This window comes from Streptomyces griseoaurantiacus (assembly GCF_036189845.1).
Taxonomy (GTDB): domain Bacteria; phylum Actinomycetota; class Actinomycetes; order Streptomycetales; family Streptomycetaceae; genus Streptomyces; species Streptomyces griseoaurantiacus.
Map to the genome: position 1 here is coordinate 6556369 of NZ_CP108326.1, position 57671 is coordinate 6614039.

The 57671-nt window shown below is 72.5% G+C and carries 48 protein-coding genes and 2 pseudogenes (2 of these 50 only partly in view); 28 read left to right on the plus strand and 22 right to left on the minus strand.

Features of this window, described 5'->3' with window-relative positions; all coding sequences use genetic code 11:
- Window positions 1–172, plus strand: the end of a protein-coding gene (locus OHB09_RS28935) for an ABC transporter ATP-binding protein (protein WP_328922778.1). The gene continues 596 nt to the left of window position 1, outside the view; 172 of the gene's 768 nt are visible here — the last part of the coding sequence; its start codon lies beyond the left edge, outside the window; the stop codon is at window positions 170–172.
- Window positions 169–2859, plus strand: a complete 2691-nt coding sequence (locus OHB09_RS28940; protein ID WP_328922779.1) for an ABC transporter permease — start codon at window positions 169–171, stop codon at window positions 2857–2859. Before OHB09_RS28935 ends, OHB09_RS28940 begins: the two co-directional genes overlap by 4 nt.
- 51 nt (window positions 2860–2910) lie before the next feature.
- Here the strand turns inward: OHB09_RS28940 and OHB09_RS28945 are convergent, their stop codons facing one another.
- On the minus strand, window positions 2911–3795 hold the full coding sequence (locus OHB09_RS28945; RefSeq protein WP_328922780.1) for a LysR family transcriptional regulator: 885 nt from the start codon (window positions 3793–3795) through the stop codon (window positions 2911–2913).
- Window positions 3796–3924: 129 nt separating this feature from the next.
- Here OHB09_RS28945 and OHB09_RS28950 point away from each other — a divergent pair, with 129 nt between their 5' ends.
- The 3 genes from OHB09_RS28950 to OHB09_RS28960 all read left to right on the plus strand — a co-directional run bounded on the left by OHB09_RS28950 (window position 3925) and on the right by OHB09_RS28960 (window position 7378).
- Window positions 3925–4596 (plus strand): succinate dehydrogenase, encoded by a 672-nt coding sequence (locus OHB09_RS28950; RefSeq protein WP_319350583.1) that lies wholly within the window; start codon window positions 3925–3927, stop codon window positions 4594–4596.
- Between the two features lie 65 nt (window positions 4597–4661).
- Window positions 4662–6632 (plus strand): fumarate reductase/succinate dehydrogenase flavoprotein subunit, encoded by a 1971-nt coding sequence (locus OHB09_RS28955; protein WP_328922781.1) that lies wholly within the window; start codon window positions 4662–4664, stop codon window positions 6630–6632.
- Window positions 6629–7378 (plus strand): succinate dehydrogenase/fumarate reductase iron-sulfur subunit, encoded by a 750-nt coding sequence (locus tag OHB09_RS28960; protein WP_006141196.1) that lies wholly within the window; start codon window positions 6629–6631, stop codon window positions 7376–7378. Before OHB09_RS28955 ends, OHB09_RS28960 begins: the two co-directional genes overlap by 4 nt.
- 175 nt (window positions 7379–7553) lie before the next feature.
- Here OHB09_RS28960 and OHB09_RS28965 read toward each other — a convergent pair whose 3' ends face one another.
- Window positions 7554–8543 (minus strand): LLM class flavin-dependent oxidoreductase, encoded by a 990-nt coding sequence (locus OHB09_RS28965; protein ID WP_328922782.1) that lies wholly within the window; start codon window positions 8541–8543, stop codon window positions 7554–7556.
- A gap of 484 nt (window positions 8544–9027) precedes the next feature.
- Here OHB09_RS28965 and fusA point away from each other — a divergent pair, with 484 nt between their 5' ends.
- The 6 genes from fusA to OHB09_RS28995 all read left to right on the plus strand — a co-directional run bounded on the left by fusA (window position 9028) and on the right by OHB09_RS28995 (window position 15209).
- A complete protein-coding gene (gene fusA / locus OHB09_RS28970; RefSeq protein WP_328922783.1) occupies window positions 9028–11145 on the plus strand; it encodes an elongation factor G in 2118 nt (705 codons plus the stop codon).
- A gap of 124 nt (window positions 11146–11269) precedes the next feature.
- Window positions 11270–11458, plus strand: coding sequence for a hypothetical protein (locus tag OHB09_RS28975; protein ID WP_191851687.1), 189 nt, complete (start codon window positions 11270–11272; stop codon window positions 11456–11458).
- A gap of 13 nt (window positions 11459–11471) precedes the next feature.
- On the plus strand, window positions 11472–12161 hold the full coding sequence (locus tag OHB09_RS28980) for a hypothetical protein (RefSeq protein ID WP_093597941.1): 690 nt from the start codon (window positions 11472–11474) through the stop codon (window positions 12159–12161).
- A complete protein-coding gene (locus tag OHB09_RS28985) occupies window positions 12158–13228 on the plus strand; it encodes a DUF6895 family protein (protein WP_328922784.1) in 1071 nt (356 codons plus the stop codon). The genes OHB09_RS28980 and OHB09_RS28985 overlap by 4 nt, the downstream gene beginning before the upstream one ends.
- Entirely contained in the window at window positions 13225–14163 is a 939-nt protein-coding gene (locus OHB09_RS28990) for a DUF6895 family protein (RefSeq protein WP_328922785.1), read from the plus strand. The genes OHB09_RS28985 and OHB09_RS28990 overlap by 4 nt, the downstream gene beginning before the upstream one ends.
- Complete coding sequence (locus OHB09_RS28995) at window positions 14160–15209, plus strand: serine hydrolase domain-containing protein (protein ID WP_328922786.1); 1050 nt, start codon at window positions 14160–14162, stop codon at window positions 15207–15209. Before OHB09_RS28990 ends, OHB09_RS28995 begins: the two co-directional genes overlap by 4 nt.
- Before the next feature lie 82 nt (window positions 15210–15291).
- On the opposite strand, the gene OHB09_RS29000 is transcribed toward OHB09_RS28995, so the two are convergent.
- Window positions 15292–16674, minus strand: a complete 1383-nt coding sequence (locus OHB09_RS29000) for a carbohydrate-binding protein (protein ID WP_328922787.1) — start codon at window positions 16672–16674, stop codon at window positions 15292–15294.
- A 320-nt stretch (window positions 16675–16994) separates the two neighbouring features.
- On the opposite strand from OHB09_RS29000, the gene OHB09_RS29005 reads away from it, so the two are divergent.
- A complete protein-coding gene (locus OHB09_RS29005; RefSeq protein ID WP_139062982.1) occupies window positions 16995–17234 on the plus strand; it encodes a hypothetical protein in 240 nt (79 codons plus the stop codon).
- Here OHB09_RS29005 and OHB09_RS29010 read toward each other — a convergent pair.
- From OHB09_RS29010 to egtA, 7 genes are all read right to left on the minus strand, one after another.
- Complete coding sequence (locus OHB09_RS29010; protein ID WP_006141207.1) at window positions 17206–18822, minus strand: sensor histidine kinase; 1617 nt, start codon at window positions 18820–18822, stop codon at window positions 17206–17208. The genes OHB09_RS29005 and OHB09_RS29010 overlap by 29 nt on opposite strands.
- On the minus strand, window positions 18819–19517 hold the full coding sequence (locus OHB09_RS29015; protein WP_328922788.1) for a response regulator transcription factor: 699 nt from the start codon (window positions 19515–19517) through the stop codon (window positions 18819–18821). The genes OHB09_RS29010 and OHB09_RS29015 overlap by 4 nt, the downstream gene beginning before the upstream one ends.
- A gap of 85 nt (window positions 19518–19602) precedes the next feature.
- Complete coding sequence (locus OHB09_RS29020; protein ID WP_006141209.1) at window positions 19603–19818, minus strand: dodecin; 216 nt, start codon at window positions 19816–19818, stop codon at window positions 19603–19605.
- Between the two features lie 91 nt (window positions 19819–19909).
- Complete coding sequence (gene egtD, locus OHB09_RS29025; protein ID WP_191891262.1) at window positions 19910–20872, minus strand: L-histidine N(alpha)-methyltransferase; 963 nt, start codon at window positions 20870–20872, stop codon at window positions 19910–19912.
- The gene (egtC, locus tag OHB09_RS29030) at window positions 20869–21672 is read right to left on the minus strand and encodes an ergothioneine biosynthesis protein EgtC (RefSeq protein ID WP_093597963.1); all 804 of its coding nucleotides are present in this window, start codon (window positions 21670–21672) and stop codon (window positions 20869–20871) included. The genes egtD and egtC overlap by 4 nt, the downstream gene beginning before the upstream one ends.
- Window positions 21672–23051 carry an ergothioneine biosynthesis protein EgtB gene (gene egtB / locus OHB09_RS29035; RefSeq protein ID WP_319350471.1) on the minus strand — a complete coding sequence of 460 codons (1380 nt, stop codon included), beginning with the start codon at window positions 23049–23051 and terminating at the stop codon, window positions 21672–21674. The genes egtC and egtB overlap by 1 nt, the downstream gene beginning before the upstream one ends.
- Window positions 23048–24328: an ergothioneine biosynthesis glutamate--cysteine ligase EgtA gene (gene egtA, locus OHB09_RS29040; protein ID WP_006141213.1), complete on the minus strand. Its 1281-nt coding sequence runs from the start codon at window positions 24326–24328 to the stop codon at window positions 23048–23050. The genes egtB and egtA overlap by 4 nt, the downstream gene beginning before the upstream one ends.
- Window positions 24329–24637: 309 nt before the next feature.
- Between egtA and OHB09_RS29045 the strand changes: the two genes are divergently transcribed.
- A complete protein-coding gene (locus OHB09_RS29045) occupies window positions 24638–25549 on the plus strand; it encodes a TIGR02452 family protein (protein WP_319118711.1) in 912 nt (303 codons plus the stop codon).
- Between the two features lie 79 nt (window positions 25550–25628).
- Here the strand turns inward: OHB09_RS29045 and OHB09_RS29050 are convergent, their stop codons facing one another.
- Window positions 25629–26081, minus strand: coding sequence for a type II toxin-antitoxin system PemK/MazF family toxin (locus OHB09_RS29050; protein WP_040895816.1), 453 nt, complete (start codon window positions 26079–26081; stop codon window positions 25629–25631).
- Between the two features lie 131 nt (window positions 26082–26212).
- Here OHB09_RS29050 and OHB09_RS29055 point away from each other — a divergent pair, with 131 nt between their 5' ends.
- The gene (locus tag OHB09_RS29055) at window positions 26213–27259 is read left to right on the plus strand and encodes a LacI family DNA-binding transcriptional regulator (protein ID WP_006141216.1); all 1047 of its coding nucleotides are present in this window, start codon (window positions 26213–26215) and stop codon (window positions 27257–27259) included.
- 88 nt (window positions 27260–27347) lie between these two features.
- On the opposite strand, the gene trxA is transcribed toward OHB09_RS29055, so the two are convergent.
- Entirely contained in the window at window positions 27348–27749 is a 402-nt protein-coding gene (gene trxA / locus OHB09_RS29060) for a thioredoxin (protein WP_328922789.1), read from the minus strand.
- Window positions 27750–27902: 153 nt separating this feature from the next.
- On the opposite strand from trxA, the gene OHB09_RS29065 reads away from it, so the two are divergent.
- Entirely contained in the window at window positions 27903–29363 is a 1461-nt protein-coding gene (locus OHB09_RS29065; protein WP_167793288.1) for a dihydrolipoyl dehydrogenase family protein, read from the plus strand.
- Between the two features lie 124 nt (window positions 29364–29487).
- Here OHB09_RS29065 and OHB09_RS29070 read toward each other — a convergent pair whose 3' ends face one another.
- Together OHB09_RS29070 and OHB09_RS29075 are read right to left on the minus strand one after the other, a co-directional pair.
- Complete coding sequence (locus OHB09_RS29070) at window positions 29488–30144, minus strand: peptide deformylase (RefSeq protein ID WP_006141219.1); 657 nt, start codon at window positions 30142–30144, stop codon at window positions 29488–29490.
- A gap of 97 nt (window positions 30145–30241) precedes the next feature.
- Window positions 30242–30583 (minus strand): annotated as a pseudogene (locus OHB09_RS29075) (tetratricopeptide repeat protein); the annotation flags it as partial.
- Between the two features lie 111 nt (window positions 30584–30694).
- Between OHB09_RS29075 and OHB09_RS29080 the strand changes: the two are divergent.
- Window positions 30695–31660, plus strand: a complete 966-nt coding sequence (locus OHB09_RS29080; RefSeq protein WP_191851677.1) for a pirin family protein — start codon at window positions 30695–30697, stop codon at window positions 31658–31660.
- 648 nt (window positions 31661–32308) lie between these two features.
- On the opposite strand, the gene hemC is transcribed toward OHB09_RS29080, so the two are convergent.
- The gene (gene hemC, locus OHB09_RS29085) at window positions 32309–33241 is read right to left on the minus strand and encodes a hydroxymethylbilane synthase (protein WP_234524925.1); all 933 of its coding nucleotides are present in this window, start codon (window positions 33239–33241) and stop codon (window positions 32309–32311) included.
- A 308-nt stretch (window positions 33242–33549) separates the two neighbouring features.
- Between hemC and OHB09_RS29090 the strand changes: the two genes are divergently transcribed.
- Together OHB09_RS29090 and OHB09_RS33355 are read left to right on the plus strand one after the other, a co-directional pair.
- On the plus strand, window positions 33550–35055 hold the full coding sequence (locus tag OHB09_RS29090) for an FAD-dependent monooxygenase (RefSeq protein WP_328923072.1): 1506 nt from the start codon (window positions 33550–33552) through the stop codon (window positions 35053–35055).
- 16 nt (window positions 35056–35071) lie between these two features.
- Window positions 35072–35293: a hypothetical protein gene (locus OHB09_RS33355; RefSeq protein ID WP_374192247.1), complete on the plus strand. Its 222-nt coding sequence runs from the start codon at window positions 35072–35074 to the stop codon at window positions 35291–35293.
- Between the two features lie 705 nt (window positions 35294–35998).
- Here the strand turns inward: OHB09_RS33355 and OHB09_RS29100 are convergent.
- Complete coding sequence (locus OHB09_RS29100; protein ID WP_191851675.1) at window positions 35999–37168, minus strand: cytochrome P450; 1170 nt, start codon at window positions 37166–37168, stop codon at window positions 35999–36001.
- A 453-nt stretch (window positions 37169–37621) separates the two neighbouring features.
- Between OHB09_RS29100 and OHB09_RS29105 the strand changes: the two genes are divergently transcribed.
- Window positions 37622–38578 (plus strand): transposase family protein, encoded by a 957-nt coding sequence (locus tag OHB09_RS29105; protein ID WP_213088311.1) that lies wholly within the window; start codon window positions 37622–37624, stop codon window positions 38576–38578.
- A gap of 98 nt (window positions 38579–38676) precedes the next feature.
- Window positions 38677–38799, plus strand: coding sequence for a hypothetical protein (locus OHB09_RS29110; RefSeq protein ID WP_286676697.1), 123 nt, complete (start codon window positions 38677–38679; stop codon window positions 38797–38799).
- 474 nt (window positions 38800–39273) lie between these two features.
- Here OHB09_RS29110 and OHB09_RS29115 read toward each other — a convergent pair whose 3' ends face one another.
- Window positions 39274–39942: a CBS domain-containing protein gene (locus OHB09_RS29115; protein ID WP_191851674.1), complete on the minus strand. Its 669-nt coding sequence runs from the start codon at window positions 39940–39942 to the stop codon at window positions 39274–39276.
- A 664-nt stretch (window positions 39943–40606) separates the two neighbouring features.
- On the opposite strand from OHB09_RS29115, the gene OHB09_RS29120 reads away from it, so the two are divergent.
- Window positions 40607–41080 (plus strand): hypothetical protein, encoded by a 474-nt coding sequence (locus OHB09_RS29120; protein ID WP_191851673.1) that lies wholly within the window; start codon window positions 40607–40609, stop codon window positions 41078–41080.
- Window positions 41081–41093: 13 nt separating this feature from the next.
- Here the strand turns inward: OHB09_RS29120 and OHB09_RS29125 are convergent, their stop codons facing one another.
- Window positions 41094–42149, minus strand: coding sequence for a Rossmann-fold NAD(P)-binding domain-containing protein (locus OHB09_RS29125; RefSeq protein ID WP_286676696.1), 1056 nt, complete (start codon window positions 42147–42149; stop codon window positions 41094–41096).
- Between the two features lie 159 nt (window positions 42150–42308).
- Here OHB09_RS29125 and OHB09_RS29130 point away from each other — a divergent pair, with 159 nt between their 5' ends.
- Window positions 42309–45965, plus strand: coding sequence for a hydantoinase B/oxoprolinase family protein (locus tag OHB09_RS29130; RefSeq protein ID WP_191851671.1), 3657 nt, complete (start codon window positions 42309–42311; stop codon window positions 45963–45965).
- Between the two features lie 315 nt (window positions 45966–46280).
- Here the strand turns inward: OHB09_RS29130 and OHB09_RS29135 are convergent, their stop codons facing one another.
- The 3 genes from OHB09_RS29135 to OHB09_RS29145 form a co-directional block, all read right to left on the minus strand.
- On the minus strand, window positions 46281–46727 hold the full coding sequence (locus OHB09_RS29135; protein ID WP_191851670.1) for a universal stress protein: 447 nt from the start codon (window positions 46725–46727) through the stop codon (window positions 46281–46283).
- Window positions 46728–47151: 424 nt separating this feature from the next.
- Window positions 47152–47733 carry an Rv1733c family protein gene (locus OHB09_RS29140; protein WP_191851669.1) on the minus strand — a complete coding sequence of 194 codons (582 nt, stop codon included), beginning with the start codon at window positions 47731–47733 and terminating at the stop codon, window positions 47152–47154.
- 220 nt (window positions 47734–47953) lie between these two features.
- A complete protein-coding gene (locus OHB09_RS29145; protein ID WP_319118707.1) occupies window positions 47954–49306 on the minus strand; it encodes a nicotinate phosphoribosyltransferase in 1353 nt (450 codons plus the stop codon).
- A 285-nt stretch (window positions 49307–49591) separates the two neighbouring features.
- Here OHB09_RS29145 and OHB09_RS29150 point away from each other — a divergent pair, with 285 nt between their 5' ends.
- The 6 genes and pseudogenes from OHB09_RS29150 to OHB09_RS29175 all read left to right on the plus strand — a co-directional run bounded on the left by OHB09_RS29150 (window position 49592) and on the right by OHB09_RS29175 (window position 57622).
- A complete protein-coding gene (locus tag OHB09_RS29150; RefSeq protein WP_374930718.1) occupies window positions 49592–50590 on the plus strand; it encodes an Acg family FMN-binding oxidoreductase in 999 nt (332 codons plus the stop codon).
- A gap of 190 nt (window positions 50591–50780) precedes the next feature.
- Window positions 50781–52307, plus strand: a complete 1527-nt coding sequence (locus tag OHB09_RS29155) for a bifunctional aminoglycoside phosphotransferase/ATP-binding protein (protein ID WP_191851667.1) — start codon at window positions 50781–50783, stop codon at window positions 52305–52307.
- A 173-nt stretch (window positions 52308–52480) separates the two neighbouring features.
- Complete coding sequence (locus OHB09_RS29160; RefSeq protein ID WP_191851666.1) at window positions 52481–54814, plus strand: heavy metal translocating P-type ATPase; 2334 nt, start codon at window positions 52481–52483, stop codon at window positions 54812–54814.
- A gap of 607 nt (window positions 54815–55421) precedes the next feature.
- Window positions 55422–56114, plus strand: coding sequence for a response regulator (locus OHB09_RS29165; RefSeq protein WP_006141226.1), 693 nt, complete (start codon window positions 55422–55424; stop codon window positions 56112–56114).
- A 140-nt stretch (window positions 56115–56254) separates the two neighbouring features.
- Window positions 56255–56542 (plus strand): annotated as a pseudogene (locus OHB09_RS29170) (aldehyde dehydrogenase); the annotation flags it as partial.
- A 162-nt stretch (window positions 56543–56704) separates the two neighbouring features.
- Complete coding sequence (locus OHB09_RS29175) at window positions 56705–57622, plus strand: universal stress protein (protein ID WP_328922790.1); 918 nt, start codon at window positions 56705–56707, stop codon at window positions 57620–57622.
- A gap of 21 nt (window positions 57623–57643) precedes the next feature.
- Here the strand turns inward: OHB09_RS29175 and OHB09_RS29180 are convergent, their stop codons facing one another.
- On the minus strand, window positions 57644–57671 hold the final stretch of the coding sequence (locus OHB09_RS29180) for a hypothetical protein (RefSeq protein WP_191851663.1). 557 nt of this gene lie beyond the right edge of the window; 28 of the gene's 585 nt are visible here — the last part of the coding sequence; its start codon lies beyond the right edge, outside the window; it ends in the stop codon at window positions 57644–57646.

Below are 57671 nucleotides of genomic sequence, written 5' to 3' on the forward strand. Positions count from 1 at the left end.
CGTCGACGACCTCGGGCAGACGGTCGTGATGGTCACCCACGACCCGAGGGCCGCGAGTTACGCGGACCGGGTGCTGACCCTCGCGGACGGCCGCGTCGTGAAGGACGAGCGCCCCGCCGAACCCGACCGGAACACCGTCCTCCTCCGCGACGTCACGGCGAGGCACCGATGAGCACACCGCGCACCCCCGACAGTTCCCGCACCCCCGAGGGGCCCCGCGGCCCCGGCGCCCCGGCCGCGCCCAGCGCGCCGATCAGGGCGAGCAGGCCGTGGCGCGCGACCGTCCTCGGCTCCCAGGCGGCGGAGCTGCTGCGGCGGCCCGGCCGGTCACTGGCCACCGCGACGTCCCTGCTCATCGCGGCGTTCGTCGTCTTCGGGGCCGTCATGGCCCAGCAGATCCTCAGCGCCACCGTGATCGCGCGCTTCCACGGCACGCCCGAGGCCGTCTCGCTCGTGGTCACCGCCGACGACTCCGAGGGTTCCGAGGGCTCAGGCGCCTTCGACGGCTCCGGTGACGACGACGCGCTCGACGACGCGCGGCTCGCCGCGATCCGCAAGATCCCCGGGATCGCCGAGGCGGTCGGCCGGATCGACGACGGCTCCCCGCTCGGCGGCAGCGCCGTCGAACGCTACCTCCGCCTGTCCGCGGACCCCGGCAGCGGCGAACTGGCCGAGGTACGACTCACCAAGGGCACCTACCCCTCGGGGCGGAACCGGCTCGCCGTCAACGCGCAGGCCGCCCGCGAGTACCACCTCGCGCCCGGCTCCACCCTGACCCTGCTGCGGCCCGAGGGCGAGGACGGGGACGGCACCCGGGAGGTGAAGGTCCGCGTCACCGGCATCGTCCGCAGCACCGCGACCGAGGACACGAAGCCGACCGGATACGCCTCCGGCCCCGCACTGACCGCCCTGCTCGGCGCCTCGGGCTACACCGCCGTCGACGTCCGCACCGACACCCGGGCCGCCCCCACGGACCTCGCCGAGCGGATCCGCCGGGCGGTGCCCGGCACACAGGTGCGCTCCGGGGACGAGGTGCGGGACGAGGAGGCCCACCAGGCGGTCAAGGAGGCGAGCGACCTCCTGGACCTCGTCGCCGTGTTCCTCGTCGTCGCCGTCGGCGCGGCCGTTCTCGTCGCCACCTCCACCTTCCGCATCGTCTTCGCCCGGCGCGTGCGCCAGCTCGCCCTGCTGCGCACCATCGGGGCGACCTCGCGCCGGCTGGCCGCCGCGCTCGTCGTCGAGGGCGCGGTCGTCGGGCTGCTGGCCGGTGCGCTCGGCACGCTGGCCGCCTGGGGCTGCGGGCGCCTCGTCCCCGCGCTCTCCGGGGCCTTCGGCGGCGACCTGTCCGCACCCGCCGGTCTCCCCCTCACCGAGGCCGTCCTCACCGTCCTCGGCACCGGCCTCCTCGCGGTCCTCGCGGTCGTCTCGCCGTCCCTGTCCGCCTCGCGGGTCTCCCCGCTGCAGGCCCTGCGCACCTCCGCCTCCGGTGACGGGGGGACGGGCGGCCTCGGCCGTGCCGCCCTCGGCCTGCTGTGCGCGGCGGCGGCCGGACTGCTCGCCCTGCAGGGCCACCACGACCTCCCCGAGCCGGGCGACACCGGCTACGACCCGGTCACCGGGCTGACCCTCCTGGTGGCCTCGGGCGGTCTCGCCTTCCTCGCCCTCGTCCTCCTCGGGCCCCGCCTCGTCCGCCCCCTGCTCGCGGCCCTCGCCGTGCCGCTGCGCCGCGTCGGCGCGGCCGGCCGCCTCGCGGTCGCCGGGGTCGGCGGGGCACCAGGCCGGGCGGCCTCCGTCTCGGTCGTCGTGGCCCTCGGCGCCTGCCTGATCGGCTCGACCCTGACCTGCCTCTCCTCCCTGGAGGCCTACGACCGCTACCGGCAGGCGGTGGCGGCACCCGCCGACTTCGCCCTGACCTCCGGGGACGGGAAACCACTGGACGGGGCGCTCGCCGCCGACCTGAGGGCACATCGCGAACTGGCCGACGTGACGGCCTTCCGCACCGCCGAGGTCGTCGAGGGCAGGCTCACCGCGACCATGGCCGACCTCGACCTCTCCACCCTGCGGTCCGGGGTGGGCCTGACCGCCCGCACCGGCTCCCTCAGCCACCTCGCCCCCGGGCACGTCGTCGTCGACGCCGAGCACGCCCACACCCTCGGGGTGAGGGCGGGCGACCGCGTGACACTGCGGTTCAAGGACCGGCCCGTCCACCTCACCGTGGCGGCCACGCTGCCCGGAGAAGGCCCCTACGGCGCCAACTACTTCGTCCCGGCCGGCACGCTGACCCGCATGGGGGCGGCCACGGCCCCCTCCATGGTCGTCGCCGACGCCGCGCAGGACGGCCCCGACGGACGGGCCCGGGCGCAGCGGGCCGTCACCGCCACGCTGACCGGCCCGGAACGCGGCGACGGCCGGGTCCTGGCCGAAGGGACGGACGGCCAGGACAGCGAGTCCGACGACCTGCGGACGATGGCCACGACGGTCGTCCTCGTCCTCGGCCTGACCGTCCTCGTGGCGGTCGCCGGGGTCGCCACCACGGCGAGCCTCACCGTCGTCGAACGCACCCGGGAGTTCGGGCTGCTGCGGGCGCTCGGGCTCGGCACCGGATCCGTGCACCGCATGGTCACGGCGGAGTGCGCGCTCTACGGTGTCCTGGGCGGCGTCCTCGGCCTCGCCCTCGGCATCCCGTACTCCTGGCTCGCGGTCGGCATCGTCGAGACGGCGGCCCCGTTCACCCTCCCCACGGCCCGCCTCGCGGCGGTCTTCGCGGCCCTGGTCCTCGTCACGGCGGCGGCCGGCCTGCTCCCGGCCCTGCGGGCGGCCCGCACCTCCCCGACGGTGGCGGTGGCCCAGGCCGAGTGAAGGTCACCACGGCCGAGGGGGCGCCCCGCCCGGGGCGCCCCCTCGGCCGTTTCACCTTTCGAGCAGCATCCTCTGCAGCTCCCGGGCCGCGCGCGGCGGGGCCACGTCGCTGCGGTGCGCCAGCGCGATCGTCCGGTGCAGCCCCGGCGGGGCCAGCGGTGTCACCCGCAGACCGCGCCCCGAGCGCGCGGCCACCATCCGCGGCACGACCGCCACGCCGAGACCGGCCCGTACGAAACCGAGGACCGCGTCCATCTCGCCGCCCTCCACCGCGAAGTCCGGCTCGAACCCCTCCGCCCGGCACGCCGCCACGGTCAGTTCCCGCAGGTCGTACCCGTGCCGGAACATCACGAGCCGCTCGCCCTCCAGCTCCGCCACCCGCACCGCGCGCCGGCCCGCGCCCGGCCGCGGCGCCTCCGGCGAGGAGACGACCACCAGGTCCTCCCGCAGCAGTTCGACCGTCGTCAGCGCCGGGGACGGCGAGGGCAGCGGCAGCACCACGAGCGCGAGGTCCAGCGCCCCGCGGGCCAGCTCGCGGACCAGGTCGTGCGAGCCGCCCTCCTCGATCAGCAGCCGGACCCCCGGATAGCGGTCGTGGAAGGCGCGCAGCACGTCGGGCAGCAGGCCCGTGCACACGCTCGGCGTCGCCCCGAGCCGCACCCGTCCGGCCCGGAGCTGCACCAGCTCCTGCACCTCGTGCCGCGCGGTCTCCGCGTCGGCGAGGATGCGCCGGGCCAGCGGCAGCAGCGCCTCGCCCGCCGCGGTGAGCGTGATGTTGCCCCGGGCGCGCAGGAAGAGGTCCGCGCCCAGCTCCCGTTCCAGTGCCTTGATCTGCTGCGACAGCGAGGGCTGGGCCACGTGCACGAGGCCGGCGGCCCGGGTGAAGTGCCGGGCCTCGGCGACCGCCACGAAGTACTGGAGCTGCTGGAACTGCACCCCGGCAGCATACGCCTCGATAGGGAGTGGCTATGGAATCCAGCCGTTCCATGTCTTGGACCGATGGGGTCCTTCGGCCCTAGCGTCATGTTCATGGCTCTGGCAACGCGGACGGACCGACGACCGTCCATGACGCGCACGGTGTGGGACAGCTCCGTCGGCAAGAAGACGGTCATGGCCGTCAGCGGGCTGATCATGCTGCTGTACCTGGTCGCCCACATGATCGGCAATCTGAAGATCTACTTCGGGGCGGCCGAGTACAACCACTACGCCCACTGGCTGCGGACCATCGGCGAGCCCTTCATGCACTACGAGTGGACGCTGTGGCTCATCCGCGTCGTCCTCGTCCTCGCCGTCCTCGGGCACGCCGTCTCCGCGTACCAGCTCAGCCGCCGCGACCTCAGGGCCAGGCCCAGCAAGTACGTGCACAAGAAGGCCCGCGCGAGCTACGCCACCCGCACCATGCGCTGGGGCGGGGTCATCCTCGGCCTGTTCATCGTCTGGCACCTCCTGGACCTGACCACCGGCACCGTGCACTCCGGGGGCTTCCAGGAGGGGCACCCGTACCAGAACGTGGTGGACACCTTCTCCACCTGGTACGGCAACGTCATCTACATCGTGGCGATGCTCGCGCTCGGGCTGCACATCCAGCACGGGTTCTGGAGCGCCGCACAGACCCTGGGCGCCGGCAGCCGCACCCGCGACCGCGCCCTGAAGACCGTCGCGAACGTCCTCGCGCTGCTGCTCACGGCCGGTTTCGTCGCCGTCCCCGTGGGCGTCATGACCGGAGTGGTGAGCTGACTGTGATCCCGTCGAATCCGTCGAACTCCTCGAACCCGCCGTCGGCCCCGTCGAAGTCCTCGCCCGTGCAGGCACCCGCCGGCGGCCGCACCGGCTACCTCGACTACTCCACCGGCGAGCCCCTCGCCGACACCAAGGCCCCGGCGGGCCCGATCAACGAGCGCTGGGACACCCGGCGTTTCGAGGCCAAGCTGGTCAACCCCGCCAACCGGCGCGGCAAGACCGTCATCGTCGTCGGCACCGGACTGGCGGGCGGCTCCGCCGGCGCCACCCTCGCCGAACAGGGCTACCACGTCGTCCAGTTCTGCTACCAGGACTCCCCGCGCCGCGCCCACTCCATCGCCGCGCAGGGCGGCATCAACGCGGCGAAGAACTACCGCAACGACGGCGACTCGATCCACCGCCTGTTCTACGACACCGTCAAGGGCGGCGACTTCCGCTCCCGCGAGTCCAATGTGCACCGGCTCGCACAGATCTCCGTCGAGATCATCGACCAGTGCGTCGCCCAGGGCGTGCCCTTCGCCCGCGAGTACGGCGGCCTGCTCGACACCCGCTCCTTCGGCGGCGTCCAGGTCTCCCGCACCTTCTACGCCCGCGGCCAGACGGGCCAGCAGCTCCTCCTCGGCGCCTACCAGGCGCTCTCCCGCCAGATCGCGGCCGGGAACATCGAGATGCACCCGCGCACCGAGATGCTCGACCTCGTCGTCATCGACGGCAAGGCCCGCGGCATCGTCGCCCGCGACCTGATCACCGGCAGGATCGACACCTACTTCGCGGACGCCGTCGTCCTCGCCTCCGGCGGCTACGGCAACGTCTTCTACCTGTCGACCAACGCCATGAACTCCAACGCCACCGCCGTATGGCGGGCGCACCGGCGCGGCGCCTACTTCGCCAACCCCTGCTTCACCCAGATCCACCCCACCTGCATCCCGCGCACCGGCGACCACCAGTCCAAGCTGACCCTGATGAGCGAGTCGCTGCGCAACGACGGCCGCATCTGGGTGCCGAAGGCGAAGGGCGACACCCGCCCGCCGAACGAGATCCCCGAGGACGAGCGCGACTACTACCTGGAGCGGATCTACCCCTCCTTCGGCAACCTCGTGCCCCGCGACATCGCCTCCCGCGCCGCGAAGAACGTGTGCGACGAGGGCAGGGGAGTGGGCCCCGGCGGCCAGGGCGTCTACCTCGACTTCGCCGACGCCGTCCGGCGGATGGGCCGGGGAGCCGTCGAGGCCAAGTACGGCAACCTCTTCGACATGTACCAGCGGATCACCGACGAGGACCCGTACAAGGTCCCCATGCGGATCTACCCCGCCGTGCACTACACGATGGGCGGACTGTGGGTCGACTACGACCTGCAGACCACCGTCCCGGGCCTGTTCGCGGTCGGCGAGGCCAACTTCTCCGACCACGGCGCCAACCGGCTCGGCGCCTCCGCGCTGATGCAGGGCCTGGCCGACGGCTACTTCGTGCTGCCGGCCACCATCAACGACTACCTCGCCCGCAACCCGCACAGCGAACCGGTCACCGAGGACCACCCGGTGGTCCAGGAGGTGCTCGCCGAGACCGAGGACCGGCTCCACCTGCTCCTCGCCGTCGACGGCGACCGCACCCCGGACTCCTTCCACCGCGAACTCGGCGAACTCATGTGGGAGTACTGCGGCATGGCCCGCACCGAGGAGGGTCTGCGCAAGGCCCTGGAACGCATCCCCGCAGTCCGCGAGGAGTTCTGGCGGCGGATCAAGGTCCCCGGCACCGGCGAGGAGTTCAACCAGTCGCTGGAGAAGGCCAACCGCATCGTCGACTACCTGGAACTCGCCGAGCTGATGTGCCTCGACGCACTGCACCGCGCCGAGTCCTGCGGCGGCCACTTCCGCGAGGAGTCCCAGACCCCCGAGGGCGAGGCCGCCCGCCGGGACGAGGAGTTCGGGTACGCCGCCGCCTGGGAGTTCACCGGCACCGGCGAGGCACCCACCCTGCACAAGGAAGACCTCGTCTTCGAGTACGTCCACCCCACCCAGCGGAGCTACGCATGAGGCTCACCCTGCGCGTCTGGCGGCAGAAGAACGCCGACGCCGACGGCGCCATGTCCACGTACGAGGTGGACGGCATCTCCTCCGACATGTCCTTCCTGGAGATGCTCGACACCCTCAACGAGGAACTCATCCTCAAGGGCGAGGACCCCGTCGCCTTCGACCACGACTGCCGCGAGGGCATCTGCGGCGCCTGCTCGCTCGTCATCAACGGCGACGCGCACGGCCCCGAGCGGACCACCACCTGCCAGCTCCACATGCGGGCCTTCCAGGACGGCGACACCATCGACATCGAGCCGTGGCGGGCCGCCGCGTTCCCGGTGGTGAAGGACCTCGTCGTCGACCGCTCGGCCTTCGACCGGATCATCCAGGCCGGCGGCTACGTCACCGCGCCCACCGGCTCCGCCCCCGAGGCCCACGCCACGCCCGTGCCCAAGGCGGACGCCGACTTCGCCTTCGAGCACGCCGAGTGCATCGGCTGCGGCGCGTGCGTCGCCGCCTGCCCCAACGGGGCGGCCATGCTGTTCACCTCCGCGAAGATCAACCACCTGAACGTGCTGCCGCAGGGTGCCCCCGAGCGGGAGACCCGGGTGCTCGACATGGTGGCCCAGATGGACGAGGAGGGTTTCGGCGGCTGCACCCTGGCCGGCGAGTGCGCGACCGCGTGCCCCAAGGGCATCCCGCTGATGTCGATCACCGGGATGAACAAGGAGTGGCTGCGGGCGACCCGCAAGGCCGCGAAGCGGTAGCGGCCGGGCCGCACCGAGAGGACGCGGGTCGCGTCCGAAGGACGTTCGCCGAGCCGGCGGACGGGCGGGGCCGGGAGTGGTGCTCATCCCCGGCCCCGCCTCGTGTCCGCCCCGGCCCCGCCCCCGGCCGGGATCACCCCCCCCGGCCGGTCCCGCCTGCCGCCCGACCCCGCGCTCAGCCGGGCCCGGGGGAGTCCAGCCCCAGCGCGCGGGCGAGGCCCCGGTAGGAGTCCACCAGAGCCGCGCGGTCGTACGTGCTCGTCGTCACCAGCACCTCCTCCGCGCCCGTCTCCCTCACCACCCCCGCCAGCTCGGCCACGACCTCCTCCGCCGGGCCGGCCACGTGGCCCCGCAGCCCGCCCTCGAACAGCTCCCGCTCCTTCGCCGTCATCACCCGCTCCCGCACCGCCTCCACCGTCGGCAGCGGCGGGAACGTGCCGTGCGTGCGCGCGTACGCCATCGACCACGCCTCCGGCACCAGCAGGTCCCGGGCCGCCGCCTCCGTGTCCGCCACCGCCACCGTCCCGGAGATCACCACGTACGGCTGCGCGGCCCACGTCGAGGGGCGGAACGCGGACCGGTAGCGCTCGACCCCCCGCAGCATCCGTTCGCGGTCCCGCAGATCGCCGATGACCATCGGCAGCCCGCCCCGCGCGGCGATCTCCGCGCCCTCGCCCATCGCCAGGACGAAGGGCGGCACCGTCAGCCCCTCCGAGGGGCGGGCGTGCACCCCGGTGGGGGAGGTGCCGCGGAACCATCCGAGCAGCTCCTCGAGCTGCCCCGCGAAGTCGTCCGCCTCGGCGTCCTCCCGGTCGCGGCCCAGCGCCCGCCGCACCCCGTCCGTGAAGCCGACCGAGCGGCCCAGTCCCATGTCGATCCGCCCGGGGAACAGCGACTCCAGCACCCCGAACTGCTCGGCCACCACCAGCGGCCGGTGATTGGGCAGCATCGCCCCGCCCGTGCCGACGCGGATCGTGCGGGTGGCCGCCGCGACGGCCGCCGCGAGCACAGTCGGCGCGGAGCCCGCGACCCCGGGCACGCCGTGGTGCTCGGCGACCCAGAACCGGTGGAAGCCGAGTCGTTCCGCCTCGCGTGCCAGCGCCACCGTGTCCCGCAGCGCCTCACCCGCGTCGTGCCCCTGACGGATCCGCGACCGGTCGAGCACGGAGAACCTGGTACCTGCCAAAGCCGAGCTGCTCACACAGGGTTCAACACGGCAGCCGCCCCGGGATTCCCCGGCCCCGCCCCCGATCACCGAAAACCCGCACGCCAGCCGCCCGGGTCCCGGCCCCGCACCGCGCCCGGCGGAAAATGCGGTGCTCCCGCCCCGCCCCGCTCCCTACACTCCGGACACATCACTTCGCACCGCATACGGCGATGCGTCGAGGAACGAGGGGAGCCCGGCCGTGCGTGACCGCACCGCTGTTTCCGCTCCCCGGGCGCGGTACGAGGTGATCCTCGTGTCCCCGCCGCTCCGGTGCCCGCCGCGCGGCCGGCTCCGGACGCCCGTGACGCGCGGCTGAGCGCACCCGCACCCGCACACCCGGCCCGAAAACCCGGCCGGCGTCGTGCCGCGCCCCGCCGTGCCGTGCCGTCCCGGGAATCGCGCCCTCCGTCAACCGACCGGAACGTTCCCGAAGGGCCAGGCCGTGCGAAGCCTCCCGAACTCCCAGACGACCACCCGCCCGCTCGAATTCCGCGGCGACCTCGCCGCCGTCCGCAACCTCGGCATCCTCGCCCACGTCGACGCCGGCAAGACCACGCTCACCGAGCGGATCCTGTACGCCACCGGCACCACGCACAAGCGCGGCGAGGTGCACGAGGGCACCACCGTCACCGACTTCGACCCGCAGGAGCGCGACCGCGGCATCACGATCTTCGCCGCGGCCGTCAGCTGCGCCTGGGACGGCCACCGGATCAACCTCATCGACACACCCGGCCACGTCGACTTCGCCGACGAGGTCACCCGCTCCCTGCGGGTGCTCGACGGAGCCGTCGCGGTGTTCGACGCCGTCGCGGGCGTCGAGCCGCAGAGCGAGTCGGTGTGGCGCCAGGCCGACCGGTACGGCGTCCCGCGCCTGGCCTTCGTCAACAAGATGGACCGCGCGGGCGCCGACCTCGACCGCGCGGTGGCCTCCCTCCGCGAGCGGCTCCATCCGGCGCCGCTGGTCGTGCACATGCCGATCGGCGCGGAGGACGGCTTCACCGGCGTCGTCGACCTGGTCCGGATGCGGGCGCTGCTCTGGAGGGACGGCGGGGACACCGCGGAACCGGTGCCCGTGCCCGGGGAACTGACGGCGGAGGCGGAGCGGCGGCGCAGGCTGCTGGAGGAGGCGGTCGCCGGGCTCCACCCGGCCGCACTGGAGGAGTTCTGCGCGCTCTCCCGGCTGACCGAGGCCACCCTGAGCACCGCGCTGCGCGAGCTGACCCTGAGCGGGGAGGGCGTGGTGGTGCTGTGCGGCTCCGCCTACCGCAACCGCGGGATCGAGCCGCTGCTCGACGCCGTCGTCTCCTTCCTGCCCTCGCCGGCCCAGGTGCCGCCGGTGCGCGGTACGCACGACGGGGCGGCGCAGGAGCGGGCCGCCGACCCCGAAGCGCCGTTCGCCGCCCTGGTGTTCAAGGTGAGCGCGGGCGCCACCGGCCGGCTGACCTTCCTGCGCGTGTACGCGGGAACCATCGAGAAGGGAGGAACCGTGTGGGACGCCACCACCGGCCGCACCGAGCGGATCGCGCGCGTCCTGCGCGTGCACGCCGACCGGCACGCACCACTGGACCGTGCGGTGGCCGGGGACATCGTCGCCGTCACCGGGCTGAAGTCGGCCCGCCCCGGCACGACCCTGTGCGCGCCCGGCGCCCCACTGCTCCTGGAGGCGCCGGGCACCACCGAACCCGTCGTCTCCGTGGCCGTGGAGGCCCGCCGGCGCACCGACACCGGCCGGCTGGCCTCCGCTCTCGCCCGGCTGGCCGAGGAGGACCCTTCCCTGGCCCTGCGGAGCGACGCCGAGACCGGGCAGACGCTGCTGTCCGGCATGGGGGAACTGCATCTGGAGGTCGCGGTGGAGAGGGTCCGCCGCGAGCACGGCCTGGAGGTGACCGTGGGCCGACCGCGGGTGGCGTACCGGGAGACCCTGGTCCGGCCGGTGCCGGGGCTGGTGTACCGGCACGTCAAACAGGAGGGCGGGGCGGGTCAGTTCGCCCATGTCGTTCTCGACGTGGCCCCGCTGGAGGAGAGCGGGGACGGTCCGGAGGGCTTCGCGTTCGCGTCGGCGGTCGTCGGCGGGCGTGTGCCGCGGGAGTTCGTGCGCGCGGTGGAGGCGGGGTGCCGGGACGCCCTCGCCGAGGGCCCGCTCGGCGGTCACCCGGTGACCGGTGTGCGCGTGACGCTGACGGACGGGGCGACCCATCCGAAGGACTCCTCCGAGACGGCCTTCCGCACGGCCGGCCGCTTCGCTCTGCGCGAGGCGTTCCGGCGGGCGCGGGAGGCGGGGGCGATGCTGCTCCTCGAACCGGTCGCCGAGGTCACGGTCACCGTGCCGGAGGAGGCCGTGGGCGGGGTGCTGGGCGACCTGGCCGCCCGGCGCGGCCGGGTCTCGCGGTCGGCCGTCCACACCGGGGCGGACGCGGGGGCGGGCACCGGCGTGGTGACCGCCACCGTGCCGCTCGCCGAGCTGTTCGGCTACGCCACGGCGCTGCGCGGCCGCACCCGGGGGCGCGGCACGTTCACCACCCGGCCGCTCGGCCACGCCCCGGCCCCGGCCACGCGCTGAGCCCCCGCCCCTTGAATGCTTTTGTCGCTTTGATGTGTAGACGGGGTGATTCGCGAAACCCTGATGACAACGTTCGCCTCAACGGCGAATGCCGACTGTCCGTCTGACACAAGGGGATGGTGGTATGGCTTCCACCGAGTTTCTGACCGACGACACGACCGAGGTCCGCGGCACCGAGGTCGAGGCCGCTCTCGCACCGGCCGAGGCCGACGGTTACTACCGCGACAGCCGTGAGTGCGCGGCGCTCGCCCTCGCCGGCGGGACGACCAGTCTGCTGCTGTCGCCGCCGACCCCGCGGCCCAAGAAGGGCTGACGGAGGCGGCCCGATGGAGGAATCCGCCACGTCGACGCCCCTTCAGGGCGCAGTGCGCGACCTCACGACCGCCGTGGTCTCCGCTCTGCGGAGCGGAGACCCCGCGCGGCCGTACCTGCGCACCGGGCAGGGCGAGGCCGCCCTCGCCGCCGTCCGCGTCCTGGGGGCCGACGCGCTGCTGCCGAGCGTGCTGCTCGGCACCCCGCCCGCGCCCGAGGACCTCGTCACCTACCGCGAGGCACTGAAGGCCTACCCGCCACCCCCCGGCGCCGCCCCCGCCTCCGTGTGGAGCCACCGCGCGATGGCCCGCACCCTGCATCGCTTCGACCCCGGCCCGCCACAACTGCCGGAGCCCGCACCCGAACCCGGCACCGAGGACCTGCGGGCCGCCCCCTGGCAGACCCTCACCCACCGGCTCGCCGTCCTGGCTCCGCTCGCGGTGCCCGGCGCCGACTGCCCGGTCACCCGCGTGGCGCGGGACCGGCCGGTGGACGTGGCCCGCGGTTTCGTCCGCGCGGTGCGCCGCCGCGACTGGCCGCAGGCCGCCGGAGCCGGACGGTGGCTCACCCTGCTCGACGGCGTCCCCGACACCCTCGGCCTGGAGGCCGGACTGCGGTTCGTCCACCAGATGGCCGACGGGGAACCGCGCGTGACGCTGCATCTGGAAGCGGCCCGCCTCCTGCGCACCGGGACGACGGCATGACGTGCACGGCACCGCCGGTGCTCCCGGAGACCGGGGCGGCCCGGGTCGGCGCCGCCGCCCTGGCCTGGCTCTCCGCCCACCGCGAGGAGTTCGCGCTCGACGCACACGCCCTCTCCGCGCACGGCGACGTCGACACGAGCTGGAAGCCCCTGGGCGAACTCGCCCAGGTCTGCGGACGCGTCCGCGAGCGCACCGGTCCCGCCGACCCCCGCCACCGCACCGCCGCCGACCTGCTGGACTTCGCCTGGCGGCAGACCGGGGAGGGCCGCCTGTTCACCGCCCTCCAGCGGCTGGAGCCCTTCGCCACCTACCCGCTGGAGGTGTACGCCGCGTTCGCCTCGGCCGGACTGCGCCACACCGGGTACGAGCGCGCCGCCGCCACCGTCGCCGGCACCCGCGGCTGGCGGGCCACCGAACAGGACCCCAACCGGCGGCTCGGCGTCCTCAACTCCGAACGCCACAGCGGCATCCCGCGCCACGGACCGCTCGCGCCCGCCCTGCGCCGCACCTGGCTGGGCGCGCTACCCGAACCCTGGACCTTCGAACGCGCCGCCGGCTACACGCTCACCCACGTCGTCTTCCACCTCACCGACTGGGGCCGTACCCCCGAAGGCGTACCGCCGGACCTCACCGGCTACCTCGGCCACTGGCTGCCGCCCTGGCTCGACACCTGCCTCGAAGGGCAGGCCTGGGACCTGGCCTGCGAGCTGACGGCGGTCGCGGCGAGTCTGCCCGCGCCCCCCGACCGTGCGCTGCTGCGCGAGGCATGGGCCCGCCTCGCGCGGGCCCAGCACGCGGACGGAAGCCTCCCCGAGGCCGGCGGCACCGGGGACCTGCCCGCCCCCTCCGGCTTCCGCGGCTGCTACCACTCCACCCTCATGGCCGCCTTCGCCGCCGCGCTCACCACCGCCCGCCTCGGCGAGACGGGCACCCCCGCGGCGAAGGCACCCGGGACACCGGCACCCGGAACACCGGCACCCGGAACACCGGCACCCGGAACACCGGCACCCGGAACACCGGCACCCGTACCGACGGCACCCGCCACGACAAGGAGCACGCCGCGATGACCAGCACCCGCCTCGTGCACGACGTCGGGGTCCGCGCCATCGAATGGCTGCACGCCCACCGCGAGGGATTCCGGCTCGAACCGGACGCCGACCCCGAGACCGGCTTCCTCCAGCGGTTCAAACCGGTCGGCGAACTCGCCCTGATCTGCGCCGTCCTGTTCCGCGAGGGCGTGGCCGGCTCCCGCCAGGCCAAACTGGCCCGGCAACTCCTCGACCACGCCTGGCGGAACACCCTGGACGGCGGACGGATGCTGGTGCGCGGCCAGCGCGTCGAACCGATCTCGCCCATCCCCTTCGAGGTGTACCTGCCCTTCCGCGAACTGGGCTACCGGCAACCGGAGATGGAGGCGTCCGCCCGGCTCAACCACGCGCTGACGAGCACCGAGGCGTTCGCAATGACCCCCACCCGCCGCCTCGGACTCTCCGCCTTCCAGCGCCGGTTCGGCCTGCCCGCCCGCCCCCCGGAGGCCGCACTCGTCGACCGCACCTGGCTCGGCAGCACCCCCGAACCCTGGACCGTCGAGGGACACATCGCCTACGACGTCACCCACACCGTCTTCCACCTCACCGACTGGGGCGAGCGCCCCGAGGGGCTGCCGCCCCGACTCGCCGGCTACCTCGCCACCTGGCTGCCCGCCTGGATCGACGACTGGCTGGACCTGCGCCGCTGGGACCTGCTCGGCGAACTGCTCGTCGTCGACGCCTGCCTGCCCCACCCCACGCTCGACACCCGCGCCTGGGAGGGGTTCGCCGCCGCCCAGCAGCCCGACGGGGCGATGCCTGCCGTGCGCACCATGCCCGGGGGGGATCCCGAGGACGTCTTCGACGTCGTCTACCACCCCACCCTCGTCGCCGCGTTCGCCTCCGTGCTCGCCACCTCACGCGCGCTGTCCGGGCTCACCGGGGACGCGGCACCGGAACGGGAACCGGCATGAGCGCCCCCGCCCGCCGCCCGCTGCGGGCGGTCCCGGACGAGGGGGACGCCCCGCACCGCCTCCTCGCCGACGCCGTCACCGCCATCGGCGCCCCCGACGTCGTCCTCGCCTTCTCCCGCCACGGCCGCCGCACCGTCCGTCACGGCGGCACCGGCACTCCGCCGCCCGTGCCCCGCGACCGGCTGCGCTACGAGACCGGCTCCGCCTCCAAGGTCTACGCCGGCCTGCTCCTGGCCCACCTCACCGGCACCGGCCGGCTCTCCGGCGGCGAACCCGCCGCCCGCTGCCTCGACCCCCGCCGGGCCGTGGGCCCCGACCCCGTCACCCTGACCCACCTCATCACCCACACCGCCGGACTGCCCCCGCTCCCCGCCGACTTCTACCCCCGCGCCCTGCCCGCCTGGCGCACCAACCCCTACGCCCGCTACTCCGCCGCCCACGTCGTCGCCGCCTTCGCCCGCCACCGCCCCCGGCACCGCCCCGGCACCCGCTGGCGCTACTCCAACTTCGGCGTCGCCGTCCTCGGTCACGCCCTCGCCGCCGCCCTGCAGGCCCCCTGGGACACCCTTCTCGCCGAGGAGGTGCTGCGCCCGCTCGGCCTGAACGGCACCGCCCTCACGGCCACCGGACCGGACACGGACGCCCTCGGTCACCGGCCCGACGGCACCCCCGTGCCCGCGCTCGACGCGGGCGGCTTCCGTGCCGCGGGCGCCGTCCGGGCCACCCCGGACGACCTCCTCACCCTGCTGGAGGCCCACCTCGACCCGCCGCCCGGCTCGCCCCTCGCCGGCGCACTGCGCGAGGTGCGCCGGCCGGTGCTGCGGCGCGGACTCGGGCACCGGCACGTGCACACCCTCACCTGGTTCCGGCACCCCACCGACCACGGCCCGATGTACTTCCACTCCGGCGCCACCCTGGGCCAGCAGACCTTCCTCGGATTCCGCCCCGGCACGGGCACCGCGCTGGCGGCCGTCTGCACCCGCCGCCATCACGGCCGCGACCCCTTCGTCCCCACCGCGTACGCCCTGCTCGCCGACGCGCTGTGAACGGAGGGATCCCCGACGGGCGGCCCTCAGGACGCAGCCGGCCGGGGCCCGTCGAGGGGCCCCGGCCGGGAGTCGTGCGGGCTCAGACCTTCTGCCACAGCGCCGGCGTCGCGGCCGGCTGCCACGCGCCCTGGGCCTGGTGCGGCTGGAGGCAGACGTAGGTGACGCCGCCGTAGGTGACCTGCGCGCCCACGTCGTAGACCGCGCCCGCCGCCCAGGTGCCGGATTCCGGCTCCGGGGTGGTGCCCGGCGTCTGCGTCGTCGCCGTGTCCGTGACGAGGGTCAGGCCGAAGGCGCTCAGGGCCGGGTTGACCGGCTGGTAGTACGTCGTCCCGCCGCGCGTGCAGTCGCCGGAGCCGCCGGAGGTGACGCCCTGCGCCTGGCTGCCGGAGATGTAGGGGCCGCCGGAGTCGCCGGGCTCGGCGCACACCGTCGTCCGGGTCACCCCGGTGACCGTGCCCTCCGGGTAGGTCACGCTGGTGTCGTGCTGCTGGATGGTGCCGCAGTGCCAGCCCGTGGTGGAGCCCGAGCGGCAGACCGAGGCGCCCACCAGCGCCTGCACCGAACCCGAGACCGTCACGGTCGCCCCGCCCTCGCCCTTGACGTGCGGGGTCGCGGTCCAGTCGTCGTCGGTGGCGACCCAGGAGTAGTCGTGGCCGGGGAAGACCGAGTTCTGGAAGGTGCCCTGGTCGACCTGGTTGTACCCGGTCGTGGTGTCGCCCGCGTTGCCGCAGTGCCCGGCGGACACGAAGCCCTGCTGCTCGCCCTTGGTGACGGAGAACCCGACCGAGCAGCGCGCCTCGTCGTTGATGTAGTACGCGTCGCCGCCGGTGATGTCGTACAGCGCGCGCGGCAGGTCCTTGGAGACCGTGACCGAGACCCGGCTCCGGTCCACCTTGGCGGCCTTGATCAGGTCGTCCGCCGCCGCCTTGCTGGTGGCCTGCACGGTGACCCGGTTGTTGACGACGTCGACGTAACGCACCGGCGTGCGCCGTCCGCGCGTCGCTTCGGCGGCCGTGGCGGCCGTGTCCAGCTTCTGCTTCGCGCTCCGCAGGTCGGCCAGCGCCACCTTGACCACCTTGGCGTCCGCGCCGCCCGCCTCGATGGCGGCGACGTCCGCCTTGTCCGTGGTGGCGACGGTCAGCCCGGCCGAGGTCTTCCCGTGCACCCACGCACCGGCGAAGCGGCTGCCGAGCGCGTTGTGCAGCCGCCCGGCCCGGGTGCCCGCCTCCGCCTCGTTCGACAGCCGCTGCCGGGCCTCGGCCGGGGTCAGCCCCAGATCGCGCCCGAGCGCGTGCAGGACCTCGGCCGAAGGGCGGTCGGCCCCGAGGGTGCGCGTCGCCGAGGGGCCCTCGGCGGGCGGTACGGACGGGGCGGTGGCCGTCGCCGGGGACGGGCTCATGAGCACGAGCGAACCGAGCGCGGTCAGGACGGCACAGCCTGCGCCGACGTGTCTACGGGCCATCAGGTGGTACTCCCTCAGCTTCGACGGGTCGGGGAACCTCACGGAACCTCTCGAAGCCGTAGGCATTGCCGGAAATGCGGCAAATGATGCCGGGATTGACCCGTTCCGGGTGCACTCGGCGGCAAAGCAGCCGTTGTGTGATGAACGCGCACGCGCGTCCACCCGCCCGGAGGACGGCGGGACCGTCCGTTCGTCAGCCGGACGGGGCCGTACTCCTCCGTACGTGGGACGAGCGGGGTTTCCGTTCGCGTGTCGCGCGCCCGCCCTGCCAGCGTGGGCCCGCCCGGGGCGAGCGCCCCGGCAGGCGGAAGGAGTCGAAGGTGACGGTTGGTGAGTCCCGTACGGGGATGCGTCGGGCGGTCGTTCTGGCCATGGGAGGCGGCCTGATGCTCCTCCCCGTCGGCACCGCGCACGCCGACGGAGGCCTTGCCACGGGGTCGGCGACCGGGAGGCTGACCGAGGTGGCCCAGCCCGTGGCGGAGTCGGTGCTCCGGGAGGCCCCGAAGCTGCTGCCCGAGGAGGTGGCCCGGGTCAGGTCCGCCCGGTCGTCGGAATCCTGAGCGTGAACGTGGTCGCGCCGGGACCGCCCGTCACCTCGACGGTGCCGCCGTGCGCCTCGGCCAGGGAACGGACGACCGCGAGCCCCAGCCCGCTGCCGCCGCGGTCGCGGCTGCGGGCCTCGTCGACCCGGTAGAACCGGTCGAAGATCCGCCCCCGGTCGGCGGCGGGTATCCCGGGCCCGGCGTCCGTGACCCGGACGACCGCGAGGCCCCGCCCGCCGCGCGCGGCCCCGGATCCCCGGGGTCCGCGCGAGTCCCCGTGCCCGCCGCGCTCACCGGCCGCGGCGGCCGGCGTCCGTGCGACCGCCCGGTGGGGCGCCTGGCGGGGTGCCTGACGGAGCGTCTGGCGGGGCACCCGCGCCGGTGTCTCCCCGGACACCCCGGTCGGCGCCCGGGTCGGCACCTCGGCGGAGGGTTCGAAGGACACCTCGACCGCCACCCTCGTACCGGCCGGGGTGTGCACCGCCGCGTTGGTCAGCAGGTTGTCCACCACCTGTCGGATCCGCGCCGGGTCGAGCCGCAGCCGCAGTTCCCCGGGCCCGGCCGTGACCGTCAGCGGACGGTCCGGGTGCGCGGCACGGAACGCGTCCGCCGCCCGCCGCACCAGCTCCACCAGATCGGTCTCCTCCAGCCGCAGTGGCGCCTCCACCTCCGCCGCGTCCAGCCGGGCGAGCAGCAGCAGATCGTCGAGGAGCACCCCCATCCGCGCCGCCTCCGCACGCAGCCGGGCCAGATGCCGGTCCCGTTCCTCGGGGGAGTGGGCGGCCGCGTACTGGAACAGGTCCGCGTAGCCCCGCACCGACATGAGCGGGGTGCGCAGCTCGTGCGAGGCGTCCGCGACGAACCGCCGCAGCCGCCGTTCGGCCTCCGCGCGCACCACCAGCGAGTCGTCGATGTGCTCCAGCATCGTGTTGAACGCCGAACGCAGCTCCTCGATCTCCGGGGCGCCGCTGCGGCCGTCCGCGCGCACCGGCAGCCGCCCCGAGTCGGTCAGATCGTGCGAGGTGATGTCGTGCGCGGTGTCCGCCAGGTCGCTCAGCGGCCGCAGCCCGCGCCGCAGCACCGCCCGCCCGGCCACCACCAGCGCGGCCAGCGCCGCCGCGAAGGTCACCACCTGCACGGTGATCAGCCGCCGGGTGGTCGCCCGCACGTCCGCCAGCGGTGCGGCGCTGACCAGGACCACCCCGCGCTCCACCGAGCACGCCCGCAGCAGGTAGGCGCCCTCGCCGGGGATCTTCGCGGTCCGGGTCAGATGCGTGGTGCCCGAGGCCGGCTGCGCCTCGGCGACCGCCGCGAGCGCGGTGGTGTCCGCGGGCACGTCGGCGGGGCGGCGCAGCTCGGCGTGTCCGCCCCGCACCTCGTACACGGCGGTGTACCAGCCGTAGTAGGGGCGCCGTTCCACCGTGCCGTGGGCCTTGGCGTCCTTGGTCTGCACGAGCTGCACCAGCTTCATCTGCTCGGCGAGCTGGCGTTCCTGGTACTGCCTCATGTACATCGTCAGCGCGGTGCCGACCACCGCGAACACCACCAGCGACAGCGCGCCCACCCCCAGCGCGAGCCGGGTGCCCAGGCGCAGCCGGCCTCTCACTCGGCGGCCCGCCGCGCCACGTACCCGACCCCGCGCACCGTGTGGATGAGGGGCACCGCGCCGCCGTCGGTCGCCTCCAGCTTGCGGCGCAGCCGGCTGACGACCAGCTCGACCACGTTGGAGCGCCCGCCGAAGCCGTACTGCCAGACGTCGTCGAGGATCTGCGCCTTGGTCAGCACGGCGGGCGACTTGCGCAGCAGGCAGCGCAGCACGTCGTACTCGGTGGGGGTGAGCGCGAGGAGCCGGTCGCCGCGCCGGACCTCCCGGGTGTCCTCGTCCATCGTCAGGTCCGCGACCCGCAGCACCGAACGGGGGCCGCCGGGGCCGAGGCTGCGGCGCAGCACCGTGCGCAGCCGGGCCATCAGCTCCTCCACCGCGAACGGTTTGACCAGGTAGTCGTCGCCGCCCCGGGTGAGCCCGGCGACGCGGTCGGCGACACCGTCGCGGGCGGTGAGGAACACGACCGGGACGCTCATGCCGGCGCCGCGCAGCCGGTCGAGGACGCCGAAGCCGTCGACACCGGGGAGCATCAGGTCCAGGACGACGATGTCCGGCCGGAACGCGGCGGCACGGGTCAGGGCCTCCTCGCCGGAGTACGCCGTGACCGCCTCCCAGCCCTCGTAACGGGCGACGGTGGCCACGAGGTCGGAGATGGGGGGATCGTCGTCCACGACGAGCAGCCGAACGGGGTTCACGCCCCCATTCTGCGGTACGCCGCGTCCCGGGCGCCGGGCGCCTCACGACCCGGGGGCGGGGCACCCCCGAGCCGTCCGGCGCGCGTCACTCCTCGTCGTCGAGGCGGAAGCCCACCTTCAGGCCGACCTGGTAGTGCTCGATCTCGCCGTTCTCGATGTGGCCCCGGACCTGGGTCACCTCGAACCAGTCCAGGTTCCGCAGTGTCTGGGACGCCCGCGAGATCCCCTTGCGGATCGCGTCGTCGACGCCCTCCGTCGAGCTGCCGACGATCTCGGTCACGCGGTACACGTTGTCGGACATGCGATGCTCCTCTCCACGGTGACGGTTGCGCACGCAACGTCACTCCACCGTGCCGCAGGCGGCGCCGCCCCGCGAGGCGGCGCCGCACAGGTCAGCGGACCGTGCTGAGCGAGAGCGCGAACCTCCCGGCACGGTCCGTCCACCAGTGGCCGAGCTCCAGCCCGGCCGCGGCCAACTCCCCGCGTACCCCGTCCGGGCGGAACTTCGCCGAGACCTCCGTGCGCATTTCCTCGCCCTCGGCGAAATCGACGGCCAGGCCGAGCGCCCGGACCTTCACGGTCTGGGCGGTGCGCGAGCGCAGCCGCATCTCGATCCACTCGTGTGCGGCGTCCCACCGGGCGACGTGGTCGAAGGACTCGGGGTCGAAGTCGCCGCCCAGTTCGCGGTTGACGACGTTCAGCACGTTCTTGTTGAACGCGGCCGTCACCCCCGCCGAGTCGTCGTACGCCGCGACGAGCACCGACTCGTCCTTGACCAGGTCCGTGCCGAGCAGCAGCGCGTCCCCGGGCGCGAGCAGGGCCCGCAGGGAGGCCAGGAACCCGGCCCGCTCCTCGGGCACCAGGTTGCCGATGGTGCCGCCGAGGAACGCCACGAGGCGGGGCCCCGGGGTGTCCGGCAGGGTGAGGGAGGTGGTGAAGTCGGCGAGCAGGGCGTGCACGTCGAGCCCCGGGTACTCCTCGGTCAGCGCCTGGCCCGCCTGGCGCAGGGCACTGTCGCTGACGTCGACCGGGACGTAGGTGCGCAGCCCGGTCAGGGCGTCCAGCAGGTGCCGGGTCTTCTCCGAGGAACCGGAACCCAGCTCGACCAGGGTGCGCGCACCGGACGCGGCGGCGATCTCGCCCGAGCGGGCCATGAGGATCTCCCGCTCGGCGCGGGTGGGGTAGTACTCGGGCAGTTCGGTGATCTCCTCGAACAGTTCACTGCCGTGGGCGTCGTAGAACCACTTCGGCGGCAGCGTCTTGGGGACGCCGGTGAGGCCCTCGCGCACATCGGTGCGCAGCGCGGCCTCGGTGGCGCCCTCGGGGAGGGTGCGGGTGAGAAGGAACGGGCTCACGTACGGGGCTCCTTCGGTGGTGCGGTGGGCGCGGGCGGCACCGGGTCGGGCTCGGGCTCCTTGAGGGGGGTGAGCAGGACGTCGGTGCGGCTCGCGGCGAGCAGGGTGCGGTCGGGGACCTCGTGCCAGTGCGGGTCGTCGTCGTAGGGCTCGGAGGCGACGACCGTGCGGCGGCCGGGTTCGGTCAGGTACCAGAGCGTGTCGCCCCAGGCGGTGGCGACGATCGTGTCGCCGTCGGTGAGCAGCAGGTTGAGCCGGGAACCGGGGGCCGCCGCGGCGACCTGCAAAACCGTGTCGGCCAGCGCCTGGCCCGGCTCGTCGCCGCCGCGCAGCCGGTTCAGCGCGAGCGCCCAGACGAACGCCGAGTCGTTGCGCGCCTCCAGGGCGAGCAGTTCCTCGGCCGGCAGGGTGCGCGCGAGCCCGGCGAGGGAGCCGGGCCAGCCGGGGACGGCCCCGTTGTGGCTGAACAGCCACCGCCCGGCCGCGAGCGGGGCCGCCGCGGCCTCCGCGTCCGCGCCCGAGAGCGTGGCGTCCCGGACCGCGGCGAGCACCGCGCCCGAGCGCACCACGCGCGCCAGGTCCGCGAAGGACAGGTCCGCCCAGATCGGCCCGGCCCGCCGGTAGCGGGCCGGCACCGGGTCCTCCCCGGCGTACCAGCCGACGCCGAAACCGTCCGCGTTGACCGTCCCGTGCCGCTGCCGGCGGGGCGCCCAGGACTGCCGGTACAGGGCGTGCGGCGGCGTCACCAGCAGCGCGCCGAGCGGCTCGGGCGGACCGAGGTACGCCACGTGCCGGCACATCAGGCGGCGTCCCGGGCGGTGCGGAAACCGGAGAAGATCTGCCGCCGGATCGGGTAGTCCCAGTTGCGGAAGGTGCCCCGGCAGGCCACCGGGTCCACGGCGAAGGACCCGCCGCGCAGCACCTTGTACTCGGGGCCGAAGAAGACCTCCGAGTACTCCTTGTACGGGAAGGCGGTGAACCCGGGGTAGGGCAGGAAGTCGCTCGCCGTCCACTCCCACACGTCGCCGATCAACTGCCGTACGCCCAGCGGGGAGGCGCCCTGCGGGTAGCTGCCGGCCGGGGCGGGCCGCAGATGGCGCTGGCCCAGGTTGGCGTGGTCGGGGCCGGGGTCCGCGTCGCCCCACGGGTAGCGCCGGGAGCGGCCGGTGGCCGGGTCGAAGCGGGCGGCCTTCTCCCACTCGGTCTCGGTGGGCAGCCGCCGCCCGGCCCAGCGGGCGTAGGCGTCCGCCTCGTACCAGGACACGTGCAGCACCGGCTCCCCGGGCGGCACCACCTCGGTGACGCCGAAGCGCCGGCGCAGCCACTGCCCGCCCTCCCGGCGCCAGAACTGCGGCGCCCGGATGGCGTGCTCGCGGATGTGGGCCCAGCCCGCCGGGTCCCACCAGCGCGCGTCCTCGTAGCCGCCGTCCGCGAGGAACTCCTGGTAGGCGCCGTTGGTGACGGGAACGGTGTCGATGTGGAAGGCGGCCACCTCGCGCCGGTGCGCGGGACGTTCGTTGTCCAGTGCCCAGGGTTCGGTGGAGGTCCCCATCGTGAACGGGCCCCCGGGAACCAGGACTTCGGCCGGGCCCTCGTACGGCGGCACGGGCGCCGGATCCGGGGCCGTGAGCGCCTGCGGGCCCCGCCGGAGCTGGTGGGTGATGAGCATGGTCTCGTCGTGCTGCTGCTCGTGCTGGGCGATCATGCCGAAGGCGAAGCCCGCCTCCGTCAGTGCCCGGCCGCCCTGGAAGGCGGTGCCCTCCAGCACGTCCAGTGCCCGGCCGCGCACCTCGGCGGCGTAACGGCGGGCCTCCTCGGGCGGGAGGAGCGGCAGCGAGGGCCGTTCGGCGCGGGAGTGCTCGAAGGCGTCGTAGATCCCGTCGATCTCCGGCCGCATCGCCTCGCGCCCGGCCACCGTGCGCAGCAGCCACAGTTCTTCCTGGTTGCCTATGTGCGCGAGGTCCCAGACCAGCGGGGACATCAGCGGCGAGTGCTGGGCGAGCAGGTCGGGTTCCTCGACGCACTCGGTGAGCAGCGCGGTGCGCGCGCGGGCGGTGGTCAGCGCCCGGAGGGCGCGGGCCCGCAGGGCCTCGGGGCCGGCGGCGAGGGCGGTGTCACCGGCCGGGCCCGGGTCGCCGGTGGGGTGCGTGGTCGGTGTCGGGGAGGTGGACTCGGTCATGGGCGCGGTTCCTTCCCGTGGTGGTGCAGCAGGTCGTCGGCGGGGCAGCGGCCCCGGGCCACATGGCGTTCGGTGAACTCGGCGACGGCCGCCCGTACGGCCTCGTCGGCGCCGAGCCGGGGCAGCGCCTCCGCGGCGGCGGCGAAGCAGACGGTGGCGGCCTCGCGCAGTTCCGGATCGTTCAGTCCCTCGCGGGCGGCCGTCGTCCACAGCGGGTTGCGCGGGGCCGCGAGGGCGTCCGCCCGCTCGGCGAGGGGCTTGACCGCGCGGTAGGCGGTCTCGGCGGCCTCCGGGTCGTCGAAGAGGGCCGTCGTCACCGCCAGCGGCACGATCCAGCCGTCCGGGCCGGGCTGGGCGTCGATCATCCGCAGCTCCAGATGACCGCGCGGCCGCACCGGCGGGAACAGGGTGGTCAGGTGGTACTCCAGATCGGCACGCGTCGGGCCCTCGGCCGAGCGGGTCCACTCCCGGAAGGTCAGCCCCTCGGGCACGTCCCAGGGGCCGTCCTCGCGACGCACGCACATCACGGGCGCGTCCAGCACCCGTTCGGCCCAGGCGCCCCGGGGATCGGGACCGAGCGGCGGGGCGCCGCTGCGGCCCGGGTCCATCGCGGTCCACAGGTACTGTCTGGTCGAACGCCAGCCCGTGGGGCGGCCGCGGGCCACGGGGGAGTGCGCGAACGCGGCGACCAGCACCGCGCCCAGCGTGTGCGCCAGCCACCAGCGCCTGCCGTGGCCGAGCGGCCCCGGTTCCTCGTACCCGGCGTCCAGGCACACCTGGACGGAGGCGGAGGAGCACATCATGGCCCGGCCTTCGGGACCGGTGCGGTCCAGACAGGCCTCCATGGCGTCGTAACGGGGCTGCCGGAGGTAACGGACGGGGGGATTCCACGGTTCGTGGCCGCAGCCGTACAGGCCGAGGCCGTCCGCGCGCAGGGCGGCGCGGACCGTGTCGAGATCGGCGGAAACGGACCGTACGCACTCCATGAGGGAGGCGGCGGGAGCGGAACTCAGCTCCAGCTGTCCGCCCGGTTCGACGGTGAGCGCCGAACTCAGGGGCAGGGTCCGCAGAGCGGCGTATGCCGCGTCGAGTCGTTCGGGTCGTACGGGGAGCCGCGGTCGCAGCGGCTCGTGGACGAGCCATTCCAGTTCGACACCGAGGCGACGGGGCGGGCCGGTCTTGAAGCAGATGCCTCGTACCAGCGCCTCCACGTCTGCCTCGGTGAGCGCGGTGCGGTCCTCCGCACCGTCCTTACAGTCGCTCACCGCTTCGGACATGTCGGGATCCTCCTGAGATTCCACCATGCCGTCGGCCCGGTTCCGGGTGGGCCGGACCGACAACGCTCGTCCCACCCAAACCTCTCGACGCCGTTCGCACAAGGGGGCGATTCGGTGGGTAGGGGACTCCCTCGGGAGGCCAAGGGGTCGGATTTCGGCCACCCGGCGGCCGTCGGACAAAACTCCGTTGCCGCTCAGCAACAGCATCACCCACGATGCGTGCATGAGCACGACGGGGAGGCGCGCCCGAACGGGTGTGCGAGAAGGCGGTGCGCAGGACGCGCTCACGGCGCCCACGGGGGTGGCGCCGTGAGCGCGCGCCTGCGCGCCCTCGCGCGGCAGACGCAGGAGATCGTCGACCGGGGCGGATACCGGGCACCCGGAGGCCACGAGGTGCCGCTGGCCGCGGCGATCGAGGCCGCGCGGGCGGGCACGCGGATGTACGGGCCGGAACCGGTGCGGCTCGAGGAGGCGGACGAGGTCGATGGACCGGCCCGCCGAGCAGGGGGACACGCCCCGGCGCCCGTGGCCGTGGAGGTGACCGGGGAGAGCAGCCTGGAGGCCGCGCGGCGGCTCGTGCCCGCCGCGGACGACGAGGTCGCCGTGCTGAACTTCGCCTCGGCCCGCAACCCGGGCGGCGGCTTCCTCAACGGCGCCCAGGCCCAGGAGGAGGCGCTGTGCCGCTCCTCGGCGCTGTACGCCTGCCTGCGGGGAGTGCGCCCGTTCTACGACCACCACCGCGAGCACCGCGACCCGCTCTACACCCACCGGGTCATCCACTCGCCCGGCGTCCCCGTCTTCCGCAGGGACGACGGATTCCGCGGGGACGACGGATTCCGCGGGGACGACGGATTCCGCGGGGACGACGGACGGCTGCTCGACGCGCCCTACCGGGTCGCGTTCCTCACCGCCGCGGCGCCCAATGCGGGCGTGCTGCGCAGCCGCGCCCCGGAGCGCGCCGCCGAGGTGCCGCGCGCGCTCGTGGCACGGGCCGAGCGGGTCCTGGAGGTCGCGGCCCTGCACGGCCACCGCCGGCTGGTACTCGGCGCGTGGGGCTGCGGGGTGTTCCGCAACGACCCCGCCGAGGTTGCCGCCGCGTTCCGCGGCCACCTCACGGGCGGAGGCCGCTTCACGCACCGCTTCGACCGGGTCGTGTTCGCGGTCCTGGACCGCACGCCGGGAGCGGGGGTCCGCGGCGCCTTCGCGCGCGCGTTCGCCTGATCAGGGGTGGAGGAGGGCGGTTCCTCCGGCGGGCGCGGACGCCGACGGCCGGTGTCCGCGTCGTCCCGTCCCGGGGCGCTCAGCGCCAGCCGTAACGTTCCCGCAGCCGGTGCACGACGGAGTTGAACCGCATCCGGTCCAGCGCGCACGCCTCGCGCCGCATGCCCTCCTCGTGCAGCCGCAGCACGCGGTCCACGTCGACCCACGAGTCCCGCCCCGAGCGGTCCCAGGGACCGCTGCCGATCGGCACCCACTCCCGATCCCCCTCGTGCCGCTTGCTGGAGAGCTGCACCGCGAGCAGCGTCCCGCCCGGCTCACGGGCGACGACGAGAACCGGCCGGTCCTTCCCGCGCCCGTCGTTCTCCTCGAAGGGGACCCACGTCCACACGATCTCCCCGGGGTCCGGGTCGCCGTCGTGCTCGGGGGAGTACTCGGTCCGTACCGGGCCCACCCTGCGCGGGTCCGCCTCGGTGGTGGCGGAGGGGCCGTAGCGGCCGGGTACGGGAACGTCCTGATCGGCAAAGGCAGTCACGCGCACACCGTAACCTCCCCGGTGCGCGACACACCGGCGGCCCTCGTTCGAACACGCGTCCACCAGCGCGAACGTCCGTTCCCGCACGGTAAGTTCACCCGCTCCCCGATTGCCGGCGGCCTTCTGGAAAAATGACGTACGTCATGGTGCACATACCCGACCGGTCCACCGTCCCGCCGCCCGCCCCGCGCTCCGTGCCCACGAGCGCGGATGTGGCGCGCCTGGCCGGAGTGTCCCGGGCCACCGTCTCCTACGTCCTCAACAACACCAGCGCCGTACGGATCAGCGAGCCCACCCGCCGCCGCGTCCGCGCGGCCGCCAAGGAACTGGGCTACGTTCCGCACGCCGCCGCCCGCAGTCTGCGCGCCGGCCACAGCCGCATGGTGCTCATGCCCGCCCCCGAGGTCCCCGCCGGCCCGCTGTACAGCCAGTTCATCAACGAACTGCAGTGGGCGCTGGGCCGCCTCGACTACACCGTGGTCCAGTACGGCCAGGTCGGCCTGCGGGGCGACGAGGCCGCACGCGCCTGGGCCGAACTGCGGCCGGTGGCGGTCCTGTTGCCCGGCGGCGGACTCGGCCCGGAGGGCGTCGCGGTGCTGAAGCGGTCCGGTGCGCGCGCGGTGGTGACGATGGGGGTGGAGCGCATCGAGGGCGCCCACGCGCTCCTCATGAACCACGCGGAGGTCGGGCGCAGCGCCGCCGTCCACCTGTACGGCCGCGGCCGGCGCCGCATCGGCGTGGTGATGCCCGAGGAGCCGGGGCTCGAGGCCTTCTCCAACCCGAGGCTCGAGGGCGTACGGCGGGCGCTGGAGGGCACGGACGCCACCGTCACGGTCCTGCCGCTCGCCTACGAGGAGGAGTCCGCCGCCGAACTGGCCGCGCGATGGGGTGAGTTGAACCTCGACTCGGTGTTCGCCTACAACGACGAGTACGCCATGCTGCTGATGCGGGCGCTCCAGGACAACGGTGTCGCGATCCCCGGGGACACGGCGATCGTCGGCGCCGACGACCTCATGCTCGGCCGGCTGCTCCGTCCCCGCCTCACCACGGTCCACCTGGAACTGCCGTCCGGCCGCGCCCTGGCCGAACTCGTCGACCAGGCGGTCCAGAACGACACGGCCCCACCCGAGGTGAGACAGGTCCTGGGCGCCCACGTCATCCCCAGGGATTCGAGCTGAGGGACTCCCCCCGACGAAAAGCCGCCCCGCCCCCCGCACCCACGCGGGGTGCGGGTTCCCGCGAGGCGGCGGAACAGGGGGCGGGAACCTACGCGCCCGCCTCCGGCGAGCCCGGCCCACCCTGCGCCTGCTGCTCGGCCACGGCCTTGTGCACCTCGTCCATGTCCAGGTTCCGCGCCTGGCCGATCACGTCCTTCAGCGCCGCCTCCGGCAGCGCGCCGGGCTGCGCGAACACGGCGACCCGGTCCCGCACGATCATCAGCGTCGGAATCGACTGGATGTTGAAGGCTTGGGCCAGCTCCGGCTGGGCCTCCGTGTCCACCTTGCCGAACACCAGGTCCGGGTTCTCCTCCGCCGCCTTCTCGTACACCGGGGCGAACTGACGGCACGGCCCGCACCAGGACGCCCAGAAGTCGATCAGGACGAAGTCGTTGTCCGTGACCGTCTCGTCGAAGTTCTCTCTGGTGAGCTCCACGGTGCTGTTGCTCATGGGATGTGTCCCTCTTCCTGGTATCGGGTGAGCCGTCGACGCCAACGGCGTGGGCGGTCCGGCTATTCCCTGCGCGTCCGGAGGCTGTTCCCCGGGCATCCCCGCGCGCGTACCCGTGTGGCCACGGCGCACACCACCCACCAGACTGTGCCCATGACGGAAACGGAATCCATCGTGTACGACGTCGTGGTGGTCGGTGCCGGACCCGTGGGGGAGAACGTCGCCGACCGCACCCGGGCCGCCGGACTGTCCACCGCGATCGTGGAGGACGAACTGGTCGGCGGCGAGTGCTCGTACTGGGCGTGCATGCCCAGCAAGGCCCTCCTGCGCCCGGTGATCGCCCGCGCCGACGCACGCCGCCTGCCCGGACTCTCCCAGGCCGTGCGGGGGCCCCTCGACGCGGAGGCCGTGCTGAAACGGCGCGACTACATGGCCTCCGACTGGAAGGACGACGGCCAGGTCCAGTGGCTGAACGGCGTCGGCGTCGACCTCCACCGGGGGCACGGGCGCCTCACCGGCCCCCGCACGGTCCTGGTGGAGGGCCCGGACGGCAGCCGCACGGAACTCACCGCCCGGCACGCGGTCGCCGTGTGCACCGGCACCCGCGCCGCCCTCCCGGACCTGCCCGGCCTCGCCGAGGTCCGGCCCTGGACGAGCAGGGAGGCGACCAGCGCCCGCAGGGCCCCGGAGCGGCTGATCGTGGTCGGCGGCGGAGTCGTCGCGGTCGAGATGGCCACCGCCTGGCAGAACCTCGGCTCACAGGTCACCATGCTGGTGCGCGGGAAGGGGCTGCTGCCGCGCATGGAGCCCTTCGCCGGGGAACTGATCGCCCAGGGACTGACCGAGGCGGGCGTCGACCTGCGCACCGGCGTGTCCGTCACCTCGGTGACCCGCGAGCCGGCCGCGGGCGCGCCGGCCGGGGGAGAGAACGGCACGGTCGTGGCCGTGACCGACGCGGGCGAGCGCATCGAGGCCGAGGAGATCCTCTTCGCCACCGGCCGCGCGCCGAAGACCGACACCATCGGGCTGGAGACCGTCGGTCTCGACCCCGGCTCCTGGCTGAGCGTCGACGACAGCATGCGGGTCGAGGGGACGGACTGGCTGTACGCGGTGGGCGACGTCAACCACCGGGCACTCCTCACCCACCAGGGCAAGTACCAGGCCAGGATCGCCGGGGCGGCGATCGCGGCCCGGGCCTCGGGCGGCGCGGACGAGGAGTCCGCCGCCTGGGGCGCCCACGCGGCCACCGCCGACCACGGGGCCGTGCCCCAGGTCGTCTTCACCGACCCGGAGGCCGCGGCCGTCGGCCTCTCCCTCGCGGAGGCGGAGCAGGCGGGCCACCGGGTCCGCGCGGTCGACGTCGACTTCGCCTCGGTGGCCGGCGCGGGACTGTACGCCGAGGGCTACCGGGGGCGGGCGCGCATGGTCGTCGACCTGGAGGAGGAGATCCTGCGCGGGGTCACCTTCGTCGGCCCCGGCGTCGGCGAACTGATCCACTCCGCGACGATCGCGGTCGTCGGCGAGGTCCCCCTCGACCGGCTCTGGCACGCGGTGCCCTCGTATCCGACACTCAGCGAGGTGTGGCTGCGGCTGCTGGAGGCGTACCGGGGCTGACCCGGGCGGGCGTACCCGGGGCTGATCCGGGTGGGGGCGGGAGGGTGGCACACGGGCCGGGTCGGGAGGGAAGGGGCGCGCAGCCCCTCCCGCGTCCCCGCCGGGCCTCCCGCCCCCGCGCGTGTCAGCCGGGAAGGCGGAAGCCGAGGGCGTCCGCCGCCCGGTCCGGGGTCGGCTGCGCCCACCAGCGCGCCACCGCCTCGTTCGTGGACAGCGAGCGCGGCTCCGCCCGGTCCAGGTACAGCGTGCCGTCCAGGTGGTCCGTCTCGTGCTGCACGATCCGGGCCGGCCAGCCCGCGAACTCCTCGTCGAGGACGGCACCCCGCGCGTCCAGCCCCCGCAGCCGTACGCGCGCGTGCCGTGCGACCACCGCCTGCCAGCCCGGCACGCTCAGGCAGCCCTCGAAGAACGCGGCCCGCTCCTCCCCGACGGCCTCGTACGAGGGGTTCACCAGCACCCGGTAGGGCTGCGGCACCCGGCCCCGCGCGCTCCGCACCTCCTCCGGCACCGGCGCCGGGTCCTCGATGACAGCGATGCGCAGCGGCACACCCACCTGAGGCGCCGCGAGACCGACGCCGGGCGCCGCGTGCATCGTCGCGCGCAGAGCGGCGAGGAAACGGTCCAGCAGGGGCGCGTCGAGCTGTCCCTCGAACGGTTCCGCGCCCCGTCGCAGCACGGGATCACCGGCGGCGACGATCGGCAACGGCCCCTCGGCGGCCAGGAGTTCCTCGACGAGGTCGGCGATCGGACGGCCGGGGGAGCGGTCAGTGTCTGAAACCATCGGACCAGCATGACAGGCCCGCCGGTGTGCGCCCGCGCACGGACACGAGACGGCGCGCGCCGGGTCCCGACACCCCGTCCGCCCCCCTCGCCTCACACCTCCGGAAGTCACCGGCCAGGGCGGAGGCGAGCCGCAGATGCGGCCCCGCCTCCTCGTCACGGCCCTGCCGCTCCAGGGTGCGGCCCAGCAGCAGCCGGGCGTACTGCTCGACCGGGTCCCGCTCCACGAGCACCCGCAGCTCTGCCTCGGCACGCCGCAGCTGGGCCGAGTGGTAGTAGGCACGGGCCAGCAGCAGCCGGGGCCCGCTCTGCTCGGGCACCTCCTCGACGAGCCCGCCCAGCACCCGCGCCGCACCGGCGTAGTCCCGGGCGTCGAAGAACATCCGCGCCCGCTCCCAGCGCTCCGCGGCCGTCCCGTGGTCGTAGTACGTCTGCTCCACACCGTCCTCCTTCGACGGCCGCACAACACCGGCACCCGGGCGAACATTCCGGCCCGTCCCGACCGCGCCACGCACCCCCACCGGGGTCCACCGGGCGCTAGGTTGAGCGCCATGAGCAATCTCGACCGCCAGGCGACGCCCGCACTCTGCGGCGGCCGCGGATTCGTCGTGGCCGAACCGGTACGCGAACTCCTCAGCCCCCGCAGCGTGCGGCTCGGCGAGTCCACCGAGGTACGCCGGCTGCTGCCCAACCTGGGCCGCCGCATGGTCGGCGCCTGGTGCTTCGTCGACCACTACGGCCCCGACGACATCGCCGACGAGCCCGGCATGCAGGTCCCGCCGCACCCGCACATGGGCCTGCAGACGGTGAGCTGGCTGCACGAGGGCGAGGTGCTGCACCGCGACTCCACGGGCAGCCTGCAGACCATCCACCCCCGCGAGCTGGGCCTGATGACCTCGGGCAGGGCCATCAGCCACTCCGAGGAGAGCCCCCGCTCGCACGCCCGCCTCCTGCACGGCGCCCAGCTCTGGGTCGCCCTTCCCGACACCCACCGCCACACCGACCCGCGTTTCGAGTACCACGCGGAGCTCCCCGAGGTCACCGCGCCGGGCCTGACGGCCACGCTCATCCTGGGCGAGGTCGACGGCACCCGCTCCCCGGGCACGACGTACACCCCGATCGTCGGCGCCGACCTGACCCTGGCCGAGGGCGCCGACGTACGCCTGCCGCTGGAACCGGACTTCGAGTACGCGGTCCTGTCCATGTCCGGCGAGGCCCACGTCGACGGCGTCCCGCTGCTCCCCGGCTCCATGCTCTACCTGGGCTGCGGCCGCCGCGACCTCCCCCTGCGCGCCACCTCGGACACCGGCCTGATGCTCCTGGGCGGCGAACCCTTCGAGGAGGAACTCCTCATGTGGTGGAACTTCATCGGCAGGACCCAGGAGGACATCACCCAGGCCCGGTCGGACTGGATGAACAGCTCCCGCTTCGGGGAAGTGAAGGGCTACGACGGCGCCCCGCTCCCGGCCCCCGACCTGCCGCCCGTTCCCCTCAAACCCCGAGGCAGGACCCGCTAGGAGCGTCCTGCGGGACTGCCGACGCAACGTGGCCGGGCGAGGCGTGAACCCTCTCGCCCGGCTGTGACTCCGAGGATGCACCACACTCCGCGCAGCCCTCCCACCAGAGCATTCCGACACCGTTGCCGGCATCCCGCGACCGCACCGCCCCGCCCTCACGGCCACGGCGCATCGGGTGCCCTTCGCCGGAGCGATGCCGACGTCGCCGGTGCGTTCGGAGGGTCCTCACACTCTCTGCACGACAGCGCCGCTGGAGACACCGCTGAGTTCGTCGGCGGGGAGGACAGCCGCAGCACCGGCGGGACGGCGTCGTCTCCGCCGGAACACCCCCGCGTCGGCGGGGAGGACAAGGCGAAGAACCCGAAGTGGAAGCCGACCTGTGCATGGAGGCGCTGCGGGCGGTTCAGGCGGAAGCGGAGGCTGAAGCACAGCAGGCCGACGATGCCCGGACGGCTGATGCGGAGGCAAAGGGAGATGCCCGGCGTCGGGCCGAGGCCGGGCAGGCGGGGTCCGAGGAGATCGATCGGTCGATCACCGCGGCGCACGAGGAAGGTCTGCCGCGTGGGGCTGAGAGCGTGTGCGGCAGGCCATGGAGCGGGCCGCCGGGGAGGCACGGAGCGTGCCTCCTCCAGCAGCTGACCTTCTGGGTCAGTGCGCGATGCCGTCGATCAGCTCGCGTGCGCCCTGCCGCAGGAGGGCCACGGCGACCGAGGTGCCGAGGGTGGCTGGGTCCAGGCGGCCGGCCCACTCGTGCGCATGGAGCATGTCCTTGCCGTCCGGCGAGAAAACTGACGCTCTCAGCGACAGCTCTCCACTGGCCCCGGCCCGGGCGAACCCGGCGATCGGGCTGTTGCAGTGTCCCTGGAGGACGTGGAGGAACATTCGCTCGGCCTGCGTCTCGCGGAACGTGTCGTGATGGCCCAGGTCGCTGATCAGGTCGATGAGATCGGTGTCGCCCTCGCGGCACTGGAGGGCCAGGACGCCCGCGCCGATCGGCGGCATCATCGTCTCGGCCGACAGGATCTCGGTGATCACGTCCGTACGGTCGATCCGTTCCAGACCGGCGACGGCCAGGAGCAGCGCGTCAGTTTCGCCTGCGGCCAGTTTCTCCAGGCGGCGGTTCGCGTTGCCGCGCATCGGGACGCAGTCCAGGTGCGGGTGAGAGGCGGCGAGCTGGGCGGTCCGGCGGACGGAGGAGGTGCCGATCCGGGTGCCGGCGGGCAGCTCGTCCAGGGTGAGACCGCCTGGGTGGATCAGGGCGTCGCGGATGTCGTCGCGCTTGAGGAAGGCCGCGAAGACGGTTCCGGCCGGAAGCGGCCGGTCGGCCGGGACGTCCTTGACGCAGTGGACCGCGAGGTCGGCCTCGCCGGCGAGGAGCGCGGCGTCGACCTCCTTGGTGAAGGCGCCCTTGCCCTCCACCTTCGCCAGGTCGCCCATCCACTTGTCGCCGGTGGTCCTCACCGGCAGGACGGTCGTCTTCACGTCCGGGTGGAGCGTGGCCAGCTCGGTGCGGACACGCTCCACCTGGGCGAGTGCCATGGGCGAATCGCGGGACACGATGCGAATCAGATCACTGGGCATGAGGGCACGATAGACCCTCAGATCCTGACGGCGACCACCAGCCCGGAAGCCCAGTTCATCGGCGTGGCATGCCAGTTGGGCACGTCGGGCAGTCGTTCGAGGAAGCTGCCAACCCGGGGCCGGTGGTCGTCCAGCCAGGGGCAGGAGCGGGTCCGCCGCATCGGCGTGCAGGTGCCGCCCTCGACATCGTGTGGGAGGGGGGCCTGCGCAACCGGTGGAGCGACTGATCAGCCACTGTTGGGGGCGGCCGCGACCAGGCCGGTGATCAGCAGTTCCAGTGCGTGGTCGAAGTCCTCGGTCGGGTCACTGTGGTCGGCGGCGGACCGGTCGGGCTGCTGCTGGCCGGAGAACTGCGCCTCGGCGGGGCGCAGCCCTTGGTGCTGGAAGCATCCGACGGCACCGAGCGCTACACCCGAAGCTTCGGCCAGCGCGCCGTCAACGGTCGCAGCGCCCAGACCCTCGCGCTGCGCGGGCTCGTCCCGGCGCTGGAAGCCGCACAGACCGCCTGGGCAGCTCAACTGGCGGCCGCGGGACAGGAGACAAAGGAAGGGGACCAGCTCGCACACGTTCTGCAGATGATGCGAGAAGGCCGCTCCAAGGGACACTTCGGCGGGTTGCCGCTGGGGACCGGCAGCGGCGACAGCGGCCGCGCCTACATGATGAAGCAGCACATGCTGGAACAGGTGATCGCCGACTGGGTGGCCGGGCTCGGCGTGCGCATCGAGACGAACGCCCAGGTGGTCGCCGTACACGACGAGGGCACCGGCGTGGTCGCGGAACTGGCCGACGGGCGGTCCCTGCACGCCGGCTACCTGGTCGGCTGCGACGGAGGCCGCAGCACCGTACGCAAGAAGGCGGGCTTCGCCTTCCCCGGCACGCCGCCGACCATGACCGGGCGGGTCGCGGCGGCCCAGCTCTCCGACCAGGACACGCTCGCGACGGTGCTGCGCGGCCCCAACGGACTGGTGAACGGCCTGATGGTGCCGGGCGAGATCACCACCGTGGAGTTCGACGGCACGGGGCCGACCGAACGCGAAGCCCCCATGACCCCCACCGAACTGGCGGACAGCATGCTGCGGGCCGGAGGTATGAAGGTGACCGTGGCCAGGCTGGACTCCGGCACCCGGTTCAGCGACAACACCAGGCAGGCCGACACCTACCGGCGCGGACGAGTGCTGCTGGCCGGCGACGCCGCGCACGTACACTCCCCGATCGGCGGACAGGGCCTCAACCTCGGTCTCCAGGACGCGGCCAACCTCGGCTGGAAGCTCGCTCTCGTGGCCACCGGCCGCGCCCCTGAACGGCTTCTGGACACCTACACCGCCGAACGGCACCCCATCGGCGCTCGCGTGCTGCGTAACACCCGCGCGCAGGTGGCGCTGTTGCGTCCTGGGCCGCAGGTGGACGCCCTGCGTGAGGTGTTGACCGAGACGCTGGCGATCCCGGCCGCGCACGAGTACTTCGGCGCGCTGGTCAGCGGCGCGGACGTGGACTATGCGCCGGATTCGGCGCAGATGCTGGTCGGCCGCTTCCTGCCGGACGCGTTCCAGCCACTGGCGGTGGAGCACATGGGCGACGGCCGGTTCCTGCTGCTGGACCTCGTCGGCAGCGAAGGAATTCGCGCGGCGGTGGACGGCAGTGACCGCGTGCGCTTCGTGTACTGCAAGATGTCTGGCGCGGACGTGACCGCGCTGCTGGTCCGACCGGACGGGTACGTGGCATGGGTGGGCGTGGACACGGAATCGGCCGGGCTGTCCGAGGCGCTCGACCAGTGGTGCGCCCTTCCCTCCGCGCGAAGTTCAAGCGGGGGATGACATCGGACTGTGAAGGGTGAGCACACCCGTGCAGGCAGTGCCGACGCTCTTCCGGAAGGGCATCGTCAAGACGTGGGACATCCGTGTCAAAGCAGTGCAGTGGGAAATCGTGCTGTATGCACAGTTGCACCCGGTGGGGCGGCTGTGGCTGGACGAACTGGTGGCGGAGACGTATTCGGGAGAGGACTTCGAGAAGGCGGCGGACGCGGAGGCCGGGCGGACTGTCCTGACGTTCTGATTCCACGGGTCGGCCCCTGTGGCGGTGGAGAAGACTCTCGGCCGCCAAGGGACTCGACGACCACGGAAGGCGTCCATGACGTGCTCGAAGCGGGTGCAGTCGTTGGTGTTGCCGCCGCTCACCTTCCCACCCATGGCGAGCTGGTGGGCCCGCACAATCGTGGAGTCGACCGACACCGGCCGGTCGATGTCCCCGGCCGCGCCCTTCTGCGTCTGCTCAGCCATGCTGAATCGCACGGCGAAGCAGATCAGCGGACCGCCGGCTTCGCTGATCGACGGGCCGGTTGGCCAGGGCGGGGTGTCCTCTTCGTGCTCGGCGAGCCCGCACCATCGCCCAAGCAGCACGGCGGCGTACGCCGCCGTGCGTTCGGAGGAAGATTCTTTCACCTCACTGTCGATGTAGCGGTCGTACAGGTCGCCGAGGACCTGGCCGGCGGTCTTGTCATCCGCTGACTGTCCCGTGCGAAGAGCCCGTATTCGCTGTGAGTCCAGTGCGCGGACAGTCGGAAGGGGCCTCATTCGTACCGAAGAGACCCCTTCGAGATCGACGCGCCATCAAGTGCTGAAGAGCCACGCCTTGGAGGGGTTCCTGCGAGAAGTTGATGAACGGAGCCGTATCCGCATCAATGGTGAGAAGTTCATTGCTGCTCGGCAGGTCATTGATGTCGATGATCGGTGACATGTGGTCTGACATATTCTCTCCTGATTAGGCCAGTGCCAGGTGTATCCACTCAGGTCCCCATATGACGGGAAGAGCGGCTCGGCGGCGGAAACCTGGAAAAGGCGTATCCATATGGGCACCGTATTCGGGGTCAGCCAGAGTTCTTCCGACCTCCTCGGCGATGGCCGTGGCAAGATGTTGCCCAAGGCATCTGTGAGGACCTAGTCCGTACGTCAAGGGCATGCTCTGATCGGTGCGTCTGTGGTCAAATTCATCGGGACAGGAGAACCGGCGCGAATCGCGTTCGGCCTTAAGTGCGACCAGGCGCACCCAGTCGCCTTCTCTGATCAGGCTGTTGAATATCCTCACGTCACGGTTTGCTCTTCGGACGGGTATCTCCACGGCGGGGCAGGCGAATCGCAAGGTTTCCCGGACCACGGCCTCGATGCGGGAAGGATATGCTCTCAGGTCTCGTAATGCGGAGGGGCTCGAGAAAATCATGTACGCGGTTGATGCCACCAGATATTCGGTTGTCTCGATTCCCGAGCTGTAGATCGAGCGCACGTTGGCCGCCAGTTCTTCCACGGACAGAGAGGCTGCGTCCGATGATCGTCCCGCCGCATAGGAGAGGATGCTCCCACGCGGAAGGTCGACAGGTGACCCCAGCAAGTCGCGGACGAGTTGAGTGATGGCGTTCACCGATTCCGCAGCCCGGTGCAGCGCTTCCGCCGGCGAGCCCTGCACTCCGAGCTGTCCGGCATTCGTCACCGCATGCGCCCATTCGTCGAACTCGCCTCGCAGGGCAGGAGGGATCCCGACCACGTCCGACATGATGCGAGTCAATAAGGGGCGGGTGATGTCGGCAGTGAGGTCGATCCTTCCCGCCCGCTGCCCTTCGGTGAGCAGTTCGCGGACTGTCTTGCGAATCGACTCCCTGCGCCCGTCGACCGCTTGGCGGGTGAAGTGACCGGCAAGGAAGCGACGACGTCGCCTGTGGTCAGCGCCCACCGAATAAAGAAGCACGTAATCAGATTGTTCTTGCACGGGATCGATGTCGACCTTGCCCACATTTACGAGCAGCTCCGGCGGCAAGGTGAGCTTCGGAATGTTGAAAGCAGTACTACGGCTCACCGCGAGGAACTCTTCGTGCCCGTCAACTATCCAAGCCCCGAGTTCTTCGTCAAAGGCGATTCCCGGGTCGCTTGCATGGGTCACGGCAGCCTCAATGTCGTGCGCCTGTCGCCAGGAGTGAGCCATTTGTGACGAAGGGAACGCGTTTCCCCCAATACCCTCGGCATCAAGCCTCGCTCATGATCAAAATTTTCATCGCGCATCTTACTGACGCATCGATCGGTGTGCAAGTGCGGCCCTCGATATCTCTCTTCTTGAGGGATTCGGGCCGGTTGCCTGCCGTTCGATGCCTGGGCGACGATCCGGCTAAGGGCTGTCCCGTAATGCCTGGTGGATCAGCGTGCGGCGTCAGATGCGGTGCATCGCAAGGCGGAGGGCATCCGCATACTGGATGTATGCGGACGTTCCGACAATGCGGCGTGAGGGTACCCCCGGCCGGAGGCTGGGGGAGTGCCGTAGCTGTCGTCGCACGCCCGCCAGGAATTGCGGGACAGCCCTTACGAGCTCGTGCACCGTAAGCGGTGAGACGTCGAGCTCTTGATCGTCGATCATGGTCATGTGGTGGGGAATGCGTCTCGTGCAGCGATCATCAGCAACCGGAGGATCACGGGCCTCTCGGCTGCTGTGATTGCTGAACTCGTTGCTGAGGTGGGTCCGTTGTGGCATGAGCGGCACCAGGCCAAGCTCGCGTCCCGGCCACGGAAGCGGGCAGTGGGCGCCGGCGCGAAGCACCAGCTGGTGTTCGTCGACCGTCTCCTGGTCACGCTCGTGCATCTCCGTCACGCCGTCACGCATGACGTGCTGGCCAGCTGGTTCGGCGTCGACCGCTCCACCATCACCCGGGCTATCGGCGAGGTGCGACCCCTGCTCGCCGAGCGAGGCTGCACCATCAGCACCGGAGTGCGGCTGCGGACCCTCGCCGAGGTCATCGACCATATTGGCGCCAGCGGGAAGACCGGCATCATCGACGGCACCGAGATCCGGGTCAGGCGCCCGGCTGCGGGACGCAAAGACCGGGACAAGTTCATCTCCGGCAAGAGCAAGCAGAACGCGGTCAAGACCATGGTCGTCACGGACGGCGACGGCCGGATGCTCTTCTGCAGCCCGACTCAGCACGGCAGCTGCGCGGACATCACCCATGCCCGCCAGTTAGGGCTGGTCAGGCTCTTGGAGGGCGGTCCGGCAGCCGAGATCCTCGCGGATGCCGGCTACCAGGGCCTGGGAGCCCAGACAGGTGGGCGCGTGGTGACACCGCCGCACCGCAAGTTCAAGAAGAACGCTCCGGACTGGTACGAGGAGATGTACGAACGCCAGCGCAAAGCGCACTCCTCGCGGCGAATCCGCGTGGAGCACGGCATTGCGCACCTGAAGAACTGGCGGGCGCTGGCCCGTCATCTCGGCCGCCGCGAGCACATCAGCGACACCGTGCAAGCCGTCGCAGGTCTGTTGTCCCATCAGCAGACCGCGGACCTGATCCCGGCACGGCAGGTGTGATCACCAAGCCCCCGCTGAGGTCCTCGACGTCTCACCGCTTACGGTGCACGAGCTCGTTAGCGGCCTCCGAGGCGGGCCGAAGACCGTGGAGTTTTGCTGTGGCGTCGGCGGAGTGCGGATTGCTCTTTTCCATTCTGGTCGTTTTGCCCGCCGCCGGCGCCGGCGTTTTGTTCGCCGATGCGAGCAACGTGAAGATCCTGCTTCTGTCGACGACCTTGTGATCCGGACGGCTGCATACGCTTCCCCGCCTGTTCGCGACCATGCATCGCGTGCTCTCGTGATGTGCTTGATCCTGGAGCCGTTTCGGTACTTGTCCGCGTTGCTGATCGAGGAGGTGGAGAGGCGACCGGACCGGGCGGGGTGCCGACGGCGCGGGTGCGGGCGGCAACGGCGGACGGCGGGTGTGGTGAGAGCTCGGCGCGGGTGCACGGCCGGTACATACGCATGCTGCGTGAGGCTGCGGCGGGGGGCGGTGCCGTGATGGCGAGCATCCGCCGGGCGCCCTCGCGGACCATCTCATCGATCAGGGAGCCGGACTCGGTGGAACCTCGGCATTCACTACGCTGAGCACGGGCGTGCCTTCCCGACCAGCGCTGCGAACGCGGGCCTACTCGGTGACCGTCACAGGCTCATTCGGGAAGGTACGCCCTCCGCATCCTTCCCGCGGTCGATCCGCAGGTCTTGAGCATTGCTCCTCAATCAGGAGGCGGCGGTGCATCGTCGGTCCTGTAGGTGAGGTGATGGGTCACCGACACCACGCCGTCGACGCTGCGGCACAGACGCTCGGCGACCGGGATCAAACTCTTGAACTCGACGGTTCCGCTGAGGTCCACTCGCCCCTGCCGCACCTCAACCGTCACGTCCGAGGGAGTGAGGCCGAGCGTACGACGCAGCACATCCGTGGTGATCTCCTCCCGGATCGCCTCGTCGCGCCGCAGGAAGATCCGCAGCAGGTCGCCGCGGCTCACGATGCCCAGGAGGCGGTCCGTCTCGTCCACGACGGGCAGGCGCTTGACTCCTTGCGCTTCCATCAGGCGGGCGGCCTCCACCACGGTCCAGTCCGGACGGGCGCACACGGCGGGAGCCGACATGAGCTCCTCGGCACGGAACGCTTCCGCCTTGGAGCGCTCCAGTGCGTCCAGGTCGGGTAGGGGGAGCCTCCCCGACGGGTCCGCCTGGTCGGCGCTCTTGCGCAGTAGATCGGCCTCTGACACGACACCCACGGGCCGGTGCAGATCGTCCACCACGGGCACGGCGGTGACGTCGTTGTCCGCGAGAAGCCTGACGACGTCCTTGAAGGGCATCTCCCGGCGTGCCGAGATGACCTCTCGAGACATGAGTTCCGCAACCGTTCGATGTTGCATGGTGTCTCTCCCGTCCGGGCTGTGATCCTTTGGAGTCCGGTGGTGGCACGCCCACACGCTGAATCGTGTCCCGCTCGGCGCCGATCCGACTGGGCGAGGCACGGGACGCAGACGGGAGAGCGGGGTCCGACTCGTCCGGCCGTACGACTCCACGATCGTCGCAATCCGGCCCAATGCAACCTGGGCCGAGTCCGACGTCCATCAGCCGATCCGCTCACCCGTGCTCGGTCGTGGCCGCGAGGCCGTGAGCAGCTCCGCCGGATCGACCGTCCGCGGTCTGTGAGCTCCTGACGACTCACCGAGTCGCTGATCGATGTCACTCGGCACACATACGCCGAACACGCGGATGACGGTGGTCGTGAGCGGCGGTCCCAACTCGGAGGCCGGGGCATACGGGGGGATACTGGGCGGTGAGCGGCGCGGAGCCGAGGCTGTGGCCCGATCCTTCGGGAGGGACGCACAGGGGGGCCTGTACGAGGAGAGCAAGGTGGAGCACCGAACAGCCGGCCCGACGAGTATCCGCGGCAGCGGGGAAACAGGACGCGTACCGGCCCTGCTGCTCACGTCCCGCGACGCCCTGCGGGAGGCGTCCTGCCCGATCGCGTCACACGGCGTCCGGGAGACGGAGTACCCCTCGGTAGCGTTTCTCAGGGCCCTGACAGCATTGCGGAGGGAGTCGGAGGACGCCACCTCGACAGCCCTGGCCCAGGCACCCGACGAAGGGGACCGGCGCGCGGTGCTGACCGCCCTCTACGTGCGGGGCGACACGGGGCGCATCGTCACCCTGATCGAGCAGATCGGCGACATCTTCCTGGGGCGAGGCGGGCAGCCCTTCGGCGAGCCCCTCGCAGCGCACCTGAGGGAGTTGCTCGGGGCCTGTCTGACCTTGACGGGCCAAGCTCACGACGTGGTGTGCCTGTCCGGGCCACCGTCCCTCCTGGGACAGAGCCTCACCGGCATCGCCGATCGGCAGCGTCGCCTCAGCGGTCTGCTGCTGACCGGTGGCCTGGGCGGTACCGCTCGTGATGCGGTGGACGCGGCCGTCCTGGGCCGCTGCTACGAGGAATGCGCCTGGCGCGCGGCGGCACTGGCCCACGTCGGGCTGGTCGGGCGCGAAGGGCTTCCCCGACGGCGTTGACCCCGGGCGCGAGTCACGGAACCCCTGCCGCGGCGGTCTGTTCCACGATCGAACGCCAGAGATGCTCCTGAAACATGAGCCCGCCATGTGTGACCAGAACCGCCGAGAGCGCGGGTTCCGCCGGGTCGAAATCGAGCTTGCCCGCAGGGGCGATACGCCTGATCAGGGCGAGGACGTGACGGGCGCAGGCCGCCGAGGCCGTGCGGGGCAGACGTTCCGCGAGCCGGCCTCCGCCGACCACGGTCACCCCCTGCCCCATTCGCCTCACCGTCTCCGGCCGCACGCCTTCGACGGACCCTCCCTCCTCACCGGCGGTCATGTCGACGATCACGGCGCCTGGGCGCATCGCCTCGAGCGCTCTCGCGGTCACTAGGACGCGCGGGCGGTGGGGAATCCCCGGGCGGACCGAGGCGATGACGATGTCCGAGTGCCTCAGACCCGACGGGGGGCCGTCCGTAGGGCGCACCTCGGCCCCGAGGGCGCGCAGAACTCGTTCGGCCCTGCGCGCGCCATGTCCGCGGCCGACGACCACCGCGCGTGCGGCCCTTGCGGGGAGGGCGGGTGTGCCCCCTGCGGGAAGCGGCCGATCCAGGAGGTCGGCGGCGAGCAGTGCGGCCTTGTAGCCCGCCAGTTCCTCCAGAGAGGTCGTGACGTCGAGAGGCCGAGCGGCCGCCCCCGCCTCCGTTTCCGGTACGAGGTCCGGACCGAAGACGGTGAGGCCCGCGTCGCACCAGGTCCGCGCCGTGAACGGCGCACTGAGGGGCGATCCGAGCCGGGTGACCAGCGTGACCAGCACCTGCCCGCGTCGAAAGCCGCTTCCGGCCACGGGCCCCGGCGGCCTCAGTGCCACCACGATGTCGGTTCCGGTCAGGATCTCCTCCCTCGGAACCACGTCGGCGCCCGCCGACAAGTACGCCTCGTCGGCGATTCCCAGGCCTTGTCCCGCGCCGCGTTCGACGCCCACGTTCGCGCCCAGAGCCCGCAATTCGCGCACAGAAGCCGGCAGGACAGCCACGAGGCGGTCTCCCGGGCCCCTTTCGCGGCACACTCCTACCGTCAGGGAGGCCATGAACGCACACCTCCCCTCGTCACCGTGCGCGTCCCGTTTCAGTATGGATCGCGAACCTCCCGTGCGCGCGTGATCCTCTCGCATCTCGTGACGAATGGCCCATGCTGGGACGAAGGGAGACGGCAGCGTCGTCCGTCAGCGCAGAAGGAGGACGCGAGCATGCCCAGCGAGACCCCATCTGCCGGCTGGCGGTTCTGGATCGACAGGGGCGGTACCTTCACCGACGTCGTGGCCAGGGCGCCCGACGGCCGTGTCCGGGCGCTCAAGCTGCTGTCCGAGGATCCCGGCCGTTATCGCGACGCGGCGGTCGAGGGCGTCCGGCGCCTTCTCGGACTGTCCCAGGGTGCGCCGATCCCCGGCCATCTCATCCACAGCGTCCGCATGGGCACGACCGTGGCGACCAACGCCCTGCTGGAACGTACGGGGGAACGCACGGCACTCGTGATCACACGGGGGTTCCGGGACGCCCTGCGCATCGGCTACCAGAACCGCCCTCACCTCTTCGCCAGGAAGATCGAGCTGCCGGAGGCGCTCCACGAGCGCGTCATCGAGGTCGACGAACGCGTCACTCCGGAGGGCGAGGTGCTGCGTCCGCCCGACCTGCACACTCTGGCGTCGGCACTCCGGCACGCGTATGCCGACGGGATCCGTGCGCTCGCGGTCGTCTGTATGCACAGTGCGCTCCACCCCGGACACGAGCGTGCCATCGGCCGGCTGGCCACCTCCCTCGGCTTCACCCAGGTCTCGCTCTCCTCCGACGTCGGACCGCTCACCCGGCTCGTCCTCCGCGGCGACACCGCCGTTGTGGACGCCTACCTCTCACCCGGGCTGCGCAGGTACGTGCGGGACGTCTCGCAGGAACTCTCCGGCGTCCGGCTCCTGTTCATGCAGTCGAACGGCGGTCTCGCGGCGGCGGACCACTTCCGGGGCACCAACGCCGTGCTCTCCGGCCCGGCCGGTGGCATCGTCGGCATGGCCCGCCTCTCGCAGCAGGCCGGGCACGACCGCGTCATCGGCTTCGACATGGGCGGCACCTCGACGGACGTGTCCCACTACGCCGGTGAGTTCGACCGGGTACCCGTCACCCGTATCGCCGGAGTCCGGCTGCAGGTACCGATGCTGGACATCCACACGGTCGCCGCGGGCGGCGGATCGGTACTCCGCTTCGACCACGGACGCTACCGAGTCGGTCCGGACTCCGCTGGGGCCCGCCCGGGACCGGCGTGCTATCGCGCGGGCGGTCCGCTCACGGTCACCGACGCCAACGTGATGCTCGGGCGCGTCCCGTCCGAGCATTTCCCCCACGTCTTCGGCCCCGACGGTGATCAGCCGCTGGACGACGGCGTCGTGCGACGCGACTTCGCCGCACTCGCGGACCGCATCCGCGCGGCCACGGGTGACCGGCGGACACCCGAGGAGGTGGCCGAGGGCTTCCTCCAAGTGGCGGTCGCGAACGTGGCCGCCGCGGTCAAGCGCATCTCCGTGCACCGGGGGCACGACGTGCGCGGCTACGCTCTGACCTCCTTCGGTGGGGCCGGTGGCCAGCACGCGTGCGCCGTCGCCGACGCTCTCGGCATCCGTACCGTCCTCGTACCGCCGCTCGCCGGAGTGCTCTCCGCGTTCGGCATCGGACTCGCGGACCTCACGACCGTCCGCGAGCAATCGGTAGAACTGGCCTTGGACGAGGCGCACATGGACCGGGTCCGAACGGTCGCGGGCCGACTGGAGAAGGCCGCACGGGCGCGGCTGAGCGCTCAGGGTGCCCCGAGCGAGCGCGTACGCGTCACGCGGACGGCGCGCCTGCGCTACGACGGCACCGACACGTCCGTCGCCGTGCCGCTCGGCGGTGCCCAGGAGATGGCGGACACGTTCACCGAGCGCCACAGGGCGCTGTACTCCTTCACGCTGGACCGGCCGGTCGTGGTCGATGCCCTTTCCATCGAGGCCAGGGGGTTGACGACCAGGCCCGACCTCGGCCGGCTCGGCGGTCGGCGCGCGCCCTCCGTCGAGGCGGCAGCCCCCACCACACGCCTCCACGTCGACGGTGCGTGGCGGACGGTACCGCTCCGGGAACGCGAGCGGCTGAGTCCCGGAGTGGTGGTTCCAGGACCCGCCGTGATCGCCGAGGACAACGCGACCACCGTCGTCGACCCCGGCTGGCAGGCCACGGTCACCGAGTTCGGGCACCTACGCCTGACCAGGACCGCCGCACTCACCAAGGACGAGGTCGGCATCGGCGCCGATCCCGTCCTGCTCGAGATCTTCAACAGCCAGTTCGTCTCCGTTGCCGAGCAGATGGGTGCCCGTCTCGCGGCGACCGCCCAGTCCGTCAACATCAAGGAACGACTGGACTTCTCCTGCGCCCTCTTCGACCCCGAGGGCAACCTCGTCGCCAACGCGCCCCACATCCCGGTCCACCTCGGTTCGATGGGAACCGCCGTCCGGGAGATCGTCCGCCGCCGCGCCGGAGGCATGCGTCCAGGAGACGCCTACGCGGTGAACGACCCGTACCACGGCGGCACTCACCTCCCCGACATCACCGTGATCACGCCGGTCTTCGGGGAAGCCGGTACACCGAGCGCCGGCAGAGTGCTGTTCCACGTCGCCTCCCGCGGGCACCACGCGGAGATCGGCGGCCTGACGCCGGGCTCGATGCCGGCCGACAGCCGACGCATCGAGGAGGAAGGTGTCCTCTTCGACAACTGGCTGCTCGTCCAGGACGGCCGCCTGCGGGAGAAGGAGACCCTGGAACTGCTCACCGGCGCGCCGTACCCCTCCCGCGATCCGGCTACCAACCTGGCCGACCTGCGGGCCCAGGTCGCCGCCAACGCCAAGGGTGTCGACGAGGTCGACCGTATGATCCGGCACTTCGGCCCGGACGCGGTACAGGCATACATGCGGCACGTGCAGGACAACGCCGAGGAGGCCGTCCGGCAGGCCCTGGACGGCCTCACCGGCGGGGCGTACCGGTACGAGACCGACTCCGGCGCGGTGATCGCCGCGCGGGTCACGGTGGACCGCGACCGGCGCGAGGCGACCGTCGACTTCACGGGGACCTCGCCGCAACTCGGTTCCAATTTCAACGCACCGACCTCCGTGGTCACCGCTGCCGTGCTGTACGTCTTCCGCACCCTCATCGCCCAGGACATCCCGCTGAACGACGGCTGCCTGCGACCGCTGCGCATTCTCGTGCCCCAGGGGTCCATGCTCGCCCCCACGTCACCGGCCGCCATCGTGGCGGGCAACGTGGAGACCTCACAGGCGATCACCGGTGCGCTCTACGCCGCGCTGGCGGCGCAGGCCGAGGGCAGCGGCACCATGAACAACGTCACGTTCGGCAACGAGCACCACCAGTACTACGAGACGGTCGCCTCGGGAGCCGGCGCGGGCCCCGGCTTCCACGGTGCCTCCGCGGTACAGACGCACATGACGAACTCCTACCTGACGGACCCGGAGGTGCTGGAGATGCGGCTCCCGGTGCTCGTCGAGCGGTTCTCCCTGCGAGCCGGCAGCGGTGGCCGGGGCCGGTGGCGTGGAGGCGACGGCGTGGTGCGCAGGATTCGCTTCCGCGAGGCGATGACCATCAGCGTGCTCTCCGGACACCGTCGGATCCCTCCGTACGGGATGGCCGGCGGGGAGCCGGGAGCGCTCGGGCACCACCATGTGGAACGGGCCGGCCGGATCCTTCCCATGGCGGGCTGCGGTTCCCTGGCCGTACGACGAGACGACGTGTTCGTCCTGCACAGCCCCGGCGGCGGTGGCTACGGACACCCCGCCCCCGCTGAGCCCGGACGATCCGGGGCCCCCGGACGATGACGGCCCGTACCGCCCTCACCTGTCCGGTTCATCCGGTTCAGTCGCACCCTCGTGCCGAACGACGACAACGGGACACAGCGCATGCTGAAGAAGGGCCCGGCTCACCGAAACGGTTCCCCCAGAGTCACCTGGCGGGTGACCTCGACGTGCGGAGCCACTCGGTGTACGAGCTGTTCGGCATCGGCCATCGTGCCGTCCACGAGTTCCCGCACTCCTCTCCCGCCCGGGTACCAGGGCGGGAGGCCCCGAGGCACGTGCGAGTCGGCCACCCGAAGGCATGCACCAACTGCAAGGGGAGCGCCACGCGTCCCGGCCTCACGCGCCACTGTTCCCACCGCCTTCCAGCTCGACTGCGAACCATGATCGACACCCACCACCGCGGACGGCATCATGACCGGAAAGGGTCCGACGCGCTTCCCGCAGTGCCGCGTGTTCGTCGAGCAGGCCGAGCAGCGGGGTGTGCCACACGTACAAGGCCCGCAGGTGCGCGCTGCGCAGGTCCGCTTCGGCGAAGGCGAGGTCGACGGCGGCCGCCGAGTGGGGGCTGCCGTCCACACCTACGACGAGGTAGGGCGGCTGCTGGGTGATGTGTTCGGGCTCCCGTAGTACGACGACCGGACAGGTGGCGAGTGCGGTCAAGGGCAGCGCGACCGCGGCGGAGGTGAACACTTCCCGCGCCACTCCCAGATGCCGAGAACCGATCACCACCAGCTCAGGATCGACGCCGACCACGATCGGCCTTGTGTTCGCGTCGGTGAGCATGATGAGCACCTCACTCAAGTCGCATCACCCGGTCGTGCCGGGAGGCCGTCCCCGTTCCACGGCCACGGAACCCGGGCGCGGTGGTGGACGATCTGCCGTCGCGGCGGCGGCGTTCACTCACCGAGGCCACCGCCGAGGTGTCCGGAGTCGGCACGGTCTCACCCGTCGGTGCCCCAGGGACTCGGACGACGACACGCACCACAGAGTGCGGCAGGCGGCCCGGTCGCCGTGTGCTCGAACAGTGGTCCGGTGAGTCCTTCGCTCGGCGGTGTACCGCCGCGACGTCCCCCCCCGGCCGAACGAGTCGATCAGGGAGTACCTCGCCCGAACGACCCGGCTCCGCACCCTCGATGCCAGATGCCGCCACCCCGGTCCGCAGCACGCGTCTCCGACTCCGGCGACGTGACGGCCGTCGAGTAGCCCGTCAGCCGGCTCTCCGCCCCTGCTGGGATCCCAGCTCCTTCCACTCGCTCTCCCAGGCGGCCAGACGCCGCCGGTTGAGTACCGCCCGGACGCCGAAGTATCCGGTCGTCGACGCCACGACGACGGCGAGGGCCGAGGTGGTGCCCACGGCGCCGGCTTCTATGCCGACCTCGGCCGTGGTGGGCGGCGGAGCCGTCAGGTGATCCTGCCGGTCCGTCCACAGCTTCACCTGGGAACCGGCTTTCAACGTCTTGTCGACCGACGCGGTGCCCACATGACGCGTCCCGTCGGAGGCGGTCCAGCGCACAGGGGCGCCGGTATGCCTACTGGTCGTACCGGCGGTCACCGCGCCGCCCGTGGCATCCCTCGTGAGCGTGGCCGTGATCGGATGACGTTCGGCGCGTTGCTGCTCCGCGAGGTGTGCCCCGGCCCCCGCGGCCAGTACCCCGGCCGCGGGACCCACTACTACGATCATGAGCCCCACGATCAACAGAATCCACGCTTCGAGCACGTCCTCACGACGGCGCAGGGGGTTGTGCCTCCAACGCCACAGGTACTGCCGAGTGATGCCGGCTCTGCGCATCGTGCTCACCTCCGGCTGTTCCCTCCAGCCTCGCCCGCGGCCACGCCGAGGTGCAGGGCCGTTCGGGCATCACCTGGAACGCATCGGGGCCGAAGGGCCCTACTCCTGCTCGTCTCGCACAGTGCCGACGAGCAGGCGATTCACGCGGCTTTCCAGTAGGACGAGGTACGCGGCTCTCCCGCGGAGGGAATCAGTGCCGCCCCGCGCGGGGCGTGGGCGATCAGTACGGGGCCGACGGCGCGGGGGCGCCGTCGGTCGGCTCAGCGAGACGGCCGCGCACCTCCGAGGTCAGCCTGGACAACGGCTCGGACACCACGGCCCGACGCGGGCGAGGCGCGCGGACCCGCAGGACGTCGTCAGGCAGCGCGGCCAGGTCCGCCGTCAGGCGGGCGTGGGCCTCGCGCAGGGTGTCCGGCGGTTCCATGCGGCGTCCGTCCCTCATCACCGTGCGCAGCAGCGGTTCCGCGTCCGCCGGCACGGGCTCGTCCCACCGGGCGATGACATCGTCACCGTTCGGGCGGCGGAAGGCCTGCTTGCGTCCGGGCAACGTCACCTTCGCGGACGACAGCTTCATGACCGGGCGGCCGTCGTACTCCACGAGCTTGTAGGCGGAGTCCAGGTACGGGGCGTCGGCCGAGGTGCCCACGCGGGTGCCGACCGCGAAGACGTCGATGGGTGCCCCCGAACGTGACAGGGCTTCCACGCCGTACTCGTCGAGGCCGCCACTGGCGACGATCCGTACGTCGGACAGCCCGGCGGCGTCCAGTTCGGCACGCACGCGACGAGCCAGGACGCCCAGGTCGCCGCTGTCCAGCCGTACTCCGCAGCCCAGCCCCCGATCCAGCTCCCGCAGTACGCGGGCCGCCGTACGCGTCCCGCGCACCGTGTCGTACGTGTCCACCAGGAAGGTGACGGGTCCGGGGTGGGCGCGGGCGAAGGCGCGGAAGGCGGTCTCCTCGTCCGGGAAGGCCTCGACGTACGAATGCGCCATCGTGCCCGAGGCGGGCAGACCCCAACGGACCGCCGCCGCCACGTTGCTGGTGCCGGCGAACCCGGCGAGAGCCCCCACACGGGCGGCCTGCAGGCCGGCGCCGGCGCCGTGGGTGCGGCGGAGGGAGAAGTCGATCACCGGACGTCCCGCGGCGGCCAGGACGGAGCGCACCGCCTTGGAGGCGACGGCGGTCTGGTGGGAGACCTGGTTGAGGAGGAACGTCTCGACGAGCTGCGCCTCCGCGATCGGCGCGGTGACCTCCAGCAACGGCTCCCCGGCGAAGACCACCCTCCCCTCGGGGACGGCGCGCACCTCGCCGGTGAACCTCATGCCGTGCAGAGCATTCAGCGAGGCGGACGGACGGCGCAGTGCACGGGCGAAGTCCTCGACGTCGGTGGAAGTGACCTCGAAGTCGCTCAGGTAGTCGAGCACGGGCTCCACACCGGCGCTCACCAGAAATCCCCGTTCGGGCGGCAATGTGCGTACGAAGAGACTGAAGGTGGCGAGGCCGTCCATGCCCTCTTCGAGGTAGGACAGCACCATCGTCACCTCGTACAGGTCCGTGGTGGTCACGTCCGACATGACGCTCACCTCGTCGCACGGGCGGTCGGGCGGTCCAGTCCAGCATCACCCGCTCCCGCGGCCGAACGGAAGGGCCGACCGGCCGTCCTTTCCGGGACTTTCGCTCGAGGCGCCGTTGTGCCGTCCCGCCTTTCCGAGAGGGCATGCCCGACGAACAATGGAGAGAGCGGGAGGCCCCGGCAGGCCGCGGACACAGGCCTGAGGCAGAACCATGACGGGGTACTCACTCCCGGACGTCCGGCGCGCGGGTGTCGGCGCAGGCCGGATCGCGAGGAGGACCTCATGATGCGAGTGCAGCCCCAGGAGAACACCGTGACGACGCTGGTGGCCGAGGCGGCCATGGCACCGTCCATGCACAACGCGCAACCGTGGCGCTTCCACTTCGTGACGGCCGAGCGCCTCCTGCGGATACGCGCCGACACGGACCGTGCCATGCCGCGCTCCGACCCCGGCGACCGGGCGCTGCACATCGGCTGCGGGGCGGCCCTCTTCAACCTGCGCGTCTCGGCCGTGCACGCGTTCCTGGAGCCGCATACCGCGTTGCTGCCCGATCCGCGGGATCCCTCCCTGCTTGCGGTCGTCCGCCTGACCGACCCCGCTGACCCCGCCGGGACTCCGTCGGACCGGGAGCTGCGGCGCCTGCATCCGGCGATCACACGGCGAAGGACGAGTCGGCAGCCGTTCTCCGACAAGGACGTCCCCGAGAACGACAGGGCCTCTCTGCGGGAGGCCGCGGCGCAGGAGGACGCCGTCCTGCTGTTCCCCGACCGCTGGCATGTCGAGACTCTGATCGACCTGGTCCGTGACGCGGAGTGCCGCGATCTGGTGGACCCGGAGGTCGGCGAGGACATGACGCGCTGGACCAGACTCGGCAGTGAGGCGGACAGCGCCCCGGACGGTGTCCCCGAGTATGCCTTCGGCCCCCGCAGGAGGGACGGCAAGGCTCCCGTGCGTGACTTCGCCGGTCGCAGGCCGGTGCCGAACCGGGGGAGCGCGGTCTTCGAGCGCACTCCGCTTCTCGCGCTGCTCAGCACCCGTGGCGACGGCCCCGCCGACTGGCTGAGGGCAGGCCAGGCACTGGAACGCGTCCTGCTGGAAGCCACTCTGGCGGGCCTGTCCACCTCTCTCACCTCGCACCCCCTGGAACACCGAGAGCTGCGTCTGCTGGCGCGTGACCCGATCTCGGGAGTCGGCCACGTACAGATGGTGCTTCGCCTCGGATACGGGCCGGACGTGCCGGCCACGCCGAGGCGGCCCGTGCACGAGGTGCTGACCATCGACTGACGCGTCCCCGCGTACCGGGAGACAGCGCCTCCGTCCTTTCCACCGGCGGTGGACCCACGTGCGTCACGAAGCTGCGTGGGTACCCCTCGGTGGAGAACGCGTCACGTCCGCACGGCGGAGGACGCCGTCGCCGTGCCCAGCCGTCACCGCGGGCCTCGACGCCCGCCCAAGAGCCCTACCGGGGTGGCTGATGAATGAACCGGGGCACTACAAGAGCGCGATGGGCGCCACACGCGCTCAGGTCCGCGAGACGCACACCGCCGTGCTCTTCTTCATGGAAGACCACGTGTACAAGGTCAAGAAGCGCGTAGACCTGGGATTCCTGGATTACACCTCGTCGACGGCGCGCCGTACCGCGTGCGAGCGGGAGATCGACCTCAACAGACGATTCGCGCCGGACGTGTATCTGGGGCTGGGTGAGCTCCGTACCCCCGGCGAGGAGGAGCCCGAGCCGCTCGTGGTGATGCGCCGCATGCCGGACGATCTCCGCCTGGCACACCTCGTCGGGACCGGAGCGCCCGTCGGGGATGCCCTGCGCGTCGTCGCCAGGCAGCTCGCCGCATGGCACGCCGTCGCGCCCCGCGGCCCGGACATCGAGGAACAAGGCACACGCGACGCGCTGACGTCCCGTTGGGAGTCGAGCTTCGCCCAGGTCGACACCATGACCGCCGAGGGCCTCGAGTCCGACGCGCCGGCGGAGATCGAGCGCCTCGTCCGGGAATACCTCGCGGGGCGGGAACCCCTGTTCGACATGCGCATCGAGCAGGGCAGAGTGGTCGACGGTCACGGAGACCTTCTCGCCGACGACATCTTCTGCTTCGACGACGGACCGCGGATCCTGGACTGCCTCGAATTCGACGACCACCTCCGCTACGTCGACGGTCTCGACGATGCCGCGTTCCTGGCCATGGACCTGGAACTGCTCGGTGCGCCCGAGTCCGCGGCGTTCTTCCTCGCCCGGTACGGTGAATACTCGGGTGACCCCGCACCGCCGTCGCTGTGGCATCACTATGTCGCCTACCGGGCCTTTGTCCGAGCCAAGGTCTCCATGATCCAAGCCCGCCAGGGTGCCCCCGGCGCGCGGGCGGCGGCCCAGCGGTTCATCGCCATGACCCTGCGCCACCTGCGTACCTCGGCGGTCGGCCTGACACTCGTCGGCGGACTGCCCGGCACCGGGAAGTCCACGCTGTCCGGCGCACTGGCCGACCGTCTCGGCGCGGTGCTGCTCAGCAGCGACCGCCTGCGGAAGGAGCTGGCGGGGCTCCCCGTGGAACAGGCCGCAGCGGCCGCATACGGGCAGGGGCTCTACACGCCCCGATGGACGGCCCGGACCTATGCCGCGCTGCTGGACCGGGCAGCGGCCCTCCTGGCCCGGGGCGAATCGGTGGTCCTCGACGCCACGTGGACCGACCCGGCCCAACGCGAAGCGGCACGCCGTACGGCCGAAAGCGCCAGTGCCGCCCTCACGGCACTGCACTGCCACGTACCGAAGGACGTGGCAGCCGACCGCCTCCGTACCCGTGCCCCGGGCGCGTCCGATGCCGACATCGGCGTGGCCGACGCCATGAGCTCCAGGGAACCGCCCTGGTCCGGAGCCGTCCCGGTCGACACCAGCGGTCCTCTGGGCTCCGCGGTGGCACAGGCCCTGGAAGCCGTCCGACCGTGGGGGCCGGACCAGGCGAAGGTGTTCCGACGCCCCTACATGCAGCCGGACTGAACGTGGAGCGGGAGGGGAACGCCACCGCACGTGCGAGGGCACTCCTCCCCGCGGCACGGGGTGTCCGTCCGGCCGCACGAGTGGGCCGGACGGCACTCCCCACGGCCCGGCGCATCGCGTTTCGATGGAAACGGCGGCTCCACGCCGCCCCCGCCGCACGAACCGAGGTCCCCATGAAGCGCTCCCTCGTCGTCGCACGACTGCGGCACTCGGCATCGGCATTCGCGTCTCCCCGGCTCGAGCCCGCCCTCCTCGCCGTGACGACCGTGGCTCTCGTCGCGGGCGGCATTTCCTGGCTCCTCGGCGCCGTCGATGTCGCCGACGCCCTCTGGGGACTGGGTACCGCGGCCGCCATCGTCCCCGCGGTGGCGTGGGTCCTGGTCGCGTTGCGACAGGGGCATGCGGGCGTCGACCTGATCGCCGTACTCGCTCTGGGCGGGACCCTGGCCATCCGTGAGTTCCTGGCCGGCGCGTTGATCGCGCTCATGCTCGCCACGGGCCGCACCCTGGAGGAGGCCGCCCAGCGACGCGCCTCCCACGACATGCACGCCCTGCTGGCCCACGCCCCGCGCTCGGCACGCCGCCGAGCCGCCGGGGAAGTGACCACGGTGCCGCTGGAAGAGGTCAGCGCCGGTGACCTGCTGATCGTCGGTTCCGGGGAGACCGTGCCGGTCGACGGCCGCGTCGAGAGTCCCGAGGCCGTCCTGGACGAGTCGGTGCTCACCGGTGAATCCGTCCAGATCCCGCGGCGCCGGGGCGAGGGGGTACGCAGCGGCGTGGTCAACGCCGGCGGTGCCTTCGAACTGCGGGCCACCGCCACCGAGCAGGACAGCACCTATGCCGGGATCGTGCGCCTCGCACAACAGGCCGGTGCGGAGTCCGCGCCCATCGTGCGGCTGACGGACCGGTACGCCGCCTGGTTCCTGCCACTGACCGTCGTTGTGGCGGCTCTGGCATGGCTGGCCAGCGGCTCCGCGGCCCGCGCGGTCGCCGTTCTCGTGGTCGCCACCCCGTGCCCGCTGCTGCTGGCGGCGCCGGTCGCCGTCGTCTCGGGCCTCTCCCGCGCCTCCCGCCGCGGCGTGATCGTCCGCGACGGCGGCGCCCTCGAGAACCTCGGCCGAGCCCGCACCATCCTGCTGGACAAGACGGGAACCCTGACCCGGGGCCGCCCGAGCGTGCTGGACGTCGCCGCCGCACCCGGTCAGGCCCCGACGCAGATTCTCCGGACGGCGGCCTCGCTGGACCAGTACTCTCCCCACGTGCTGGCCCGCGCCCTCGTGGACGCCGCGCAGGAGCGCGAACTGCAGCTGTCGGTGCCGACGGACGTGACCGAGGAACCCGGCCGGGGGATAAGCGGGACCGTCGACGGGCACCGGGTCTTCGTCGGTCGCGTCCCTCCGACGGCCCGGGCCGACTCCTCCTGGGCGAGGGCGGTGGACAACCGCGCCCTTCTCGACGGGGCGACCGTCGCATGGCTCGTCGTCGACGAGCACCTGTCCGGCGCCGTACTCCTGCGCGACCCACTGCGTCCCGAAGCTCCCCACGCCCTGAGCCGACTGCGGTCGGCGGGCATCCGGCGACTGCTGATGCTGACGGGCGACCGAGCGGCCCCCGCCCAGGAGGTCGCGGCCGTGCTCGGACTGGACGGCGTACGCGCCGAACTCGGTCCCGCCGACAAGGTCGCGGTCGTACGCTCCGAACGCGAACACGCGGTCACAGTCATGGTGGGGGACGGCGTCAACGACGCCCCCGCCCTGGCCGCCGCGGACATAGGTGTCGCCATGGGCGCCCGTGGTTCCACGGCTTCCTCCGAGGCGGCGGACGTCGTGCTCACCACCGACCGCGTCGACCGCCTCGCCGATGCCGTCGCCATCGCCCAGCGCTCACGGCGGATCGCCGTGCAGAGCGCCCTGGGCGGCATGTCGCTGTCGCTGATCGCCATGGCCGGGGCCGCCTTCGGACTGATCCAGCCCGCCGCGGGCGCCCTGCTGCAGGAGGGCATCGACGTCGCCGTCATCCTCAATGCGCTGCGGGCCGTACGTGCCGGCCGCTCCGAGCGGCCGACGCTCACACCCGCCACCGAAGCACTCATCCACCGCTTCGCCACCGAGCACGACGACCTGCAGGACGTACTCCAATCGGTGCGGGCCGCCGCCGACCGTCTCTCCGACGCACCGGATCCGGCAGCCCTCGCCGGCGTCGAGGAGGCGCACCGGCTGCTCACCGAGCGGCTCCTTCCGCACGAGTACGCGGAAGAGCACCAGCTCTATCCGGCCCTCGCGGCGACCCTCGGTGGCCCCGAGACCACCGCGACCATGAGCCGCGCCCATGTCGAGATCGAGCGTCTGTCCCATCGCATCGCCACCCACGTGGAACTCGCCCGCGCCGGCGGCGGACTGGCCCCCGAACAGCTGGACGACCTGCGCTCCTGCCTCTACGGCCTCAACACCGTGCTGCGGCTTCATTTCAGCCAGGAGGAGGAGAACTATTTCTCTCTGGCTCCGTGACGAGGGGTACGGGCTTCGCGAGACTGGTCTCATCCGACCTCACGGCCGGTGCGGTTTCCTTCGAGGCCGTCAAGGACGAGGGGCACGGTGATCCTTTTTCCACCAGGTTCCTGACGAACCCGAAAGTCCTGGGACACCTCCATGACGATCTCTCCGAGCCGTGGCGACCCACGCGCTCCGGGTCGGGCGCCTGGATCAACGGTCGGGTGGTACTGCTGTCCCACACGCTGATCCTGATGGTGCCCTTCCTGATTTCCCGATCCAGTCGGCACGGACCGGGAACGTATGTGCGGGCGTCGGTCACCGACTCGCTCACCACCGGTTGCGCCGTGCCGATCGCACGAGCCGATACCGGTAGCCCGTGCTCGGCCCGAGCAGCGATGAGGAAGTCATGAGTGAGGGCTCGGGCCCCAGCGACACGAGAGCTGCCCCGTACCCGTAGCGAGGGGATGCCTTGTCGCGTCCGGGTAGCCGTCGGCGGCGGGGATGCGCGAGGATGCCAGGGCCGATCGGCCCTGCGGTCGGCCCCGCGACGGTGCGGAACCGGGGGACAGGTGGGCGGGGCCCGGAACGGGCGCCGGCGCGCACACGGGACAAGGAGCATGGCATGGCGGACAGCGAACGGCCCGGACCCGGGGATCCCATCCGGGTCTTCCTGCTGGACGACCACGAGGTCGTACGGCGAGGGGTGCACGACCTCCTCGACGACGAACCGGACATCAACGTGGTCGGTGAGGCCGCCACGGCCGAGCAGGCCCTGGTCCGGGTACCCGCGCTGCGCCCGCACGTCGCGGTCCTCGACGTCCGCCTGCCGGACGGCGACGGTGTCAGCGTGTGCCGTGAACTGCGCTCGCACATGCCCGAACTGGCCTGCCTGATGCTGACCTCGTTCGACGACGAGGAGGCGCTGCTGGACTCGATCATGGCGGGCGCCTCCGGGTACGTGCTGAAGCAGATCCAGGGCTCCGACCTCGTCTCGGCCGTCCGTACGGTTGCCGCGGGCCAGTCCCTGCTGGACGCCAACGCCACCGCCAGGCTGCTGGCGCGTCTGCGCGGAGGTCAGGAGCAGGAGGAAGAAGCCGAGGCGCTGCCGGGGCTGACCCCGCGCGAGCGGGAGATCCTGGCCCTCATCGGCGAGGGATTGACGAACCGCCAGATCGGGCAGCGGCTCTACCTCGCCGAGAAGACGGTGAAGAACCACATCTCCCGCCTGCTGGCCAAGCTCGGCGTCGAACGAAGGGTCCAGGCCGCCGTCATCGCCACCCAGGCACAGGACCGGCAGCGACAGCGGGGCCACTGACCGCACGACGGATGCCGCGTGCGCCGTGGCGCGGGCCGGGCAGCAGGGTCGAACGTCCCTCCGGTCCGCACCGTACGACCCAAGCCCCGGCCGCGCCGATGCCCACAGTCCGGATGCACGGACATCGGCGGACACCCCGCACCGACCTGAGCCTGACCCTGCGGCGTCCCGCGAGCGCCGAGGAGATCGACGCGGCCTTCCGCGAGGCGGCGGACGGTCCGCTCAAGGGGATCCTGCGCGTCTCGGACGCCCCGATCGTCTCGCGCGATGTCGTCGGCGATCCCGCCTCGTGCGTACTGGACGCCCGACTGACGCAGGTCCACGGCGAACTGGTGAAGGTCTTCGCCTGGTACGACAACGAGTGGGGCTACACCAACCGCCTGCTCGATCTCACCGAGTACGTCGCCGACCGGCTCCCGCGCGGGTGAAGACCGCGGTACCCGGACCCCGGCACCCGCCGGGGTCCGGCCGTCCGCACACCGGTGACCGTCCGCGCCGCACAGGACCGTCAGCGGCCGGACCAGGACCGGTGGCCCTGCCGCGGCGGCCGCGCGGAGCGGAGACTCGAAGCATCCCGAAGGAGGTACCTCATGACCCGCACCCTCACCGTCGGACTCGACGGCTCGCCGGAGAGCCTGGCCGCAGCGGACTGGGCCGCCGGCGAGGCGCTCCTGCGCGATCTGCCGCTGCGCCTGGTGAGCGCCTCCGACTGGCAGACGCCCGCCTACGCGCCGACGGGCGCACTCGGCGCACCGACACCGCCCCGGGATCTCCGACGCGCCTACGCGCAACGCCTCCTGGACGAGGCGCGGACGCGCATCACCCGCCGCCACCCCGGTCTGCGCGTCCTCGACGACGAGATCCCCGGGCTGCCCGTACCCGCCCTGCTGCAGGCCGCCGAGGATGCCGAGCTGCTGGTCCTGGGCTCCCGGGGGCTCGGCAAGGTCACCGGGTTCCTCCTCGGCTCCGTCTCCCTCGCGGTCCTCGCCGGCAGCGAGCGGCCCGTGGTCCTCGTGCGGGCTCCCGGACCCGACGAGACGGAACGGCAGGCGGAGGAACCGGCCGGTGGCCGGCCCGCGGCCGACCACGGCGATGTCGTCCTCGGCCTCGATCTGTACCAGCCCTGCGACGCGGTGATCGGCTTCGCCTGCGAGGAGGCCTCCCGGCACGCGGCACGGCTGCGGGTCGTCCACGGCTGGGCGCTGCCCCCCTACTACTACGGCGGCACGCTCATGCCCGACCTGAACAAGGACATGGCCACGCGGGTGCGGAGCGAAGTGGCCGACGTGCTGCGGCCGTGGCGGGAGAGGTTCCCCGCCCTGGAGGTGACCACCCAGGTCACCGTCGGCGGCGCGGGCCACCACCTGGTCGACGCCTCTCACGACGCTGCCCTGGTGGTCGTCGGCCGGCGGATCCGCCGGGCAGCCGTCGGGACGCACGTCGGTCCGGTGACCCAGGCCCTGCCGCACCACGCCGCCTGCCCGGTGGCGGTAGTCCCGCACGACTGACGGCAGCCGGGGCGCGCGCGGTCAGCCGCCGAGGTCGATGACTTCGGCG

Bases quoted from the DNA above. Each gene is read 5' to 3' on its own strand.
- OHB09_RS29140 (WP_191851669.1), bottom strand. From the start codon at position 47,733: ATGCGCAGAGCCGGCATCACTCGGCAGTACCTGTGGCGTTGGAGGCAC.
- OHB09_RS28960 (WP_006141196.1), top strand. From the start codon at position 6,629: ATGAGGCTCACCCTGCGCGTCTGGCGGCAGAAGAACGCCGACGCCGAC.
- egtC (WP_093597963.1), bottom strand. From the start codon at position 21,672: ATGTGCCGGCACGTGGCGTACCTCGGTCCGCCCGAGCCGCTCGGCGCG.
- OHB09_RS28980 (WP_093597941.1), top strand. From the start codon at position 11,472: ATGGAGGAATCCGCCACGTCGACGCCCCTTCAGGGCGCAGTGCGCGAC.
- OHB09_RS28985 (WP_328922784.1), top strand. From the start codon at position 12,158: ATGACGTGCACGGCACCGCCGGTGCTCCCGGAGACCGGGGCGGCCCGG.
- OHB09_RS29145 (WP_319118707.1), bottom strand. From the start codon at position 49,306: ATGTCGGACGTGACCACCACGGACCTGTACGAGGTGACGATGGTGCTG.
- OHB09_RS28990 (WP_328922785.1), top strand. From the start codon at position 13,225: ATGACCAGCACCCGCCTCGTGCACGACGTCGGGGTCCGCGCCATCGAA.
- OHB09_RS29115 (WP_191851674.1), bottom strand. From the start codon at position 39,942: ATGCAACATCGAACGGTTGCGGAACTCATGTCTCGAGAGGTCATCTCG.
- OHB09_RS29000 (WP_328922787.1), bottom strand. From the start codon at position 16,674: ATGGCCCGTAGACACGTCGGCGCAGGCTGTGCCGTCCTGACCGCGCTC.
- OHB09_RS29160 (WP_191851666.1), top strand. From the start codon at position 52,481: ATGAAGCGCTCCCTCGTCGTCGCACGACTGCGGCACTCGGCATCGGCA.
- OHB09_RS29155 (WP_191851667.1), top strand. From the start codon at position 50,781: ATGAATGAACCGGGGCACTACAAGAGCGCGATGGGCGCCACACGCGCT.
- OHB09_RS29065 (WP_167793288.1), top strand. From the start codon at position 27,903: ATGACGGAAACGGAATCCATCGTGTACGACGTCGTGGTGGTCGGTGCC.
- egtB (WP_319350471.1), bottom strand. From the start codon at position 23,051: ATGACCGAGTCCACCTCCCCGACACCGACCACGCACCCCACCGGCGAC.
- OHB09_RS28940 (WP_328922779.1), top strand. From the start codon at position 169: ATGAGCACACCGCGCACCCCCGACAGTTCCCGCACCCCCGAGGGGCCC.
- trxA (WP_328922789.1), bottom strand. From the start codon at position 27,749: ATGAGCAACAGCACCGTGGAGCTCACCAGAGAGAACTTCGACGAGACG.
- egtA (WP_006141213.1), bottom strand. From the start codon at position 24,328: ATGTCCGAAGCGGTGAGCGACTGTAAGGACGGTGCGGAGGACCGCACC.
- OHB09_RS29055 (WP_006141216.1), top strand. From the start codon at position 26,213: ATGACGTACGTCATGGTGCACATACCCGACCGGTCCACCGTCCCGCCG.
- OHB09_RS28950 (WP_319350583.1), top strand. From the start codon at position 3,925: ATGACGCGCACGGTGTGGGACAGCTCCGTCGGCAAGAAGACGGTCATG.
- OHB09_RS29135 (WP_191851670.1), bottom strand. From the start codon at position 46,727: ATGCTCACCGACGCGAACACAAGGCCGATCGTGGTCGGCGTCGATCCT.
- OHB09_RS29175 (WP_328922790.1), top strand. From the start codon at position 56,705: ATGACCCGCACCCTCACCGTCGGACTCGACGGCTCGCCGGAGAGCCTG.
- OHB09_RS29150 (WP_374930718.1), top strand. From the start codon at position 49,592: ATGCGAGTGCAGCCCCAGGAGAACACCGTGACGACGCTGGTGGCCGAG.
- OHB09_RS29020 (WP_006141209.1), bottom strand. From the start codon at position 19,818: ATGTCCGACAACGTGTACCGCGTGACCGAGATCGTCGGCAGCTCGACG.
- OHB09_RS28995 (WP_328922786.1), top strand. From the start codon at position 14,160: ATGAGCGCCCCCGCCCGCCGCCCGCTGCGGGCGGTCCCGGACGAGGGG.
- OHB09_RS29130 (WP_191851671.1), top strand. From the start codon at position 42,309: ATGCCCAGCGAGACCCCATCTGCCGGCTGGCGGTTCTGGATCGACAGG.
- OHB09_RS28975 (WP_191851687.1), top strand. From the start codon at position 11,270: ATGGCTTCCACCGAGTTTCTGACCGACGACACGACCGAGGTCCGCGGC.
- OHB09_RS29080 (WP_191851677.1), top strand. From the start codon at position 30,695: ATGAGCAATCTCGACCGCCAGGCGACGCCCGCACTCTGCGGCGGCCGC.
- OHB09_RS29125 (WP_286676696.1), bottom strand. From the start codon at position 42,149: ATGGCCTCCCTGACGGTAGGAGTGTGCCGCGAAAGGGGCCCGGGAGAC.
- OHB09_RS29070 (WP_006141219.1), bottom strand. From the start codon at position 30,144: ATGGTTTCAGACACTGACCGCTCCCCCGGCCGTCCGATCGCCGACCTC.
- hemC (WP_234524925.1), bottom strand. From the start codon at position 33,241: ATGCCCAGTGATCTGATTCGCATCGTGTCCCGCGATTCGCCCATGGCA.
- OHB09_RS29165 (WP_006141226.1), top strand. From the start codon at position 55,422: ATGGCGGACAGCGAACGGCCCGGACCCGGGGATCCCATCCGGGTCTTC.